Source organism: Streptomyces coacervatus, from assembly GCF_029223485.1.
Lineage (GTDB): Bacteria > Actinomycetota > Actinomycetes > Streptomycetales > Streptomycetaceae > Streptomyces > Streptomyces coacervatus.
The window spans coordinates 112,463-166,931 of the sequence record NZ_JARHTP010000019.1 but is presented as its reverse complement, the minus strand read 5'-3'; the positions used below and the strand labels follow the sequence as shown (position 1 = coordinate 166,931).

Below are 54,469 nucleotides of genomic sequence, written 5' to 3'. Positions count from 1 at the left end.
TCACGCGCGCCACCACGGCCGCCCTTCCCCCGACCGTCGAGCTGGCCCCGGGCGTCCTGGTCCGCCACGTGGACGCGGGCCCCTACGAGGGCCTGGCCAAGGAGGAGCTCCCGGCCCAGCTGTGCGCCTTCACCCACGGCGTGATGCAGGCCTGGGCGGGCCACCGCCCCGGCCACTACGACCTGGTCCACTCCCACTACTGGCTCTCCGGCCACGTCGGCTGGCTCGCGGCCCAGCGCTGGGGCGCCCCCCTGGTCCACGCCATGCACACCATGGCCAAGGTCAAGAACGCCAACCTGGCCGACGGCGACACCCCCGAGCCCGCCGCCCGAGTCATCGGCGAGACCCAGATCGTCGAAGCGGCAGACCGCCTCATCGCCAACACCTCCGAAGAGGCCGACGAACTCGTACGGCACTACAGCGCCGACCCCGGCAAGGTCGCCGTGGTCCACCCCGGCGTCAACCTCGACCGCTTCCGCCCCGCCGACGGCCGAGCAGCGGCCCGCGCCCGCCTGGACCTCCCGCAGGACGCCCTGATCCCGCTCTTCGCGGGCCGCATCCAGCCCCTGAAGGCCCCGGACATCCTCCTGCGCGCCGTCGCCGTCCTCCTCGACGACCGCCCCGAGCTGCGCTCCCGCATCGTCGTGCCGATCGTCGGCGGCCCCAGCGGCAGCGGCCTCGCCAAGCCCGAGGGTCTGCAGAAGCTGGCGGCCAGGCTGGGCATCGCGGACGTCGTCCGCTTCCGCCCGCCCGTCGGCCAGGACCAGCTCGCGGACTGGTTCCGGGCGGCCTCCGTCCTCGTCATGCCGTCCTACAGCGAGTCCTTCGGCCTGGTCGCCATCGAGGCGCAGGCGGCCGGCACACCGGTGCTCGCGGCCTCGGTCGGCGGACTGCCGGTGGCCGTGCGCGACGAACGGACCGGCTTCCTCGTACGAGGCCACAATCCCGCCGACTACGCGCGCGTACTGAGCGATTTCGCCGACGACCCGACGCTGGCGTCCCGCATGGGCGCAGCCGCCGCCCGGCATGCGCAGTCCTTCGGCTGGGACACCGCGGCCGCCGCGACGGCGGACGTCTACACGGCCGCGATGCAGTCGTACCGGCGTCGCGTACGCTCCCACCATGGCTGATGGAGACAAGGCGGCGCAGGTCATCGAGGATGCGCTGAACGACGCCGAGCTCGGCTGGGAGAGCCCCGCCCCCGGCAACTACGTCGTACAGCTCCCCGGCACCCGCAAGCTGAAGACGACGGTCTCCCTCCTCGTCGGCCGCCACTCCCTCTCCCTCAACGCCTTCGTCATCCGCCACCCCGACGAGAACGAGCCCGGCGTCCACCGCTGGCTCCTGGAGCGCAACCTCAAGCTGTACGGCGTGAGTTACGCCGTCGACCGCCTCGGCGACGTCTACGTCACCGGAAAGCTCCCCCTCTCCGCCGTCACCCCCGATGAGATCGACCGCCTCCTCGGCCAGGTCCTGGAAGCGGCGGACGGGGCTTTCAACACCCTCCTGGAACTCGGCTTCGCGTCCGCGATCCGCAAGGAGTACGAGTGGCGAGTGTCCCGCGGCGAGTCCACACGAAACCTGGAAGCGTTCACGCACCTGACTCAGCGCACTGCTGACTGACCCCTTCCCCCGCCCACCCGAGCCATGGCATGCTCACCGCCAACGCACATCTGAACGTCGTTCACATCCATGAAATGACATGGGAGGACGCACGGACATGGGTAATGCGCATCCCACCAGACGGGCCCTGCTCGGCGGCGCCACGGCCGTGGCGCTCGGCGCGGCGACCGGTACGGCACGAGCGGCCACCTCCGAAGTCCCGTCCCTCTGGCGGGAGTTCACCCGCACCCCCTTCACCCACCCGCAGATCCCGTACGTCGGCCGGGCCGGCTGCCTGCGCGGGGCGGCGCGCTTCCCCCGCCGCCCCGCCGTGGCCGACGTACGCGACCACGGCGCCGTTGGGGACGGCTCGACCGACTGCGCCCCCGCGATCAACCGTGCCGTCGCCGCCGCCGGAAGGGCCGGCGGCGGCACGGCCACCATCCCGCCGGGCACCTTCCGCATCGACGACGTGATCCGGATCGGATACGACAACGTCGTGCTGCGCGGCGCGGGCAGCGGCCGTACGACGCTCTACGCGACGAAGAACCTCACGGAGCTGATCGGCGTGTACGGCTCCCGGTACGGCGGCACGAAATCGGCCTGGTCCTGGGCGGGCGGACTGGTCTGGCTGGCGCCCACGGCCCGTTGGGACTCACTGGTCGCCGCCATCAAAGCGCAGGCGTGGCCCTTCGAGGGCTGGACCGGCAACAAGCGGGACGAGTGGGAGCCGTTGACGACGGTAGAGCCCGCGCGGCAAGGGGACTGGACAGTCAAGGTCGCCGACGCGTCCCACCTGCACCCCGGCCGCCTGGTCCTCCTCCGCATCGCCGACGACCCGGCTCACACGCTCCTCCAGCACATGTCGGGAGGCGGCCCGGGCCCGGCGGCGTACTACTGGCAGGACAAGACCAAGCTGCTCTCCTACGTCCCCTACGAATGGCCCGTCCGCATCGCACGAGTCCACGGCCGCACCGTCACACTCGAACGCCCCCTTCCGCTCGACCTGCGCCCGGAATGGAACCCCCAACTCACCACACACGTACGTGAGTTGACCGGTTCCGCTGTCGAGGGCCTCACCCTCCAGGCGATCCCGACACCGCAGTCCCCGCACCTCCTCGACAAGGGCTACAACGGCGTCGTACTCCAATGCGCCTACGACTGCTGGGTGGACGACGTCACCGTCCGAGACGTGGACAACGGCTTCGGCCTGGTGGCGGCCTCCTCCTGCACCCTGCGCCGCACCCGGGTCGGCGGCCGCGGCGAGCACCACCCCTACTTCTGCCGCGAGGGCTCGCACGACAACCTGATCGAGGACTTCACGATCGAACAGCGCACGGTCCCGGCCCCGGACGGGACACAGCTCCATGGCATCAACGTCGAGGGACTGTCCTCGCACAACGTCTGGTCGCGCGGCACCATGCAGATGGGCACGTTCGACTCCCACCGCGGCCTGCCCTTCGCGAACGTCCGCACCGACATCACCGTCGACAACAACGGCCGTCACGGCGGCGACGCAAACGCGGGCCCCCTCTACGGCGCCCGCTTCACCCACTGGAACGTCCGCGTGACGAACGGCAGGGCGGGCCTGGTGAAGATCGACGGGCTCGCGCCCTGGTCCGCGACGGTCGGAGTCAACGAGGTCACGGAGTTCGACCAGATCGACACCCCGGACTTCACCGGCGACCTGCACTCCCGGCTGGAGCTGTATCCCACGACGGACGCGATCCGGCCGCGGAACCTGTACGAGGCACAGCGCGGGCTGTGAGGGCGACTTGTCTCACCGCCGGCCAGCGTTTTTCAGCCCGTCCGGCGTTTGAGGACGAGGCCGTTCAGGCCGATCGGGGGTCCAGGGGGCGGAGCCCCCTGGCGGCGGGGGCGAGGAAACGCACCGTCACACCCCTTTCGCATACCGCCCCGGCGTCACCCCCACCAACTTCCGGAAATGCCGGGTCAGATGGGACTGATCGAAGAACCCGGTCGCGGACGCAACCTCCCCCGGCGACCGCCCGTCGAGAAGCAGCCGACGCGCCCGGTCGACCCGGCGGGAGTTCAGATACTGGTGCGGCGCGATGCCGTATGCGGTGCTGAACGCCCGTACAAGATGAGCGGGATGGGCATGCACGAGCCCCGCCGCCTCGTCGAGGGTGAGCCCGTCGACCACGCGCTCGTCGAGGAGTTCGCGCAGACGGCGGGCGAGGGCGGGATCGGGACGGGGGCCCTCCGGGACCAGGCGGGGCCGCAGATGGGCCCGCAGCCGCTCCCTGATGAACATCAGCCTGCTCTCGGCCTCCAACTCGTCCCCGCCCCGCGCGAGCGCGGTGTGCAACTGACCGACACGCAGCCGAAGCACGGGATCACGCAGGTCGGGCCGGTCGACGGCGGCCCCGATGAGACCGTCGGCCAGTTGCGTGCCGTCGAGATACAGGACCCGTTTGCGGAAGCCGTGCGCAGTGGCCGGGGACCCGTTGTGCGGGACGTGCGGCGGGAGGAGGGTGACCGTGTCGTGCGGGGTGCCGTGCTCGTGCCGGTCGAGGTCGTACCGTACGGCCCCGTCGTCCACGATGAGCAGCGTCCACGATTCATGCACATGCATCGGATAGGCGTACTCGGTGAAGTGCGCGTGGAAGACCTCGACCACGCCCGGCACGGCCGGGCGCCAGGCGGAGACTTCCTGGATCTCCTGGGCTTCCTGCCGGGCGGCCATGCAAAGAACGTACAAGACGGGACAGGGGACCGATCGGCAGTCTCGTCCCATGAGCAGCGAACCCATCCGTTTCGACACCAAGATCGCCGTCCTGCTGCGGGAGGACCTGGAACCGTGGCAGCGCCTGAACGTCACCGCGTTCCTGGTCAGCGGCCTCGGCTCGCAGGTCCCCGAGGTGATCGGGGAGCCGTACGAGGACGCGGACGGCGTCCCGTATCTCCCGATGTTCCGCCAGCCGGTCCTCGTCTTCGAGGGCACGAAGGAGACGCTGACCGCGGCCCACGCGCGCGTGCTGTCCCGGTCGCTCCCGCGCGCGGTGTTCACCTCCGACCTGTTCACGACGGGCAACGACCGCGACAACCGGGCGGCGGTACGGGCCGTCGGGACGGGGGAGCTGGACCTCGTGGGGCTGGCGCTGTACGGGCCGAAGAACGCGGTGGACAAGGTGCTGAAGGGGGCGCGGATGCACCCGTGACCGAATCTGCACAGTGAATGCGCAACCGTGACGCGAGTGGGTTCTGTTGGTACGGAGTTGTCCTGTTCGCGGCAGCCGGGGCAATACCTGTCGGCTTCCTGTGCAGCGGTTGCTGTAGAGAAGCTGGCCCCAATTCGTGTGCGTCTCCACACGGTTCGGTGGCAGACCGTTTCAACGGCCCTGCCGTGGGCGCCCACGCGCTGGATGCCGGGCACGCTCCGTGGTTTGATCCTGCGCACCGAGCCCCGCCTGCTGTCCCCGCGGGGCCGCTCCCTCTCTGGCACATCCATGCGAAGGGCAGTTTCACCATGAACTCCGCTCCCCAGGTTCAGACCTCCGAGATCTCCGACGCCGAGCTGGACGCCGTCTCCGGCGGCCTGAGCCCGCAGATCTCCCTCACCGCCGGCTCCACGACGCTCAGCAGCGCGGACGTCCTGGCCGAGCTCGACGCGCTCAAGGCGACGGCCCTGGGCAGCCTCGGCGGCACCCTCGGTGCCCTCCCGCACCAGGTCGGCGTGAACGCCAGCTTCTGATCGTCCGGTCGGCGACCTGACCGCCGGCACCGATCGACAGCCACGGCAACGAGCCCTCTACCGGCGGAGAACCGCAGGTGGGGGGCTCTGTCATGTCTTCCGCGACACCCACGCGGGTGGCGCCATGTGCGCCGCATTCGGGTGCTTGTGTGCACGTCGGTGCTTCTGGCACGGGGGCTTGGCGGCATACCTCCGGCAGCACACACCTACCGAAGGAGACGCTTATGCGTGCACCTGCCGTGCTGGCCGCCATCGCACTGGCCGGGACAGTCCTGTTCGGAGGCGCGGCCCAGGCCCTCGCCGACGGCCGCGACGACGACCTGCCGACCAACGACGTGGGCAACGTCGGGGGCGACCAAGACGGCGTTTTCGGTCCCGCCTCCCACTCCAACGCCGATTTCGACTCGGGAGCCACCGGCTTCCGCAAGCTCGGGGGGACTTTCGACTGGGCTTCCGGCCACTGACTGCCGGGCCACGCCTTCATTCCCCGACCTGCACCGTGACGCTCTCGGTGCGGGTCGGGAAACTTCCCGGGCACTGACCGGCGCGGTCGTCGCCCGTTGCGGATCTGGAGCGGGTGCCGGGCCGCAGCCCCCTCACCTCACCCCGCGCCGACTTCCGCCCCGGCGGCGGCTTCCCGCGGCGGAACCGCTGCCGCCGGCTCCGCCGTGGGAAGCCGCCGCATAAGAGCGCCGTACCCGACAGCTGCCAGCGTGCCGACGACCGCGCACAGCCCCCACAGCCACTCGGCCCCGAACCGGTCGATGACGACACCGGACATCAGCGGGGCGACGAGCGCGGCAAGGGACCAGGAGAGCGTGTACATGCCCTGGTAGCGGCCGCGGCCGTGCAGCGGCGAGAGCCGGACGGCCAGCCCGGTCTGCGTCGGCGCGTTGACGATCTCGGCGAGGGTCCACACGCACACGGTGAGCGCGAAGACGCCGACCGACCCGGCGAAGGCGGTGAGCCCGAAGCCGTACCCGGCCAGCAGGGACGAGACCACGAGCAGCCGCCGAGGATCCCGGCGCTCGATGACCCGCGTGACGGGGATCTGCAGCGCGACGATCAGGATGCCGTTGACGGCGATCGCCATGCCGTAGTCGGCGGGAGTGAACCCGGCCCGACCCATCGCGACCGGCAGCCCGACCGAGCCCTGCTGGAACACGAGGGCGACGAGGAAGGACAGCCCGACGACGCTCATGAAGCGCCGGTCGCGCAACACCGTCCCCAGCCCCACGGTGTCGTCCTGCGCGGCCTTGACCGCCCGCACCGGCCTGGACTCCGGCAGCTTCAGGAAGACCACGACCGCGCAGACGGCCGTCATCCCGGCCTCGATCAAGAACCCGGCGAGATAGCTGACTTCGGCGATGAAGCCGGCGGCCATGGAGGAGACGGCGAAGCCGAGGTTGATGGCCCAGTAGTTGAGGGAGAAGGCCCGCACCCGGTCCTCGGGCCGCACGATGTCGGCCATCATCGCCTGCACCGCGGGCCGGGAGGCGTTCGACGCCATGCCCACCAGGAACGCGACCGCGGCGATGGCGACGGGGTCGTGCACGAATCCGAGCAGGGCGACGGAGGCGGCCGTGGACGCCTGGGCGATGAGGAGCGTCGGCCGTCTGCCGAGCCGGTCGGTCATCACCCCCGCCCCCAGGGACGAGACGACCCCGCCGAGCCCGTGCAGGGACGCGACGAGACCGGCGTAGGAGGCGGAGTACCCGCGGTCGACCGTCAGGTACAAAGCCATGAAAGTCGCAACAAAAGCACCAAGTCGGTTGACGAGGGTGCTGGTCCACAGCCACCAGAACTCGCGGGGGAGTCCGGAGACGGTCTCCCGGGCGGCACGTCTCAGGCCGGCGACTGACATACGGATCCCCCACGGATGACACGGTTGTAAGCGGCTCAGGCAGCGAGCACAACTTACGCACGAGCCAACGCCCCCGGCCACTCAATTAACAGATGCCGTCAACTGTCCGCCTGCTGGGCGGCCACCCTGGGGCCCGAATGTGTGGATTACGCTCTCAGACATGGCCGACGCACCGTACAAGCTGATCCTCCTCCGCCACGGCGAGAGCGAGTGGAACGCGAAGAACCTGTTCACCGGCTGGGTGGACGTGAACCTGAACGAGAAGGGCGAGAAGGAGGCAGTCCGCGGCGGTGAGCTCCTGAAGGACGCCGACCTCCTCCCCGACGTGGTCCACACGTCCCTCCAGAAGCGCGCGATCCGCACGGCCCAGCTGGCGCTGGAGTCCGCGGACCGCCACTGGATTCCCGTACACCGTTCGTGGCGCCTCAACGAACGCCACTACGGCGCCCTCCAGGGCAAGGACAAGGCGCAGACCCTCGCGGAGTTCGGCGAGGAGCAGTTCATGCTGTGGCGCCGCTCGTACGACACGCCTCCGCCGCCGCTCGAGGACGGCACGGAGTTCTCGCAGTCGGACGATCCCCGCTACGCGACCATCCCCCCGGAGCTCCGCCCCCGCACGGAGTGCCTGAAGGACGTCGTGGTCCGCATGCTCCCGTACTGGTACGACGGCATCGTCCCCGACCTCCTGTCCGGCCGCACGGTCCTGGTCGCCGCCCACGGCAACAGCCTCCGCGCCCTGGTCAAGCACCTGGACGGCATCTCGGACGCGGACATCGCGGGCCTGAACATCCCGACCGGCATCCCGCTGTACTACGAGCTCGACGCCGACTTCAAGCCGGTCACCCCCGGCGGCAAGTACCTCGACCCGGAGGCGGCTGCGGCGGCGATCGAGGCGGTCAAGAACCAGGGCAAGAAGAAGTAAGCCGTAACGATCAAGCCCCCTGCCTGCGGATTCTCCGCCGGTAGGGGGCTGATTGCTGACGTCAGACCGACAGCGGCACCGGGTGCACCTCGTCGGCCTTGTGGCCCGACCGCTCGTGGATGCGCTGGACCGCCTCTGCCGACGGGGCCTCCGAGAGGCAGTAGACCGTGCCGGATTCGGGGTCCGCCCAGGCCTTCTCGAAGTGCACGCCCTCGTCCTTCTCTATGGCCAGGTCGGCCTGGTGGGCCTGCCGCAGCTGGTCGGCCGTGATGCCCTTCATCCCGTGGTGTACGTCCATGAACTGCGCCATGGCTCCGTACCTCCTTCCGACGCCGACTCCCTTGCTTCCCTTGTCTCCATGCTGCGCTCGTACGGACCCGCACGCATGACAAAGGGCCCCGGCACCTTCACCGGGACCCTTCACCGCTGTACGGACAGACCGGCGTCGTACGCCGTCAACCGCACTGACAGGGATTGCCCGACTGGCACCCGCAGCCGCAGCCCGAGCCGCAGCCGCACGCGCCGAAGAGCGGGAGGCTCTTGATCTCGGCGGGCTGGTCCGTCTCGCGCTCCTGCGTCGGGTCGGGCGTGGTGGGGGCTTCGGCCATGGGTCCTCCTGGAGGCCTAGAGGCTGGTGCCTTTGCCCATTGGATGCCCGCTCCGCTGGGCGCATCAACGGCGCACTGTGGCGCCCACACGCCCCAGTCTCAGGGTTTACGCCCCCTCGACACCCCTCGGCGTTACGCCCCGTCGCCCCCCGCCACCGCCTGGATCTCCGGCTGGATGTCGGCCTGCAGCTCGTCCGCGTGCTCACCCGTCACCAGGAACACCACGCGCTTGGCGACCGCCACCGCGTGGTCGGCGTACCGCTCGTAGTAGCGGCCGAGGAGGGTGACGTCCACCGCCGTCTCGATGCCGTGCTGCCAGCGGTCGTCCAGCAGGTGCTGGAAGAGGGTGCGGTGCAGCAGGTCCATCTCGTCGTCGTCCTGCTCCAGCTGGAGCGCCAGGTCGACGTCCTTCGTGATGATCACCTCGGCCGCCTTCGCCATCAGGCGCTGCGCGAGCTGGCCCATCTCGAGGATGGTCGCGTGCAGGTCGTGCGGGATCGCGCGCTCCGGGAAGCGGAGGCGGGCGAGCTTTGCGACGTGCTGGGCCAGGTCGCCCGAACGCTCCAGGTCGGCCGACATACGCAGCGAGGTGACGACGATACGGAGATCCGTGGCCACCGGCTGCTGGCGGGCCAGCAGGGCTATCGCCCGGGCCTCCAGGTCGTGCTGGAGGTCGTCGACCTTCTGGTCGCCCTCGATGATGCTTTCGGCCAGCTTCAGGTCGGAGTCGAGGATGGCGGTCGTGGCGCGCCCGATCGCCGACCCGACCAGCCTGGCCATCTCCACCAGACCGTCGCCGATCGAATCCAGTTCCTCGTGGTACGCGTCCCGCATCAGGGATCCCTCTCTTACGTGTTCTTCGGGGCTGCCGGGGGCAGGGGCCCGTGCGTCAGTCGTCCGAAATCCGTCGTCATCCGTCGGCCAAAAACCGGCGCTTCGCACCCCACGCTCCCACGATCCGGCCCGTACGCGTCGGTTTCCGTCACCACAAATGAACCATCACTAGCTCCTAGGTGAACTCTGGGCGACGAGTGTCCGAGGTCGCACCTCGACGGCTGTGGGGATGTCGTACCCCATGCCTAACCTGTTTGCATGGACGTGAACGCGGCGGTCGCCGCAGCGGCAGCGATCGCCGGGGTGCTCACCGGCGTGATCGCCATGCTGGCGTTCCGCTGGAGCGAGCGGGAGCAGAAGCGCCCGACCCGCACCTCCCTGCACACGGACCCGGTGCTTCCGCCGGGCGTGGACACCGTCCTCTCCGTGCTCCGCTCCTCGGCCGTCGTCCTCGACGAGGCCGACGCGGTCGTCAAGGCCAGCTCCGCGGCGTACGCCCTCGGGCTGGTCCGCGGCGGTCGGCTCTCGGTGGAGCCGATGCTGAAGATGGCCAGGGACACACGGCGGGACGGGGAGATACGCCAGGTGGAGCTGGATCTGCCGCGGCGGGGGACAGGGCGGGGCGGCGAAGCACTCGCCGTCTCCGCGCGCGTGGCCCCGCTCGGCTCCCGGCTGGTGCTCCTGCTGGTCGAGGACCTCACCGAGGCCCGCCGCATCGAAGCGGTACGCCGCGACTTCGTCGCGAACGTGAGCCATGAGCTGAAGACGCCCGTCGGCGCGCTCTCCCTCCTGTCGGAGGCCGTCATGGACGCCTCCGACGACCCGGAGGCGGTGGAGCGCTTCGCCGGCCGTATGCAGATCGAGGCCACCCGGCTCACCAGCCTGGTGCAGGAGCTCATCGACCTGTCCAGGGTCCAGAACGACGACCCCCTCGAGGACGCCGAACCCGTCCGCGTGGACGAGCTGGTCGCCGAGGCCATCGACCGCTGCCGCCACCAGGCCGGCACCAAGCAGATCACCATGGCCGCCGGCGGCACCGCCGACCTGCACGTCTGGGGTAACAGGGGTCAACTGGCCGCCGCCCTGGGCAACCTTGTCGAGAACGCCGTCAACTACTCGCCGGCCCGCACCCGCGTGGGCATAGCCGCCCGCCGGGTGACCGCGCCCGGCGGTGACCACATCGAGGTCGCCGTGACCGATCAGGGCATCGGCATCTCCGACAAGGACAAGGAGCGCATCTTCGAGCGCTTCTACCGCGTCGACCCCGCCCGCTCCCGTGCCACCGGCGGCACGGGCCTCGGGCTGGCGATCGTCAAGCACGTGGCCGCCTCGCACGGCGGGGAGGTCACGGTGTGGAGCTCCGAGGGTCAGGGCTCCACGTTCACCCTGAGGCTGCCGGAGGCGGGGGTTGCCCGCGACCGCGCGCACCAGCACCCCGACCCGGACGATCTCGACGACGAGGCCGGCCGAACCACCCCCCAGTCATCCCCGTACGAACCGCTTCCCGCCCCGGAGGTCCTTCCGTGACCCGTGTGCTCGTCGTCGAGGACGAGGAGTCCTTCTCCGACGCCCTGTCATACATGCTCCGCAAAGAGGGCTTCGAGGTCGCCGTCGCGACCACCGGGCCCGACGGACTCGACGAGTTCGAGCGCAACGGCGCCGACCTCGTCCTCCTCGACCTGATGCTGCCCGGCCTGCCGGGCACCGAAGTGTGCCGCCAGCTGCGCGGCCGCTCCAATGTCCCCGTCATCATGGTGACCGCCAAGGACAGCGAGATCGACAAGGTGGTCGGCCTGGAAATAGGAGCCGACGACTATGTCACCAAGCCGTTCTCCTCTCGCGAGCTGGTCGCCCGCATCCGGGCCGTCCTGCGCCGCCGCGGCGAGCCCGAGGAGGTCACCCCGGCCGCCCTGGAGGCCGGTCCGGTCCGCATGGACGTGGACCGCCATGTGGTCACGGTCTCCGGCTCCAAGGTCGACCTGCCCCTCAAGGAGTTCGACCTGCTCGAGATGCTGCTGCGCAACGCGGGCCGCGTCCTGACGCGCATGCAGCTCATCGACCGGGTCTGGGGCGCCGACTACGTGGGCGACACCAAGACCCTCGATGTCCACGTCAAGCGCCTCCGCGCCAAGATCGAGCCGGACCCGGGCGCGCCCCGGTATCTGGTGACGGTCCGCGGCCTCGGCTACAAGTTCGAGCCGTAGGCCATCCACCAGGCCTTACGGCGAAGGGCGGGACCTCCTGGAGAGGTCCCGCCCTTCTGTCGTACGACTGCCGCTGTACGACTGCTGCCGTACGGCGCTGCTCAGTGACCGGCGGAAGCCGTCGCGCTCGCGGAGGCCGCGTCGGTCGGGGTGGCCGAGCTGCTCGGGGTGTTCGAGGGGGAGGCCGAGCCGCCCGGGGTCGCCGATGTGCTGGCGCCCGGCTTGGGGGTCTTGGACGGTGCGGTGGTCGGGACCTCGCTCGGACCCCACTTGGTGAAGTAGCTCTCGGCGGGGACCACGAAGGCGCGCAGGCTCACCTGGCCGGTCTCGCTGAAGGTGAAGGTGACCTTCTGCGCGTTGCCGTCCTGGATGGCATCGCGGCCGCTGGCCAGGGAGGCCGAGGCGTTCCCCTTGCCGCCGATGATGAGGGAGCCGTGGGCCGGGACGGTCAGCGGTCCGTTGCCCTTGGCGGGCTTGAGCTCGGCGGTCTTGCCGGTGCCGGGCACGGTGATCGAGTCCAGCGTCTGGGCTGTGGCCCCGTTGTTGAAGAGGGTCGCGGCGATCACGGCGGGGCCCGTCGACTGCAGGTCGGGCTGGGTGATGATGGTGACGTTCTGGACCTTGAGGTATCCGGCCTTGGTCGCCGCGTTGTCCGGCTTGACCTCCAACGTCTGGGCGTCGCCGCCCGCGCCGCACGCGGCGAGCGAGGCGATCGAGAACGCGATGGCGGCGGCGGCGAGTGCGCCGCGTCGAAGGCTGCTGCTCACGGCGGCGGCAACTCCTTGACTCGAGCGTGGCGACTCATAAAGCCGCCCTAAGTGTCTGTCAGCGGCCTTAGGTTACCGAGCCGTTCCCGAGTCACCGCACCCGACCCTCCCTCCAGCCCCCGGCATCGCTCACCAGGGGGTAGCCCACATGCTCGTCCGCCATTCACATAAGTCCCTCCGGCATACCCCGTACGACGGTGCGCAAAATTTCCGTGAAGGAATGCGCGGCCGCCCCCGGAATTGATCACACCGCAGAACAAGCCGCAGAACAACAGGTCACGTAGTGGGGTGCCGATGATCAATTCCGGAATCGACGCGGAAGCGACTCCCGGCACCGAACGGAGTAGCGGAAGTCGCACACTTGGAACCAGACATATGGGGACGTTCGTCCACTTGGAGAGGCCTCCGGATGTGTGTAACGTGCGCGTTTCTCCTCCCCCGGAGAGCCGCTCCGACCTGCGAATACCTTCTTCCGCTCGGGCCGCGCAGCACGTTCCTGTTGCTGTTGTCAAGCCCCGAGATATGCCCTGACCTGCGAAAACGCCATTCAGAACCCGCGGTTTCCGTGTTACCCTGGATAGCCACGGAAGGGGTACCTGTCACATGACGTTCAAGGTTGGCGACACCGTGGTCTATCCCCATCACGGGGCCGCGCTGATCGAGGCCATCGAAACTCGCCAGATCAAAGGCGTGGACAAGACCTACTTGGTGCTGAAGGTCGCCCAGGGTGACCTGACGGTGCGTGTGCCAGCGGACAATGCGGAGTTCGTCGGCGTGCGTGATGTGGTCGGTCAGGACGGGCTGGACCGGGTCTTCGAGGTGCTGCGCGCGCCGTATGCCGAGGAGCCCACGAACTGGTCTCGTCGTTACAAGGCAAATCTGGAGAAGCTCGCCTCCGGCGATGTCATCAAGGTCGCGGAAGTCGTGCGTGACCTGTGGCGTCGTGAGCGTGAGCGCGGACTGTCCGCCGGTGAGAAGCGCATGCTCGCCAAGGCCCGCCAGATCCTGGTGAGCGAGCTCGCCCTCGCGGAGAACACGAACGAGGACAAGGCCGAGGCCCTGCTCGACGAGGTTCTCGCGTCCTGAAACCTGTCGCAGGCGCAAGCCCGCTTCAGCACTCAGTACATTGAAATGCCGCGGTGCCCGATGACGTATTTCCTGTCGCCGGGCGCTGCGGCATGTTCGTACCCAGGCGCCTTGCGTACGTCGTCCCTGTCGGGGAGGTTCCCCCGAGATACTTGGCGTGCCGGGCCCGGGCTGCTGGCTCGACCAGTGTCACGGAAGGGTCCGGTCAAGGCGTCGCGCCCGGCACTTCCCAGGCCATACCCACGCAAGGCCAGCACACAAACCTGACAGGAACCGATGTCTGACGATTCGCGCCCTTCGCCCGCGGGAACCCGAACGGCTGCCGTGATTCCGGCCGCCGGACGAGGCGTACGTCTCGGGCCGGGCGCCCCCAAGGCGCTCCGCGCGCTGGGCGGCACCCCCATGCTCATCCACGCGGTGCGCGCGATGGCCGCGTCCCGCGCGGTCTCCCTGGTCGTCGTCGTGGCGCCGCCCGACGGCGCACCCGAGGTCAAGTCGCTCCTCGACGCACACGCGCTACCCGAGCGGACCGACTTCCTCGTCGTCCCGGGCGGCGACTCGCGCCAGGAGTCCGTGAAGCTCGGCCTCGACGCCCTGCCGCCCGACTACGACATCGTGCTGGTGCACGACGCCGCGCGGCCGCTGGTGCCGGTGGACACGGTGGACGCGGTGATCGAGGCGGTGCGGGAGGGGTCCCCGGCCGTCGTACCCGCGCTGCCCCTCGCCGACACGGTGAAGGAGGTCGAGCCGGCGGGCGAGCCGGGCGAGCCGGAGCCGGTGGTGGCCACCCCGGAGCGGGCTCGCCTGCGTGCCGTACAGACCCCGCAGGGCTTCGACCGGGCCACGCTGATCCACGCCCACGAGACGGTGACCGACGATGTCACCGACGACGCGAGCATGATCGAACAGCTGGGCCTGCAGGTGGTGGTCGTACCCGGCCACGAGGAGGCCTTCAAGGTCACGCGCCCGCTGGACCTGGTCCTGGCGGAGGCGGTCCTGGCCCGCAGGAGGCTGAACGATGGCTTCTGAGGCCTTTCCCCCGCTGCCCCAGGTCGGCATCGGCACCGACATCCACGCCTTCGAGGAGGGCCGCGAGCTGTGGTGCGCGGGCCTGAAGTGGGAGGGCGAGGGCCCGGGGCTGGCCGGCCACTCCGACGCGGACGTCGTCGCGCACGCCGCGTGCAACGCACTGTTCTCGGCCGCCGGCCTCGGCGACCTGGGCCAACACTTCGGCACCGGCCGCCCCGAGTGGTCCGGCGCATCCGGCGTCACCCTCCTGACCGAGGCCGCCCGCATCGTCCGCGAGGCGGGCTTCCGGATCGGCAACATCGCCGTACAGGTCGTGGGCCCGCGCCCCAAGATCGGCAAGCGCCGCGACGAGGCACAGAAGCTGCTGTCCGAGGCGGCCGGCGCACCGGTGTCGGTGTCGGGCGCGACGACGGACGGCCTCGGGTTCCCGGGCCGCGACGAGGGCCTGATGGCGGTGGCGACGGCGCTGGTGGTGCGGGCCGTCCGAGGGTGAACGTCACGAAACCGTCCCCCTTGAGCGGAAGGGGCGCAAGGCATTGCCTTACGCCCACTACCCTGGAGTGGTGACTATTCGGCTGTACGACACCAGCGCCCGGCAGATCCGTGATTTCACCCCGCTCAAGCCGGGTTGTGTCTCGATCTACCTCTGTGGTGCCACCGTGCAGTCCGCACCGCACATCGGGCACATCCGCTCGGGCCTCAACTTCGACATCATGCGCCGCTGGTTCGAGTACCGCGGCTATGACGTGACGTTCATCAGGAACGTCACGGACATCGACGACAAGATCATCGCCAAGGCGGCCGAGCAGAACCGCCCGTGGTGGTCGATCGGCTACGAGAACGAGCGCGCCTTCAACGACGGCTACACCGCCCTCGGCTGCCTCCCGCCCGCCTACGAGCCGCGCGCCACCGGGCACGTGACCGAGATGGTCGAGATGATGCAGGGGCTCATCGAGCGCGGACACGCCTACGAGGCCGACGGCAACGTCTACTTCGACGTGCGCTCCTTCCCGGGCTATCTGCAGCTGTCGCGCCAGGAGCTCGACAACCTGCAGCAGCCCTCGGGGACCGGCGAGACCGGCAAGCGCGACCCGCGCGACTTCGCGATGTGGAAGTCCGCCAAGCCGGGCGAGCCGACCTGGGGGACCCCGTGGGGCCGCGGCCGTCCGGGCTGGCACCTGGAGTGCTCGGCCATGGCGCACAAATACCTGGGCACCGCCTTCGACATCCACGGCGGCGGCCTCGACCTGATCTTCCCGCACCACGAGAACGAGATCGCCCAGGCCAAGGCCTACGGCGACGACTTCGCCCAGTACTGGGTGCACAACGCCTGGGTGACCATGGCCGGCGACAAGATGTCGAAGTCCCTGGGCAACAGCGTGCTCGTGAGCGAGATGGTCAAGACGTGGCGTCCGATCGTGCTGCGCTACTACCTCGGCACCCCGCACTACCGCTCGATGATCGAGTACAGCGAGGAGTCGCTGCGCGAGGCCGAGTCGGCGTTCGCGCGCATCGAGGGCTTCGTGCAGCGGGTCGTGGAGAAGGCCGGCGTGGTCGAACCGTCCGCCGAGGTGCCGCCCGCCTTCGCCGAGGCCATGGACGACGATCTGGGCGTGCCCCAGGCCCTCGCCATCGTGCACACGACGGTCCGGCAGGGGAACTCCGCCCTCGCGGCCGACGACAAGGAAGCCGCCGTGGCCCGCCTCGCCGAGGTGCGCGCCATGCTCGGCGTCCTCGGGCTCGACCCGCTCGATGAGCACTGGGCCGGCGAGGCCGACCGCGGCGACGATCTGCACGGCGTCGTGGACAGCCTCGTACGCCTGGTCCTCGACCAGCGCGAGGCCGCCCGCGGACGCAAGGACTGGGCCACCGCGGACGCCATCCGCGACCAGCTCAACCAGTCGGGGCTGGCCATCGAGGACGGCCCGCAGGGTCCGCGCTGGAGCCTCGGCCCGCGCTGAGCCCAGCAGCTGATCAGAAGATCGATTGTGCCGCCCGGCCGTCCGGGCGGCACACTTCATAGACGTACGCACACACGCTTCACTTCAGCAGAGATTCTTCAGAGCCTCTTCAGAGAGCAGACGGGTAGGTCATGGCAGCCAACAACCGCCGCATGTCCGGCAAGAAGGGCGCGCAGGTCGGCAGTGGCGGCCAGCGGCGCAAGGGCCTGGAGGGCAAGGGTCCGACCCCGCCCGCCGAGATGCGCAAGGGGCACAAGAAGAACCGCATCGCGACCTCCAAGGCCAAGCAGGTGCAGCGCCGTCCCGTGCCGCGCGGCCGCGGCGGCAAGTCGTCGTCCGAACTGGTCGTGGGCCGCAACCCGGTGGTCGAGGCGCTCCGCGAGGGCGTGCCCGCCTCGACGCTCTACGTCCAGCAGTTCATCGACAACGACGAGCGCGTCCGCGAGGCCCTCCAGCTCGCCGCGGAGCGCGGCGGGATCAACCTCATGGAGGCCCCCCGCCCCGAGCTCGACCGCATGACCAACGGCCTCAACCACCAGGGCCTCGTCCTCCAGGTCCCGCCGTACGAGTACGCCCACCCCGAGGACCTGGCGAGCGCCGCCTACGACGACGGCGAGGACCCGCTGATCGTCGCCCTCGACGGCGTGACCGACCCGCGCAACCTCGGCGCCGTCGTCCGCTCCGTCTCCGCCTTCGGCGGCCACGGCGTCGTCGTGCCCGAGCGGCGCGCGGCCGGCATGACCGCCGGCGCCTGGAAGACGTCCGCCGGCACCGCCGCCCGTACGCCTGTCGCCCGCGCCACCAACCTGACGCGCGCCCTGGAGGCGTACAAGAAGCAGGGCATCGTGGTCGTCGGCCTCGCCGCCGACGGAGAGGCCGAGATCGGCGAACTGGCGGCCCTGGACGGCCCCGTCGTGATCGTGGTCGGCAGCGAGGGCAAGGGCCTGTCCCGACTCGTGGGCGAAACCTGCGACTTCAGGGTGCGGATTCCGATGCCGGGCGGTGCGGAGTCGCTGAACGCCGGTGTGGCAGCGGGGATCGTGCTGTACGAGGCGGCACGTCGGCGCGTCTGAACACGCGTCCGTATTCTCACTCGTACGGGTCAATCTGGGCGTCCCGGACAACGTTGACGCGATCCGGACACATCTGGCGGGTCAAAGCAGTGTCCTAAGCACACGTCACTCGGTTAGATGAGTGTGGACACCAGAACACCCCGCACGCCCCCGGGGGACGGCCCGTCGGGATTCGATGACGCTCCCGCGCTGAGCATGGTGAAAGTGCCGAGCGATCCGGCGCAGGTCATCGTCAATCATGCGAGTTTCCGCGTGCAGCTCGGCGCCTCGGCCCGCACCCGATCGCCGCGGATCGCACGGCACTTGACTGCCGCCCAGGACGCCGCCCGCCCGCCCGTCGTCGGTACCGCAGCGGGCAGAGCGGGCGCGGGCGCCCGGCGCCGGCCCGTCGTCTGGAGCGGCAGGTCCGCCCCCGACGACACCGGCGCGCACCGCCTGCTCCAGGCCGTACGGGGAGGCAGCGTCCGGCACGGCGAGGACTCGCCGGCCGACGCCGGAGCCACCCAGGTCATCCCCCGCGTCGGGGTCGGCGGCTACGACGAGGTCTACGACGAGCTGGAACAGACCGTCGAGACCCCGATCGTCGGCGCCCAGCGCACGTATCACGACGACATCGCCGGCACCCGTTTCCTCCCCGGCATGCGCACCGCCGGCAGCGCGTACGACGAAGAGCACGCCTACGAAGCCCAGGAGTTCGAGGACTTCGACGAGGACGACGAGTTCGACGAGACCGACGAATTCGACGAGACGGACGGCACGGACCGGTTCGCCAAGCGCCACGGCGTCGACCCGGCGCGGCACGCCTACTACCCCGGCCGCCGCATGAACCTCGGCGTCGTCCTCCTCCCCCTGCGCATCTTCCTCGGCTTCATCTCCGTCTACGCCGGGATGGGCAAGCTGTGCGACCCCGTCTACTTCGACGGCGGCAAGCGCGGCTCCATGGTCAAGTGGCTCAACACCCTGCACCCCTGGGAAGTCGCCGAGCCACTGCGGCAGTTCGCCCTGCAGCACCCCGTCGGCTCCGGCCTCGTCATCGCCTTCGCGCAGGTCGTCGTGGGCGTGCTCACGGTCCTGGGCTGCTGGCAGCGGGTCGCCGCCGTCTTCGGCGCACTGCTGTCGGCCGCGCTGATCGTCACCGTCAGCTGGAAGACCGTTCCCGCCTACGACGCCCCCGACATCATCTACCTCGCCGCCTGGTCCCCGCTGATCATCGCGGGCGCTCCCGTCTACTCCGTGGACGGCCGCCTCGCCGGCAGCGCCTGGCGGCGCCTGGGACCCTGCTCCGACATCTGGGACCTGCGCGCCTACGTCCTGCGCCGCGGCGCCCTCGTCACGGCCATCGCGACCGGCCTCACCCTGCTCGTCGGCTCGCTGCTCGGCGGTGCGGTCCGCGACGCCGACCGCGTGATCGTCCCCGGTCCCGGCGAGGCCCCGCGCAACGAACTGCCGGGTTCCCCGCTCCCGCAGGAGCCGCACAAGCGGCACAGCCAGTCCCCGTCGGCCTCGAACGCGCCCACCCAGGGCGCCACCGCCGGCTCCACACCGTCCGGCGCGGCGACCACACCGGGCGCCACCGCGACCGGCGGCGCGCCCAGCCAGACCCAGGGCACCGCCGGCCAGACCCCGCCCCAGCACTCCTCACCGTCCGGAGGCGCCCCCAGCACCAGCTCCGGCCCCACCTCCGGCGGCACCGGCGGGGACGGCGGCACAGGGTCCGGAGGCTCCTCCTCCGGCGAGCCCGGCCTGGTGGGCGGCCTACTGGGGTAGCCGAGCCGACGGGCGGCATCCTGGGCCCGCCCACCGGCTGAAACACCGGGTCCATACGAAGAGGTCCCGCACGAGAACCGTGCGGGACCTCTTCGCTTTTGGTTTTGAGGGGCGCGAGGAACTGCGCGATCAACCCCCACGGACCCGCAGCCAACAATCGACCGTATGGAGCGAGCTCTCACCGCCCCAGAGCGGCCAGCTCCTTCGCGGCTTCGGTCAGATCCTTCGCCGTGTCGATGGCGCGCCAGTACGCCCCCTGAGGGATCGTGAACCCGGCCAGCCGCCGCTCACGGGCCAGATGCGGAAACGTCGTACGCTCGTGGTCCCCGCGCTCGGGAAGCAGCCCGGCGAACTCGGGGGAGAAGACGTACACACCCGCGTTGATCTCGAACGTCGACGGCGGTGCCTCGATGAAGTCCGTGATGTGCCCGAAGCCGTCCGTCTTCACCGCGCCCCAGGGGATGCGCGGGCGGGCCAGGGCCAGTGTCGCGACCGCGTCGCGCTCCGTGTGGAAGTCCGCCATGTCGCGCAGCGAGAAGCGGGTCCAGATGTCGCCGTTGGTGGCGTACCAGGGCCGGTCCGGATGGGGGAGATGGGCGGCGGCGTACTTCAGTCCGCCGCCGCGGCCGAGGGGCTCCGTCTCCACGACCGTCGTCACCTTCACCGGCAGGTCGGCCGACTTCAGCCAGTCCTGCAGCACCTCGGCGAGATGGCCGCAGCTGACCACCACGTCCGTCACACCCTCCTCGGCCAGCCAGGCAAGCTGATGGCCGATGATCGGAGTCCCCGTACCGGGGATCTCGACCATCGGCTTGGGCCGGTCGTCGGTGTAGGGACGCAGCCGGGAGCCCTGGCCACCGGCCAGGACGACGGCTTGAACGGGGCGGGACGCGGCGGTCGGATGGGTCATGCCCGAACTGTACGGTGCGTCCCGCCCCCGTCCGGTGCCGGCAACCGTTCCTTAATGAGCCGTTACCCTCCTCCGAACTGTCCGTAGTGTCCGCGGCGGAGGAGGGACGGGTTCAGCTTCAGCTGAGCGCGCCCGCGACGCCCGAGGCGAAGGACGTGTCGCAGACCGGGCGGGCATAGGACTGGGCGCGCGTGGGGCCGTACATACGGACCGCGGCGCGGCCCAGGGAGCGGGCGATGGACACGCAGTGCTTGGCGAGCGACGGGCGCTCGTTCACGGCCTGCTGGAGGTGCATGAGCACCGTGCCCGGGTCCTCCTCCTGGAGCTGGCCCAGGAGCTTGTCGCGCAGCACGTCCTGCGGGGCGCGGTGGGCGGCCTTGGCGTCCGAGGCGATGTCGGACGCGTCCGAGGCGGTGAGGACCGAGTTCGAGGGGTTGCCCGTCCAGTTGACTCGGGTGACCGCGAGGGTCCCGGAAAGCACCAGGACGACGGGCAGGACGAGGGCGAGCGTGCGGCCGATCCGGCGGGCGGGGCCCCGGCCGCGTCGCGTCTGTTGGTTAGTGGAGTGCTTCACGCGAGTGAGAGTAGCGCCCGGTGATGATTTGGCGACATTTAGTAATCAATTCGGGGGATGGAACAAGGCCTCGGATCGGGTACGAGGTTGACGCACAGTGCTCGAAATGACCGGTGTGCCGGGGTAAATGTCGACAACAAGAAGGGCCCCGCAGGGGTCTGCGGGGCCCTTCTTCGTCAACCTGGGTGAATTACCCGGGATGGGTGTTTCGCGAGTTGCCGGTCGGCCGAGTGGCCTCAGTCGGTGAGGCGCTCGCCCGTGGAGGTCGAGAACACGTGGGTCTCGCCCGGCCGCGGCACCACGTGCAGCGTGGAGCCCTTCTCCGGGACCCGGCGGCCCTCGACACGGACGACCAGGTCCTTGGTCTCGCCGCCGACCTCGGCGGTGCCGTAGACGTAGCCGTCGGCGCCGAGCTCCTCGACGACGTTCACGGAGACGGCGAGGCCGGCCGGGGCGTCCTCGGTGTCCTTCGACAGGGAGCTCGCGGCGCCGCCGTTCTCCTCGACGATGTCGAAGTGCTCGGGACGGACGCCGACGGTGACCGTGCGGTCACCCTTGTCGGCCGCGGTCTTGAGGGCGTCGCGGTTGACCGGGACGACGCTGTTGCCGAACTTCACGCCGCCGTCGGTGATCGGCACCTCGACCAGGTTCATGGCGGGGGAGCCGATGAAGCCGGCGACGAACAGGTTCGCCGGGCGGTCGTACATGTTGCGCGGCGAGTCGACCTGCTGGAGCAGACCGTCCTTGAGTACGGCCACGCGGTCGCCCATCGTCATGGCCTCGACCTGGTCGTGGGTGACGTAGACGGTGGTGATGCCGAGACGGCGCTGCAGCGACGCGATCTGCGTACGGGTGGACACACGGAGCTTGGCGTCCAGGTTGGACAGCGGCTCGTCCATGAGGAACACCTGGGGCTCACGCACGATGGCGCGGCCCATGGCGACACGCTGACGCTGACCACCGGACAGGGCCTTGGGCTTGCGGTCCAGGTACTCGGACAGGTCGAGGATCTTCGCGGCCTCCTCGACCTTCTTGCGGATCTCCGCCTTGTTGACGCCGGCGATCTTGAGCGCGAAGCCCATGTTGTCGGCGACGGTCATGTGCGGGTACAGCGCGTAGTTCTGGAACACCATGGCGATGTCCCGGTCCTTGGGCGGCAGGTGGGTGACGTCGCGGTCACCGATGCGGATGGCGCCGGCGTTCACGTCCTCGAGCCCCGCGAGCATCCGGAGCGAGGTGGACTTGCCGCAGCCGGACGGACCGACAAGGACGAGGAACTCGCCGTCCCCGACTTCGATCTCCAGACCGTCGACGGCGGGCTTCTCGGTGCCCGGGTAGATCCGGGTCGCCTTGTCGAACGTAACAGTGGCCATGGTGATGGGCCCCCTTCTACCGGCAGGAACGTGCCGGACGATCCGTTGTAGGAAGGTGGTGGTGTAGTCCACGAGAGTGAACTGGCTCAGGACGCTACCTGGCGTTTGCCTGATCTGTCAGTACCCGGGGGGCTGTGAACTTCGCGGAAATTTTCGACAGAGGGCGGCTGGGACCTGGGTACACTGCACGGGCACGTACGCGACGCATACGTGCAGGCCTCCTTAGCTCAGCTGGTCAGAGCGCCGCTCTTGTAAAGCGAAGGTCGTCGGTTCGAATCCGACAGGGGGCTCGGTGAACAGGGGCAGCCCCAGGTGGGCTGCCCCTGTTCGTGCTCTTCACCCGGCAAGATCGTGCGGCGCCAGCTCACTGGCGCGCTGCTCGCCGGCCACGGTGAGGATGACGTCCCGCAGCCGCTCGACGTACAGCCGCATGTTCTTGTACGCGATGTCGGTGTCGGGGTAGCGGCAGGTGAACCACAGGCCCTCGTGGAGCCGGTTCAGCCAGATGCACACCTTGTCGCCGTACGACACCCTGACGAGGCCGTAGGCCGCCAGCTCGTCCCACCGCTCCGAACCGGGGATGCCCCGCGCGTCGACGAACGAGACGATCGAGTACGCGTCGGGCGAGGTCGGGCGGAAGTCCTCGCCGAGCAGGCGCAGTACGCGGGCCAGGGGCATGCGTGCCATCGCCCTGTTGGCCTGCAGCTCGGCGCGCACGGCTTTCAGGGCGCTGGGGAGGTCGGGTGCCTGGTCCATGGGGATCTCGATCGGCGCGCCGCCGACGTACCAGCCCACGGAGTTGGACCACTTGGACTTCACCCGGGTGTGGAACGGCACGACCGAGCGGTAGACGGGCTGTCCGCCGATCTCGTGGACGATCAGGCTGGTGGCGGCCAGGACACCGACGAGGCTGCCGCCGAAGGGCCGGCAGTACGACTCGAACGCCGCGGCGGCGTCCGAGTCGACGAGCAGTTCGCGCATCATCTTCTGCCTGGGCAGGCCGCAGTCGGGCTCAAGACCCAGCTCGACGGGGAAGTTGGGGAACTGCCCGTCGCCCCTCCGGATGAACTCCCGCCAGCGGCCGACGATCTCGTGGGTCACATCGATCCGGTCGGCGTCCGCGCGCTCGATCTCGCAGAAGTCGACGTAACTGCCGACCGGCGACTCCTCCACGGGGCGGCCCTCGACGGCCGCGGTGTAGAGCTCGTGGATCTCGGCGGGCATGCGCTGGATGGAGTAGGAGTCGACATTGCTGTGGTCGAAGGCGATGTACAGGCTGGTGCCCTCGTCCCTGATGACCGCCGCATAGAGGAAGTTGGGCCAGCGCAGCGCGCTCGCGACGGCGTCGAAGCGGTCCTGGAGGTGCTGGACGAGCCGGCCCGTGTCGGTGAAGTCGCCGATGTCCTCGCGATGCAGTGACACGTCGTCGGCGTCGAGTGTGAAGCGGCGCATCTCGTCGCCCTCCCAGCGGAAGCCGCTGCGCAGCGTCTCGTGCCGAAGCGTCCAGCCGCGCAGTGCGTCCTGCAGCGCGTCGAGGTCGACGCTGCCCGGGATGTCGAATGCCGTACCGATCCAGGTCGGTACGAACAGACCGTCCTCGTGCACCGTCCGGGCGGTCCTGATGTGCGACTCCTGGAGGTACGCCGGCGGTCGGGGGTCCTCCGGAAGGCCCGCCGCTACCGTGACGGTCGCCGGACTGAGCGCCCACTCGACGAGCCGTCCGGGCCGGACCTCGCAGCGCTGGATGTCGGTGATTCGCACGGGCGTCTCCGTTCGCAGTTGGAGCCCGAATCGGGCGGACCCGATCAAGGGAATGCCGCGACCGGGAAAGGAGATACCCGGAACATGATGTGTTCCCACTTTTGAGTGGATTGAGTGATCGGCGGATGTGAGCCAATCGGGCTGCCGGACCTCGGTATTTGCCGGTCCGGGCATTTCAACATACGAACAAGTCGCGCTCGGGAAAACGGAGTTCATTCGGGTCCGGCGAACGGACTTTGCGGAAGCCGGAGTTACCGCGAGTCGAGTGGACACGGGATATCAGGAAGTGTGGAATGCCTAGTTGTTACTGCTAGTGTTCGTTCAGTCACAGTAGGCAATCTGCCTCGACATCCAGGCAATGAAGGACCGAGGGTTTCATGCGCAAGCTTCAACAGGCCATGATCGCAGCAGCAGTGGCGGCCGGCAGTCTCTCCGCCATCGGTGCCGGCACCGGCACCGCCTACGCCGACGGTCACGGTCACGGGCACAGTCACGGGCACGGGAAGAGCCACAGTGCCAGCCCCCACGGGCACAGCCACACCGCCACACACCGCAGTGTGTCGACGACGGTCGAGCGCATTGCGCCGAAGGCGGCCGCGCCCCACCGCGCTGCCCACCAGGAGCACGGTCACGTCTACGGCACTGCGCCGAAGGCAACCGAGCACTACCGCCCCTACCAGGAGTGCAGCCCGCAGACGGTGGCTGACGGCGACCTCCCGATCGGCGTGCTCGGTCTCTCCGAGACCTTCGACACCACCTGTGGTCAGTTCAACAACGCCTTCACTGCGTAATCGTGCGCGACGCTTTCCGCGAGCCCCTCGGGGTCACCCCCCCGCAGGGGCCCGTTCACGTGTGGCCGCCCGGAGCGCGAGGCCGCTCCTGTGGCGCGCATGCGTTCGTGATGGCTCTGGAAGTTCCTTCAGCAGGTCAGCCCTTCACTTCGTAGGCGAAACGGGCCGGCTCGCGGCGCGCGGCGCCCGGGTGCCCCTCACAAAGGAAACGGATCACATGTTCAGTAGGAAGAAGATCGCGGCCGTCTCGGGGCTTCTGTGCAGTCTCGCCGTGACCTGTACCGGCATCACCCAGGCGTATGCCGCAGCAGGACCGGGCGGCTGCACCGTGGCCGCGTCCGGCGACGTCACCTGCATCCAGGGGTTCGCGGGCAAGACGGCCGACGGTGACGACTACATCGTCCGCCGGGCGAACACCTGCACGCCGCAGACGCCCATGGAGCTGCCCGTCATCCCCCTTCTGAACAGCGGGAGCACGAAGATCGGCCCCCAGGTGACCTGTTCCCCCAATGATCCGGGACCCCAGGACAACGACCACCCCTCGGAGCTGCCCGGCGGCCTGTTCGGCTGAGGCCCGCACGTTCCCAGCAGCGGATGGCCGGACCGGGGCGACCCGGACCGGCCATCCGCTTGTTTCTACGTCTGCGTCTCTACGCCGGCGTCTCTACGTCTGTCTTTCTGCGTCCGGCGGCAAATGGGTGACTGCCTCCCGCTGCCCGTGACTTGGGCCCGGGGAATCGTCGTTTTACGAGAGAGCGCCGAGTGCGCGACCGAACTGCATCACCAACTCCCTATAGCTCTCTCATATACCCCTCCAAGTCCGCGACCGCGCGGGCGGAAGGCTGCTTTGCCATAAGCCGACACGGTGCATGGAAGGACCCAAGATCCCAAATGGCTACGTTTCGTGTGTATATGCTCACATTAAGTAGTCAAGCCAGGGCTTCCCGCCCAGCTAGGAAAGGGTCTAATCATGCGCATGTTTCAGCGGGCCGCGGCCGTAATTGCGGCGGTCGCGGGGCTCTCCGCCCTCGGTGCCGGGGTCAGCAGTGCCCACGACGGCTGGGGCGACGGGGTCACCGCGGTGGCCTCCTCGCAGGCGAACGCCGTGGCCTACGGAGGCGGCGGGTGGGGTGGCCCGCAGTCGGCTCCGCAGGCGGCTCCGTACGGTGCCCCGCAGGCGTCTCCGTACGGTGCCCCGCAGGCGGCTCCGTACTTCGCGCCGATGAACGTCAACCTCGCGCCGGGGTACGGCCCGCAGGCCGCGCCCCAGGCTGCCCCGATGGCCGCACCTCAGCCCGCGCCCCAGTACATCCCGCAGTACGTCCCCCAGGCCGCGCCGCAGTACGCCGCACCGCAGTACGGGGGGCCCCAGTACGCCGCGCCGCAGTACGCCGCCCCCTACGGCTCCCGGTAAACAAGCCCCGCCCGCAACGGCAATTGCAGCCCGGTCGCGCAGTGAACCCATCAGGGTGCGCGTCCGGGCTGTACCGATTCCGTCGCCGGATGCAACTGAAGACACGTCGGGCGCCGGGTCCTGAACACCGATCCCAAAGGAACAGAGCACATGTTCAGTCGGCAGAAAATCGCAACCGTCTCGGGGATCATCGGAAGTATCGCCGTGATCTGCGTCGGAGCCGCGCACGCACAGGCGGATGAGAACCCGCGCGGCTGCAAGACCAACGCCGCAGGGGAAACCACCTGCGTGCACAAGAGCCAGACCGTCCACTCCGACAAGCGCGGCACGTATGTCTTCAAGCAGACGCAGAGCTGCTCGACGGAATCCCGGCCGCGCCTGGTGCTGCCTGAGGACGGCATGCTGAACAACGGGTCCACGAACGTCGGTCCGGTTGTGGACTGCTCCAACACGGCGCCGATGCCCAGAGGGTTCAAGCGGCCCCATATCAAGAAGCCGTACATTGCGCCGTTGCACGTCAAGAAGCCGCACATCAAGCCGATTCACATCGATTTCTGAGGTGCGATCGGCGAATGCCGGACCGGCATTGCTCCCGGTCCGGCATTTCGGCTTTCCGGCGATATGAAAACCGTGGTGCCCCGGCCGACCGGCCGGGGCACCAACGATGGTTCCGACTTACTTGCCGACGGTGTTGTTGCAGCCCATGTCCGAGCCCAGGTGGCTTTCCTGTGTGCCCGGGTTGCCCTCGCCGTTCAGCAGGTTGCCCGCAACGCCGTTGAGGATGCCGACCTGACCGAGGACGTCGACGTTGGCGTCGTGCGACCGGCAGGTCGTGCTCTGCATGATGTTGAAGCCGCCGCGATGGCCACCTTCGCCTGAGCCGAAGCCGCCCTGATCGGCCTGGGCGGCGCCGGCGCTCAGGAATCCGACGCTGCCGAGGGCGGCGACCAGCACGGCAGCCTTGCGAAGCTTGTGCATGACATCTCCGGTGGAGTGAAGTGGGTGCGATCTGTGACAGATCGACTTCGTGCAGTTACGGAGGCTAATAAGAAATACCCGTAAAACACTGTGCGGCGCGCCGAATTCGGGGGGAATCCACACTGCCTTGATCAATGTCGAGAAATAGCTCGGTATGACAAAAAGAGGATCCCGGCACCGAGTCTGGAGCTCGGTGCCGGGATCTGCTTCCCGCTCTCGGCCGGCTATGCGGCCGTCACTCGACTAGAAGGCGCTGTTGTTGCAGCCCATGCTCGAGCCGATGTGGGTGTCCTGGCCTCCGGCGTTGCCCTCGCCGTTGAGCGCGTTGCCCAGCAGGCCGTTCAGGATGCCGACCTGGCCGAGGACGTCGACATTCAGGTCGTGCGACTTGCAGTTGGAGCTCTGCAGGACGTTGAACTTGTCGCCGCCCTTGCCGCCCTTGCCGCCGTCGTCGTGGGCCTGTGCGGTGCCGGCACCGAGGAGTCCGACGGTGCTGAGGGCGGCGACCAGGACGGCAGCCTTACGAAGCTGGTGCATGTCATCTCCGGTGGAGTGAGTCGTTGCGATCTGTGGCAGATCGACTTCTTACAGTTACGGAGAATAATAGGAAATTTCCGACAATCACCTAGCGACGCGCCGTGTTGTGTGATCTTGTTGCCGCAGCTCCCCGAAGTCGTCCGGCGGTCCTGTCCGGCAGTCCTAGTGGGCCTTGGCGAGGGCGTTCGCCTGGCTGTTGGCCTGGGTGCAGGCGACGCCCTTGGTCTCGGCGGCGGCGAGCACGGCGACCGGGAGGTTCGCGTTGAGCACGGACTGCGGGCTGCACTCCTGGGCCGGGCGGAAGAGGTTGAGCTGGTCCGCCGCTCCTCCTCCGGACTGCGTCGGGGCCGACGGCGAGGAGATGTGCGGGTTCAGCTGCGGGTTGAACTGCGGGTTGACCTGCGGGGCGACCTCGGCGGGCTGCTGCTGCGGGGCCGCCTGCCGCTGGTACGACGGCGAGCCGGAGGTGTGGGCGGTGGCCTGGGTGGCGGTGAAGGCGCCGGCCATGGCGGGGCCCGGAGGCGGCGCGCTATTGCCGTAGGCGACAGGAGCGTCGGCGACACTGGGACCGACGCCGATGGCGGACAGACCGCCGGCCGCTGCTACGACGAGCGCGACGTGCTGAAACTTGCGCATGGAAGTTCGGCCCTTCATTGACCTGTGCATGGAACGTACTGAAATGGCAGATGAGCCAGTGGAGTTGTGGCTTTTCCTGCTGCCCTGTGCGGCTGCGGTGGGTGATGGGTCATCGCTCTGTCCCCGTGGGGAACGAAGTAAATGCTGGGCCAGTCACGGGAGTCGGTGTGTATCACCCATTTGCCGGAGGGTGTGAATCGTCGGCCGGTGGGCTGGTAATCCGATCAATGCCAAATGGGTGACGGAATATTGGATCCCGTGACCGTACCGGAGGGAATGTCGTTGCCAGCTGGGAGAGGGCAGCGACCATGAACCGGTGAGAGGGGCAAGGGGATCTGCTGTCGGCTCCGGCGTGAAGTCCGCAAGACAGCCCAGGATTACCCCTGTTGGGTCGCGGTACGAACATCAGACTGAGCGCACACAACACAGCACTGAATACAACGGATTTCCCTGCACAGGTATTGAAGGGCCGAGGGTTCCATGCGAAAGATTCACAAGGCCGCGCTCGTCGTAGCGGCGGCCGGCGGTCTGTCCGCCATCGGCGCCGGCGTCAGCCATGCCGACCCGTACCCCGGGTACTACGGTGGCGGTCCAGCTGCTCCCTACTACCCCCCGGCGCCGGCTCCTCAGTACTACCCGGCGCCCCAGTACGCACCCCCAGCGCCCGTTCCCCAGTACATGCCGCCCCAGCCGCCGCCGCAGTACTACCAGGCACCTGCTCCTCAGTACTACCCGGCGCCCCAGCCGCAGCCGGTGCGTGCCGTCGCCGCGTCCACCGCGGACAGCACCGCGCAGTCCGGTGGTCCGCAGTCGTACTCCCAGCCGGCGCCGCAGTACGCACCCCCGGCGCCCGCTCCGGCCCCGCAGGCCGCCCCGCAGCCGAGCCAGGCCACTGCTCTCGCCGCGTCGCAGGGCAATGCGCAGGCCGGCTCGCCGTCGTACGCCCCGCAGTCCGCCCCTCAGCAGCAGCCGCTGGTCCAGCCGCAGGTCGCCCCGCAGTCGTCGCCGGAGGTCATGCCGAAGGTCGCCCCGCAGGTCGCCATGCCCCAGGTCTTCAACCCTGAGCCCGCGCCGCATGTCGCCCCGCAGGTGAACCCTCAGTTCAACCCTCAGGTGAACCCGCTCATCGACCCGCTGGTCTCGCCCGCCAGCGCCGCACCGCAGGTGCCCGGGCTCGGCCTCGGACAGGTCGCGGCGCCTCCCGTCGGGAACCTGGGACTGCCCCGACTCGGCTGATGGCCCTCCCGTAGTTGTCCATCGTCCCAACTCGATCCGCTGCAGATCACTTCCGCTCGATCAATGGAGAAGAAATGCGCAAGCTTCAGAAGGTCGCCATCGTGGGCGCCGCTGTCCTCGGCAGCATCGGCTCCTTCGGGGTCGGCCCGGCCTTCGCACACGAGCAGGGCCACGACATCGACGTCACGCAGGGCATCGAGTGTCGCTCGCACGACATGAACGTCGACGTCATCGGCAGCCTCGGCGCCCTCAACGGTCTGCTGGGCGGCGCGCTGAACGGCGAAGGTGACCCGGGTGCGCAGCCGGCCCACCTCGGTTCGGACATGGGCTGCAACGCCAAGGCCTTCTGAGCGGCCGCGCTACCCCTTCTCGCCCAGGTCAGGAGCAATCCGGCCTGGGCTTTCACATTTCCTGGTACATGGCACGGGCGGCCTCGGGGGGTGTCGGCTTCACGCCGTCAGCTGCTCTGTCCAGCCAGCTCTGTGAGTGGGCCGTCCGTCAGCCGGTACACCGTCCACTCGTCCTGCGGGCGGGCGCCGAGGGACTCGTAGAAGGCGATGGCAGGGGTGTTCCAGTTCAGGACGGACCATTCGAGGCGCTCGTAGCCGCGCTCCGTGCAGATGCGGGCCAGTTCGGTGAGGAGGGCTTTGCCGTGGCCGGCGCCTCGGGCGGCGGGGCGGACGTAGAGGTCCTCCAGGTGGATGCCGTGGACGCCGCGCCAGGTGGAGAAGTTCAGGAACCAGAGGGCGAAGCCGACCGGGGTGCCGGTGGTGTCGTCGGCGGCGATGTGGGCGTAGGCGGCGGGGTGGTCGCCGAAGAGGGCTTCCTGGAGTTGGGCCTCGGTGGCCTTCGCCTCGTTTGGGGCCTTCTCGTACGCGGCGAGTTCGCGGATCAGGGTGTGGATGAGGGGGATGTCGGCGGGGGTTGCGGTGCGGATCACTCCGTGAGGTTACGGTCGCGATGGGTCGTCTTTTGTCTGCGGCGCCGTTGTGGCTGGTCGCGCCCACGCGGCGGAGCCGCATATTGATGCAGCCCCGCGCCCCTAAAAGCGCGTCCCTGAAGCGGCGCTGCTCAGCGCAGGCGCCTGGCGATTTCCAGGTGGTCCGGTACCAGTGGGCGGTCGGCCTCGATCTGCCAAAGGGAGGTCTGGAGGACGCGGGCGAGGGTCCAGGCTCGGGCTTGTGCTCGGTCCAGGTCCAGTACGTCCGTCATTGCGTCGAAGCGCCAGGTGATCTCGGCGGGCTCGAAGCGATTGTCGAGGGCGGGGAACAGTTCGAAGCCGACGTCGCCGGCCAGTGGTTTGGGGTCGATCGCCAGCCAGGGGGCGCGGTCCGCGGCCAGGACGTTCTCGTAGTGCAGGTCCCAGTGCAGGAGGCGGTCGCCGGGGTCGTCCAGTACTTCTCGTACGGCGGCCGCGCAGTCCGTGATGAGGCGGCGGTCCTCGGGGTCCGGGATGCGCTCCAGTGTCCGGGGCGTCCGGTCCAGCATGGCCTGTGCGATCTCGTCGAGGCGGCGCAGGCCGGGCGGGGCGGGGGTGGCGGTGAGGTGGGCCAGCAGGCGGGCGATGACCAGCGCGGCCTCGCGGGAGTCGGGGAGGTGGCTGAGCATGCGGGCCGGGTCGAGGCGTTCCAGCAGCAGCGTGCCCGTTGCATCGTCGTGGTCCAGGAGCCGTACCGCCCCGTCGCCGTCCCAGGCGCGCAGGGCGATCGGCTCGCCCTTGGTCTCCTCGTCCGGCAACTGCAGCTTCAGTACGGCGGGGGTGCCGTCGGTCCGGACGACCGGCAGTACCAGGGCACACATGCCGTACATCGGCGGCCCGTCCAGCCGGAGCTCCCAGCGGTGCAGGAACTCCTCCGCCAGGTGGGGCAGGCCCGCGATGAAGGTCCGGCCCGCCGCGCCGTTGAACTTCTCCTGGGCCGCCGCCAGCTCGCTCGGGATGTCAATCACCCGGGCGACCATACTGGCGTGCGTGAATCGCTTCATGCGAATTGACCGGGGGCTCGGCGAGAGGGTGTGGGCGTACGTCCGCAGTGCTCCAGGCACGTACATCTGGCTGGCCATTCTGTTCGTCACCACCGTCGCTCTGCACCACATGTCGCCGGAGTTCGAGAAGGAGTTCATGCGGCAGCGGTCCACCAACATCCATGAGCTGTCGAACGACCCCGTGCGGGTGCTGGTGCAGAGTGCGATGTGGATCGACGGGGGCGACTGGTTTCCGTATGCCTTCCTCTACACCGCGTTCCAGTACACCGTCTTCCATGCGCAGGCCGAGCGGTGGCTGGGGACGGTGCGGTGGCTGATGGTGTGTGCGGCCGCGCATGTGCTGGCGACGCTGATCAGCGAGGGTGCGCTGCTGAAGGCGGTGCGGGACGGCGGGGTGTCGCACTCGGCCGTCTACTCCCTTGATTTCGGGGTGAGTTACGCGTTGGCGGGGGTGGTCGGGGTGCTGACGTACCGGATCGCGGCGCCCTGGCGTTACGGGTATCTGGCGGCCGTGTTCTTCGTGTACGGGGAAGCGATCGTGGGCTCGCCGACCTTCACCGACTTCGGGCACTTTCTGTCGGTGCTGATCGGGCTCGCGTGCTATCCGCTGGCCAGGGGGCGCGGAGAGGCGTGGGATCCGAGGGAGACAGTTTCCGCCCTGAGGGGTTAGCTTTCCGGCCATGAGCAGCTCGGTGAGCAGTGTCGTGAACGGCGGTATCTCCTTCTGGTACGCGGACGACGGTTTCCCGGCGGTGCGGGAGCCGCTCGGCGGGGACGCGTCCGCGGACGTAGTGATCGTCGGGGGCGGGTACACGGGGCTGTGGACCGCGTACTACCTGAAGCAGGCGGCGCCCTTCCTCCGTATCACCGTCCTGGAGCAGAAGTTCTGCGGGTACGGGGCCTCGGGGCGCAACGGCGGCTGGCTGTACAACGGGATCGCGGGGCGTGACCGGTACGCGAAGCTGCACGGGCACGAGGCCGCCGTCCGGCTGCAGCGGGCCATGAACGAGACCGTGGACGAGGTCGTCCGGGTCGCCGGGGAGGCGGGCATCGACGCCGACGTCCACAAGGGCGGGGTGCTGGAAGTCGCCACCACTCCTGCCCAGCTGGCGCGGCTCAAGGCCTTCCACGAGCTCGAGTTGTCGTACGGGGAGAAGGACCGTGAGCTGTACGGCGCCGGGGAGACCGCCGGGCGGATCCGGGTCGCGGATGCGGTCGGGTCGTCGTGGACTCCGCACGGGGCGCGGCTGCACCCGGTGAAGCTGGTGAAGGGGCTGGCGGCGGCCGTCGAGGCGCTGGGGGTGACGATTCATGAGCTGACGCCGGTGGCGGAGATCCGGCCGAAGCATGCGGTGACGCCGTACGGCACGGTCCGGGCGCCCTACGTCCTGCGCTGCACCGAGGGGTTCACCGCGAGTCTGAAGGGGCAGCGGCGCACCTGGCTGCCCATGAACTCCTCGATGATCGCGACCGAACCGCTCACCGACGAGCAGTGGGAGTCGGTCGGGTGGGACGGGCTGGAGGCGCTGGGCGACATGGCGCATGCGTACATGTACGCGCAGCGGACCGCCGACGGGCGGATCGCGCTCGGGGGGCGCGGGGTGCCGTATCGCTTCGGGTCGAGGACCGACAACGACGGGCGGACGCAGGCGGCGACGATCGAGGCGCTGCGGGAGATTCTCGTGCGGTTCTTCCCCTCGCTGGCGGCGGTGGGGATCGAGCATGCCTGGTCAGGGGTGCTCGGGGTGCCCCGGGACTGGTGCGCGACGGTGACCCTGGACCGGTCGACGGGGCTTGGTTGGGCGGGCGGTTATGTCGGGTCCGGGGTGGCCACGACGAATCTCGCGGCTCGGACGCTCAGGGATCTCGTGCAGCTCGACTCGGGACAGGGTGGGCAGACTGAGCTGACCGGTCTGCCGTGGGTCGGGCACAAGGTGCGCAAGTGGGAGCCGGAGCCGTTGCGTTGGCTGGGGGTGCAGGGAATGTATGCGACGTATCGGGCGGCGGATCGGCGGGAGCGGGTCACGTCCAGTGCGGAGTCGTCGAAGCTGGCGCAATTCGCCGACCGGGTGGCGGGGCGGCATTGAGGGGGGCGACAGCCGTCCGGCGGTAGTTGTCCACAGCCCCTGGAATCTCGTGAGTGCGGTGTCGGACCTGTGTGTCACTATCGCCTCAACGACCAATGATCCAGGGGGGATTCCATGTCCGACGACGACTCCTGTCCGCGTGCGAGACGGCGGCGGGCGGTTGCGTTCTTCGCGGCCGTTCCGCTGCTTGCCTCACTGCTGAGTCTGACCGGGGCCGGTTCCGCCGACGCCGCTGATGCCGAGTGTGCGCCGCTCGCCGTGGCTGCGTTCGGCGACCCGGGTGACGCCGTCGGCAGGGCGACCGTCGCGCCCGGTGTGAGTGCCTGCTACACCGTGACGGCCGGGGCACCGGGCCTGTACCTGGTGCCGCTGCAGGACAGCAGCAACGAGGCGTCCCGGCAGGTGCTGGCGGCCGACGGCAGCCAGGTGGACTGCAACGGGGACACGTATGCCACGAACGGCATGTGCACGCTGCCCTCCGCGGGCACGTACACGGTCAAGGTCGTCAACGACGGCTGGACGGACGCGCAGACCGCGGTCACCTTCGTCCCGCTCGGCGCCACGAAGGGCTGCGCGGACTCCGTCGGCACCAACTGGGACCAGCCGGACGACAGTCGTACGACCGTGGGCCCGGTGGAGGTCGACTGCCTGCCGTTCGAGGCGAAGCAGGGCGAGCGGATCCGGCTCACCTACGGGTCCAAGGTGTACGGCGACTCCCTCGCCTGGATCACCGACGGGACCGGCGCCCGCGTCTGCCCGCACTTCCCCGAGGACGGCGAGGACAGCTGCGTGCTGCCCGGGGACGGGCCGTTCCGGGTGATCTCCCGGGTCTCGTACACGGAGAAGGGCTTTCCCGCGGAGTACGGCGTGAAGGTGCGCCGGCTGAACGATCCGCAGGGCTGCACCGCCGCGCCCGCCCGGTCCTACGGGCCGCTGGAGCAGCAGGACCTGACCACGAACCCCTGCTTCACCTTCACCGTCGGCATGGCGGGTCCGTACACCGTGCACTACGTGAGTGAGGATCGGTCCGCCGGGGCGGTGCAGGTGTACGACGCGGACGGGCTGACCGTGTGCCGGTCGGGCACCGATCCCTGCCGGGTGACGAAGGCGGGTACGTATACGGCGGTTCTCGACGGCTCGTACCCGTTCCAGGACTCGCGCAAAGGGCTGGTCGTGTTCGACCGGGCCTCCGACGCGGGGTGTGTGTCCGTCGGAACCGGGCTGTACAAGGGCGAGTTGGGGGCGGTCGGGCAGTACGACTGCCTGACGCTCTCCGCGCCGCAGGGGGCCCGGATCGCCGCGCTCACGCCACTCGTCTCCTCCGGGGTGGACGCCGAGGTGGAGGTCCTCGACCGGGACGGCACGGCGCAGTGCGACGCCACATCGCTCTCGAACGGCGACTGCGCGCTCACGGGTACGGCTCCCTACCGGGCGCTGGTGCACACCGACGACAGCGGGGACGACGCGACCGGTGCCTACTCCGTCGCCTTCCACCGCACCGACGCCGCGAGCGACTGCCCGGTGCTGCCCGCGGGGAGTTTCTCCGCCGGCGGTGCCAAGGCCACGCTGACCACGGGCGACGGCGTCTTCTCGCACTGCCTGAGCATTCCGGCCGACGCGCACACCAGCGCGGAGGTCTTCCAGCTCACCGCCACCTCCGGCGGGGTTCCCGCGAAGTTCTCGGTGCTGGACTCCACCGGCAAGAAGGTCTGCGACCGCAGCTCGACCACCGACGGCTGGGCGGTGTGCGCGCTGACCCCGGGCAAGGCCCACACCGTGCTGGTCACGGGCCGGGACCAGGCCGCCACATACACGCTGGCCAGGCGTGACGTCACCGCGACCGCCGACTCGGCGGGCTGCACGAGGACCGCGGCGGTGAAGGTCGGCGGCCCGTCCGTCAAGGGTGCGTACGACGCCCCGGGCACCCTGAACTGCCACCAGGTCACCACCGACGCGGCCACCGACGTCGTGCACCTCGATGTGCGGGACGCGTTGGGCAACGCCAACATGGCGGTCCTGGGTGGTGACGGCAAGGTCGAGTGCTCCTTCCGCAACCGCTCCTGCGCGGCCACCGGTTCCACCACCCACCAGGTGCTGGTGCAGACGCCGGCCACGCTGAAGGCGGCACCCGAGTACCACCTGGACGCCCTGCGCATCGCGACCGCCGACGGTCCCGCGCCGGAGTGCACCAGGGTGCCGTCGGTGGCGTACGGGTACGGGACGGTCACCGGCACGCTCGACGAGTCGCACACGGCGGTGTGCGCCGTGCTGCCCACTGCCGGGTTCGACCGCTTCGACGCCGCGATCACCGACACGAACGGCGCCGCCGACACCGCTGTGCCTGCCCTCTACAACAGTGCCTGGAACAACGGCTGCACGCTGTACATACCGACCGGCTACCAGTGCGCGGCGGGCGGCTCGTCCACCGCGGCGGCGCCGAGCGTGTTCCTGCTCGGGCTGCCCGAGAAGGCGTCCAGTACGTCCTACAGCGCCAAGCTGAGCTGTACGGCCCCGCTGTGCGGCACGGACAAGGTGAGCGTCACCGCGGTCAGCCCCGACACCGGGGTGAGCGGCGGCAAGGTGCGGCTGACGGTGACCGGTACCGCGCTCGGCCCGGACGACACCGTGCGGCTGAGCCTGGGTAGCAGGACCCTGACCGCCACGACGGACTCCGTCTCCGCCGACAACAGGACGCTGACGGCGACCCTCGACCTGACGGGCGCGGCGGTCGGCACCTGGAACGTCAGCCTGATCGCGCACGGCGTCCAGTACCAGCGCGGCACCTTCACCGTGACCGAGCCGCAGCTGGCGAACACGGCGGTCCCCAAGGTGACGGGTACGGCCAAGGTGGGCGCCAAGGTAACGGCGGCGCCCGGGAGTTGGTCCACCGCCCCGTCCTCGTACAGCTACCAGTGGAAGGCCGACGGGACGGCGATCAGCGGGGCCACGGCGTCGGCGTACACCATTGCGGCCGCGCAGCTCGGCAAGAAGCTCACCGTGACGGTCACCGCGGTCAAGGGCGGCTGGCAGAGCGGGACGGCGACCTCGGCGGCGGTGACCGTCGCCAAGGGGGACGCGCCCAAGGCGACCAGGGCGCCCGTGATCAGCGGGACGGCGAAGGTCGGCAGGACGCTCAAGTCGACTGCTGGGACCTGGAGTCCGGCGGCGACCTCGTACTCGTACCAGTGGTACGCGAACGGCAGGGCGATCAGCGGGGCGACCAAGTCCTCGCTGGTGCTCAAGTCGGCGCAGAAGGGCAAGAAGATCACCGTGAAGGTGGTTGCGCACCGGACCGGGTACAAGGACGGATCGGCGGTGAGTGCGGCTACCAAGGCCGTTGCCGGCTGAGCAGCGAGAGGCGCCGACTGCCGGTTGGGTGGCCGGAATTTGACCCTCTTATTGCCGTCTCCGGGACCTCTCGTCACGGCCTTCCCGTCAAAGCTGTTGGCCAGCTCGTGTCATGTACGCCACTGCTCCCAGGGGAGGGCATTTTCATGGCAGCCAACGGCTGGCGAAGAAGACGGATCTGGGTGGTCCTTTCCACCACCGCCGCGCTGGGCCTGACGGTGACGCAGGCTCAGGCACAGCCACAGGCCCATCTGCACAAGCAGCAGATGGGCCTGTCGGCTTTCACGGCGGCGACGGCGGGGGACGACGATGACGGGGGAGAGGCACAGGAGGAGGCCGAGCAGGCCGACCAGTACGCCGAGGCGCGCACCTCGCCGGGGATCGTGGCGCCGGGGGCGTACGGGGCGGCGTACGACGCACTGGCGGATCTGCCGCACACCAAGGGGAGTTGGCGCGATCTGACGCGGCTGCCCTACGACTCCGACGATCCGCGGTACCGGGACATCAACTCCAACTCCAGTGGCGGGTCGGGCAAGGTGACCGGCCGGGTGACCGGGCTCGCGGCCGACCGGCACGGGTATGTGTACGCCGGTTCGGCCAACGGCGGTGTCTTCCGGTCGCGTACCGGTGGCGGTCACTGGACGAACATCTCCGACGGGCTGCCCGCGCTGTCGACGGGTGATCTGCAGCTCGACGGCAAGGGGCGGCTCTGGTACGCCACGGGCGAGGCCAACACCAGTGCCACCTCCTTCCTCGGCACCGGTGTCTATGTGCTGGACGACCCGCGCGACGGCAGTTTCAGCCGGCGTGACCGGGTCGGCGGGGACGAGCTCGAATCGACGTCGATCAACGCGCTGCGGTTCGCCGGGGACAAGGTGTGGGCGGCGACCACGCGGGGTGTGTGGAGCCACAGCAGCAGGACCCTGAAGGGCGCCTGGAAGCTGGAGTTCGCGCCCAACCCGGACTATCTGCCGGGGGGTTCGAAGGCGAGCGACGCGTCGGCCGCGTACAAGAACATCGCGAACGACATCGCCATCGACCCGAAGGACCCCGGCAAGGTCGTCCTCGCCGTCGGCTGGCGGGGCGGGGACACGTACAACGGCTTCTATGCGAAGTCCGGGGGCAGTTGGCAGCGGGTGACCGGGCTCGGTGATCTGCCGAGCAATGCCGAGGACGTCGGCAACGTGACCTTCGCGCGCAGTGCGGACGGGTCCCGGTACTACGCCATCGACCAGTCGCCGGAGCAGACCGCGGAGAATCCGGACAGCGGCCTTGAGGGCATCTTCGTGTCGAAGTCCGGTTCGCCGACCGGCCCTTGGGTGAAGATCGCCGACTACAAGCAGTTGCGGGACTCGGGCTCGGCGCTCACCGGCGCCGGATACCAGCCGGGCATCCAGTCCTGGTACGACCAGTTCCTCACCGTCGACCCGAAGAACCCGGACCATGTGTACGCCGGTCTGGAGGAGGTCTTCGAGACCAAGGACGGCGGCAAGTCCTGGTCCGTGCCCGGGCCCTACTGGAACTTCGGCTTCCCGTGCTGGTCCATCGACCCGACGAAGCAGTCCGGCGACTGCCCGGCGACCACGCATGCCGACCAGCACTCGGTGGCGGTGGGCAGTGACCGGGGAGCGCCGTATGTGATCGTCGGCGACGACGGCGGTGTCTTCAGGCGGCCGTTGAACGGCAGCGCGAACGCCGACGGGCATGCCACCGACTGGACGTCCCTGAACGACGGCACGATGGATGCCCTGCAGTACTACTCGGTCGGCGTGGGCGTCGATCCTGCCGGGCGGGGTGTCGCCATCACCGGCGGCCTGCAGGACAACGGGCAGTCGGAGCTGCGGCCCGGCGACCACGTGATGGGCTCCAACTTCGGCGGCGACGGCGGCGACACGATCACCGACCCGGCGAACGGGTGCAACATCGCCCAGGAGTATGTGTACCTGGCCGTTTCGGTCACCAACAACTGCGCGGTGAATGACGGCAGTTGGGTCACCGATCCGTCGAAGGCGACGTCGTACTCGGTCGCCCCGCCCGACAGCGCGACCGGCGAGGCGCGCTTCATCGCCCCGCTGAACGCCGACATCAAGGACCCGAAGGTCTGGGTCGCGGGCGGCCGGCATGTGTGGATCAACAACAAGGGGTACGCGATCCGCAGCGGGAGCGAGTGGGTCGGCGCGTACGACCTGGGTGCGGGGCATACGGCGACCGCGGTGGCCTCGTCCGGCGGCAAGGTGTACGCCGCCTGGTGCGGGCCCTGCAACAACCAGGGCTTCACGCGCGGCATCGCGGTCGGCAACGCCGACGGCACGGGCTGGCACCAGCTGACGCTGCCGGTGGACGGGACGGTGCCCAACCGCTACCTCTCGGGCCTCGCGATCGACCCGGCGAACTCCGATCACGTTCTGCTCGCCGTCAACGGCTTCTCGCGTAAGTGGACGGAGGGACCGGGCGCCGGTGTCGGGCACTTGTTCGAGACCCGGAACGGTGGCGTCACCTGGACGGACATCTCCGGGAACCTGCCCGACGTACCGGCAAACTCGGTGGCCCTGCTGAAGGGCGGGACGATCGCGCTGGGCACGGATCTTGGGGTGCTGGTGCGGATGCCTGGCTCGGCGAGCTGGAAGGTGGCTGGGGGCAATCTGCCGACCACGGCAGTGCTGCAGGTGCGGACGGGTCCGGATGGACGGCTGTATGCGGCGACGCATGGGCGGGGGATCTGGGTGATTGACGTACGGCGTCTGCGTTAGCGCTCCGCGGGGTGCGCTGGTTTTCTTCTGCGGCGCCGTTGGGGCTGGTCGCGCCCACGCGGCGGAGCCGCATATTGATGCAGCCCCGCGCCCCTGAAGGGGCGCCCCTTCAGGGGCGCCCCTCCCGAGGCCTTAAGCCTGCTTGAGGTCAAGGGGGGCGAAGGCTCGTCGGCCGAGGGCCAGCGACACCGCGGCGAGGGCGCTGTTGAAGGAGACCTCCGAGAGGACGCCGGGGGCCGCGACCTGGTCGCCGGCGAGGTACACGCCGTTGCCGCGGTCGATGGCCGGGCGGTCGCGCCAGCTGGTGCCGGGCAGGTCCACGGCGCCGGTACGGCCGTTCGCGACGGCCTCGCGCCGCCAGGTGACGCGCCCGCGCCAGCCCTCGAAGGCCAGGTCGAGGAGGACCTCGGCACGGGCGATGCCGTCGGCCTTCGTCTCGTGCGGGGCGATGGGGATCTGGCCCTGGACGAGCTGCTCGCCGGCCGGCGCGAGTGAGCGGTCCTGCGCGGTGAACCGTTCCAGCCAGCCGGGGGAGTCGAGGTCGCACACGGCGAAGGCGTCTCCGCGCCGGGTCCGCACGGCGAGATCGATGAGAGTCGTACGGCCGCTCGTCCAGGTCAGGGAGTCGTCGCGCAGGAGTCGGCGGGCGGCGTCGAGGGAGGTGGCGACGATGACGGGGCCGCCGGTCGCCGGAAGGGCGTCGAGGGTGTCGACGCGGGACAGGGTCTCCATCCGGACGCCCAGATTCCAGGCCCGGGCGGCCATCCGGTCGATGACGTTCGCCCAGCCGCCGCGCGGGTAGTGCGCCTCGGGCGGGAGTTTGGTGGCACGGCGCAGCCGCTCCTGCACGAACGCGGCGGAGAGGGTGCCGGGGTCGTGGTGGAAGAGGGCGACGGCGGAGTAGTGGGCGGCGGCCCGGGCGGCCTCCTCGCCCGCGACACCGGTGGCCCAGGTCATGAAGTCGACGTCGATGGGCGCCTGTTGGAGTCCGGGGCGCAGCAGCTTGAGCATCGCGAAGGGCGGGGTGCGGCGGAGCACGCCGTGGTGGCGGACGCGCAGGCGGGCCGCTTCCAGGGGCGGGATCGGGGCGAGCGGGCCGATCAGATTCCGCTGCTTGAGCCAGGTCCAGTGCGGGCCGCCGTTGTAGAGGGCGTGCGGTCCGTCGTTCGTCCGGTACGGGCCCTCCGCGGTCCGCGCTCGCCCGCCGAGGGTGTGGTGGGCTTCGAACACGGTCACCTTCGCGCCGGCCTCGGCGGCGGTGACGGCCGCGGTCAGTCCGGCGAATCCGCCGCCGATGACGGTGATGCGGTGCATGGGTCGGGTCTCCCTTGGTTCCTTGGCCGGGCCTGGGGCCTTGGGTGGGCCTGGGTCCTGGGCCGGGGTCGCCTTTCTGTGAGTACGACTGATTTCGGCGCCCGAATGTGACATGGGAGCGCGTTTTGGCTGGTCAGGCTGATTGTCAGTGGCGGGAGGCACCATGGGGGCATGGCGAGGAGAGAGGCGGGCGGGATGGGCGGTTCCGGTGGTACGGCGGTGAAGGGGGCGCGGCGGCCGGAGGTGCGGCTGCCTCCGCTGGAGCAGTTCGCGGGCGGGGAGTTGGAGCCGGACGGGGACTACGACGGGCTGGAGTTCCGGGAGGCGGACTTCGCCGGGCAGGACGGCGGGGGCGCCCGTTTCATGGACTGCGCGCTGACGGGGTGCGCGCTGGACGAGACGCGGCTGCAGCATGCCCGGGTGCTCGACTCGGTCCTGACGGGGCTGCGCGGGGTCGGCACGGACCTGGCCGAAGCCACCCTGCGCGACGTCGAGGTGGTCGACGCCCGCCTCGGCGGGGCGCAGCTGCACGGCGCGGTCCTGGAAAGAGTGGTCGTCCGCGGCGGCAAGATCGACTACCTGAACCTGCGCGCGGCAAGACTCAAGGACGTCGTCTTCGAGAGCTGTGTGCTGGTGGAGCCGGACTTCGGGGGCGCCCGGCTGGAGCGCGTGGAGTTCGTGGACTGCGTCCTGAAGGAGGCGGATCTCACTGCGGCGGTCCTGAAGGACGTGGACCTGAGAGCGGCGGCCGAGCTGGGAATCGCGCGCGGGGTGGACCGGCTGGCGGGTGCGGTGATCAGTCCGGCGCAACTGGTGGATCTGGCACCGGTGTTGGCTGCGGAGATGGGGATTCGGGTGGAGGGGTGAGGGGTTTTTCGGTGCCGGCCGGGGCTTGGTCTTTCAGCCCGTCCGGCGTTTGAGGACGAGGCCGTTCAGGCCGACAGCGGGGGTCTGAGGGCGGCAGCCCCCAGCAGACGGCCACCGGGACTCACGGAACCCTGGGAAACCGCGCCTGCAACGTCCAGATCGCCGGGTTCTCGCCCAGAGACTCATGCAGGTCGACCAGGTCGGCAATCAGGTCGTGCAGAAAGTCCCGCGCCTCGCGCCGCAGTTCACTGTGGGAGAAGGTGAGCGGCGGCTCCTTGGCGGGCATCCAGTCGGCCTCCACATCCACCCACCCGAAGCGGCGCTCGAAGAGCATGCGGTCGGTCGACTCGGTGAAGTCGAGCTCGGCGTGCTGGGGGCGGGAGGCGCGGGAGCCCGCGGGGTCGCGGTCGATGTGCTCCACGATGTCGCACAGCGCCCAGGCGAAGTCGAGCACCGGCACCCATCCCCAGGCTGTGGACAGCTCCCGGTCCGCCTTGGTGTCGGCGAGATAGACGTCCCCGCAGAACAGGTCGTGCCGCAGGGCGTGGACGTCCGCGCGGCGGTAGTCCGTCTGCGGCGGGTCCGGGAAACGGTTGGAGAGGGCATAGCCGATGTCGAGCACGTACGAGATGGTGTCACGCCGCCATAGGATCACCGGCGTGCCCAGACCCGTACCCACTGTCCCCACAGTCCTCCGCGCCCTCGCGGTTCCCCTCGCACTCGCCCTGAGCGCGTGCAGCGGCGGTGTCCACGGCACACCGGGCGGCCCGGGCCTGCGCGACCCGTACTTCCCCAAGGCGGGCAACGGCGGATACGACGTCAGCCACTACGACCTGAACCTCGCCTACGACCCCGCCGGCGGACACCGCCTCACCGGCACCGCGACCATCACCGCCCGCGCCACCCAGGACCTCTCCGCCTTCGACCTCGACCTCAAGGGGCTGGACGTCCACGAGGTCACCGTCGAGGGCAGACGCGCCCGCTTCAACCGCACCGGGCAGGAGCTCACCGTCCGCCCGCACGACGACCTCGCCGCCGACGAGACCTTCCGCGTCACCGTCCGCTACTCCGGCACCCCCGTGACCATCACCGACCCCGACGGCTCCGAGGAGGGCTGGCTGCGCACCGCCGACGGCGCGCTCGGGCTCGGCGAACCCACCGGCTCCATGGCGTGGTTCCCCGGCAACAACCACCCCTCGGACAAGGCGTCGTACGACATGACCGTCACCGTTCCCAAGGGCCTGCAGGCCGTGTCCAACGGGGAGTTGACGGGCGAGTCGAGCAGCGGGGGCCGTACGACCTTCACCTGGCACACCGACCGGCCGATGGCGAGCTACCTCGCCACGGTCGCCGTCGGCCACTACGACATCAGCCGGTACACGATCGGCAGCAAGCACCTGCCCGTGTACGTCGCCGTGGACCCGACCCAGGCGAAGGCGAGCCGGAAGGTGCTCGCGAAGATCCCCGAGATCATCGAGTGGGAGGAGATCAACTTCGGGCCGTACCCCTTCTCCTCCACCGGAGCGATCGTCGACCGCCCGGACGACGCCGGGTACGCCCTGGAGACCCAGAACCGGCCGGTCTTCCCCGGCGCCCCCGACACCGGGACTCTCGTCCACGAACTCGCCCACCAGTGGTACGGCGACTCCGTCACGCCGAAGACCTGGCGGGACATGTGGCTCAACGAGGGCTTCGCGACGTACGCGGAGTGGCTGTGGGCCGAGGATCACGGCGGCGACACCTGCCAGCAGACCTTCGAATCCCGCTACAAGAACGGCGACAACGGCATCTGGGCCTACCCGCCGGCGAAGCCGAGCAGTGCGGCGCACATCTCCGACAGTCCCGTCTACGAACGCGGCGCGATGGTCCTGCACAAGATCCGGCAGAAGGTCGGCGACGACACCTTCTACGACATCATCCAGGGCTGGGCCGCCGCCCACCGCTACGGGAACGCCGACACCGACGACTTCACGGCGTACGTCGAGAAGAAGGCACCGGACGAGGACTTCGACGAGATCTGGAAGGACTGGCTGTACGGGGAGGGGAAGCCGGACCACCCGTGAGGAGGCCGAGGAGGCCGTGAGGGTGGTCCGGCGGTTCAAGTCCCCGTGTGCGGACGTCAGTTGACGTTGACGGCCTTCCAGGCGGCCGCCACCGCGTTGTACTCCGTGCCGCCCGCGCCGTACAGGTCGCTCGCCGCCTGGAGGGTGGCGGTGCGGGCGCCCGCGTAGTTGGTCGAGGACGTGAAGTACGTGGTCAGGGCCTTGTACCAGATCTGGTCGGCCTTGGCGCGGCCGATGCCGGTGACCGTCGAGCCGTCGTATGTCGGGGAGTTGTAGGAGACCCCGTTGATGGTCTTCGCGCCGCTGCCCTCGCTCAGCAGGTAGAAGAAGTGGTTCGCGACGCCCGAGGAGTTGTGCACGTCGAGGCGGCCGACGTTGCGCGACCAGTAGTCGGCCGAGCTGCCGTCCTTGCTGGGCTTGTCCATGTAGCGCAGCGGGGTGCCGTTGCCGTTGATGTCGATCTTCTCGCCGATGAGGTAGTCACCGGGGTCGGAGGAGTTGCCCGCGAAGAACTCCACCGAGGTGCCGAAGATGTCGGAGGTGGCCTCGTTGAGGCCGCCCGACTCGCGGGTGTACCTGAGCCCGGCCGTGGCCGCGGTCAGGCCGTGGCTCATCTCGTGGCCGGCCACGTCGAGCGAGGTCAGCGGCTTGACGTTGTTCTGTCCGTCGCCGTACGTCATGCAGAAGCAGCTGTCGTCCCAGAACGCGTTGACGTATGCGTTGCCGTAGTGGACCCGGGAGTAGGCGGCCCTGCCGTCGCCCGCGATGCCGTTGCGGTTGAAGGCGGACTTGTAGAAGTCCCAGGTGACGGCCGCGCCGTAGGCGGCGTCGACGCCGGCGGTCTGGCGGTTGGCCGGGGTGCCGTCGCCCCAGGTGTCGTCGGCGTCGTGGAAGAGGGTGCCGGTGCCGGACGTACCGCCGTTCAGGTCGTACGTCTTGTGGCCGCCGCGGCCGCCGTCGATGAGGTCGTAGCCGCCGGAGGCGGAGGCCGTGGTGCCCAGGGTCACGGTGCCGCTGTACTCGCTGGTGCCCGTGCCGGTGTCGACGGCCTGGTAGGAGTAGATCTTCTTGCCGGTCGTGGCGTCGGTGATGACGTGCAGCTCGCTCGGGGTGCCGTCGTGCTGCAGGCCCTTGACGACGGACTCGTAGGCGAGGACCGGCTTGGCGCCGGCGGCCCAGACGACCTTGCGGGCGGTGGCCGTCGAGGAGCGGCTGCCCGCGAGAGCCGTCTTCTTCGCGCTGGCGGCGGAGACGGCGGCGTCCGTGGAGGCCACGGATATTCGAGCCTTGGTCGCCCTGCTGACGCCCTTGAGGGTGCCGCTCTTCGTCACATGGGTGACCAGGTCGCCGCCGAGGACGGGCAGGCCGGCGTAGGTGCGCTGGTAGCGGGTGTGGACGGTGCCGTTCGCGTCCTTGACGACGTCCTGGACGACGAGCTTCTCCTGGGCGCCGAGCCCGAGTTCCCGGGCCGTCGAACCGGCGGCCTCCTGGGCCGACTTGATGGCGGCCGCGCGGGCCGAGGTGCTGAGGGGGAGGGCGGTGGCACCGCTTGCGTGGGTGGGGGCCGCGGTGGCGGCGCCGTTCTGCAGGGCGAGCACGACCATTGCCGCCGAGCCGATCAGGGCGGCGGCACGGAACTGCTGTCTCACTCGGTCTCCTTCGGGCCGGCCTCACGGTGGAGGCACAGACGTGACGTAGACGTGGCACAGGTGGGGCACAGAGTTGCGGCGAGCGAGGAGAGGGTGACACCCGGAACGGCCCGTTTGACAGGCCGCCGTCAAGACTTTACGTGTTTGTATCCGAAAGCCGTTGCTTTGGATCCGCTATGCGGACGGATGGGGCCGGGTCAACTCCACGTCTACTAAGCGGAGTTGGGGCCTGAAACGTCACTGCGTGTGTTCGGGTTTCGTGTGGAGGAGTTCGCGGGCCTGGTCCGCGGCGCGGGTGATGCTCTCGGAGACGAAGTCGAGGAAGCGGGCGATGTTTTCGAGGCGGGTGGCGGCCGGGGTGCCGGATCCGAGGACGCCGACGCCTTCCCGTGCGGTCTCGGCGACCTGGGCGGTGCCGCGGGCGCTGGCCATCATCGACTGGTACATGATGTCGTCGTCGACGACGTAGCGCTCGCGGCGGCGTTCGTCGCGTTCCCGGCGGACCATGCCCTGTTCTTCGAGGAACGTGATCGCTTTCGAGACGGACGCCGGGCTGACCTGGAGGCGCCGGACGAGTTCGGACGCGGTGAGGCTGCCCGCGTCGCTGATGACGATGGCGGCCATCACCCGGGCCATCATCTTGGGCGTGCCCGACTGTATGAAGACGGTGGTGAGCGTCTCCTCGTACTGGCGCACGGCCTCGGCGTCGCGCCCATAGGCCTGCGGGGACGCCTTCGGATCCCGGACTGCGGCCTGACTGTGACGGCGGGCGCGGTGTTCGGTGGCGCGGTGGGCCAGGTCGGCGCGGTAGGCGGTGGGGCCGCCGTTGCGCATCACCTCGCGTGTGATCGTCGAGGTCGGGCGGTCGAGGCGTCTGGCGATCTCGGCGTAGGCGAGTCCGTCGCCCAGTCCCAGCGCGATCTGCTGGCGCTCCTGCTGGGTGAGTCGGCCTCCCGGCATCGCGGTCTCCTTTGTGGTTCGTGGTGTGCCCCAGCATAGCGTTCGCCTTCAATCCATTGCAACGAAGACGGTGAGGGGTGTTGCATTACTCTCCAGACCATTGCAACAATTTATCGGCCTTCACCTGCGCTTATGAATATTCTACGCAACGAACGTGTTGCCGGATCTGTGAATGCAACGTAGCTTTTCCAACGTCAGAAACGACGAACCAAGGAGAGCACGATGCAGAAGTTCGACACCCCCGCCCCGGTCTCGGCCGTCCTCGACATCCCCGGCGGGCGCATCCAGTTCATCGCCGCCGACCGCGCCGACACCACGGTCGAGGTCCTGCCCACAAACGTCTCCAAGAGCCGCGACGTGAAGGCGGCGGAGCGGATCGAGGTCGCCTACAGCGACGGCGTTCTGCGGATCGAGGACCGGGAGGCGGGCAACCGGCTCCTCGGCCCCACCGGATCCGTCGACGTGACCGTCCAGCTGCCCGCCGGCTCCCGCGTCGAGGCGAAGGCGGACGCCGCCGAGTTCCGCGGCGTCGGACGGCTCGGCGACGTCGCCTTCGCCGGCGGCTACCGCTCGGTCAAGCTCGACGAGGCCGCAAGCGCCCGCCTCACCGCCCACGACGGTGATGTCTCGGTCGGCCGCCTGGGCGGACCCGCGGAGATCAGCACCCAGCGGGGCGACATCCAGATCACCGAGATCACCGAGGCCGCGCGCGGCACGGTCGTGCTGAGCACCCAGAAGGGCGACATCTCGGTCGGCGCCGCCCCCGGGGTCTCCGCCTCTCTGGACGCCGGCACCTCCTACGGCCGGATCCAGAACGCGCTCAGGAACACCGAAGGCGCGACGGCCGGCCTGAGCATCCAGGCGACCACCTCCTACGGCGACATCACCGCCGGAAGCCTGTAAATCCGCAGCCAGTAATCCGCAGTCAGCAGAAGCAGTCAGCAGAAGCAGTCAGCAGCAGAAACAGGGGGTACCTCTCATGGCCGACCTGGCCATCGCGGCGAACGGGCTGCGCAAGTCCTACGGCGACAAGACCGTCCTCGACGGCGTCGACATCGCCGTACCGGAAGGCACGATCTTCTCTCTGCTCGGCCCGAACGGCGCCGGCAAGACCACCGCCGTCAAGATCCTCTCCACCCTCATCTCCCCCGACCCCGCAAGCGGTCGGATCAGCGTCGGCGGCCACGACCTCGCCACCGCCCCGCAGGCGGCACGCGCCGCGATCGGTGTCACCGGGCAGTTCTCCGCCGTCGACGGCCTGATCACCGGCGAGGAGAACATGCTCCTCATGGCGGACCTGCACCACCTGTCCAGGGCCGAGGGGCGGCGGGTCGCTGCCGAACTGCTGGAGCGATTCGATCTGGTGGAGGCCGCGAAGAAGCCCGCCTCCACCTACTCCGGCGGCATGAAGCGCCGTCTCGACATCGCCATGACCCTGGTCGGCAGCCCGCGGATCATCTTCCTCGACGAGCCGACCACCGGACTCGACCCGCGCGCACGCCACAACATGTGGGGCATCATCCGCGAGCTCGTCACGGGCGGCGTCACCGTCTTCCTCACTACCCAGTACCTGGAGGAGGCCGACGAGCTCGCCGACCACATCGCCGTCCTCAACGACGGCAGGATCGTCGCCGAGGGCACCGCCGACGAGCTCAAGCGGATCGTCCCCGGCGGACACATCCGGCTCCGCTTCACCGACCCGGCCGCGTACCAGAGCGCCGCCGCCGCCCTGCGCGAGGCCGCCCGCGACGACGAAGCCCTCGCGCTGCAGCTCCCCAGCGACGGCAGCCAGCGCGAGCTGCGCTCCATCCTCGACTGGCTCGACGCGGCCGGTGTCGAGGCCGACGAGCTGACGGTGCACACCCCCGACCTCGACGACGTCTTCTTCGCCCTGACCGGCGACACCGACCAGCCCAACGAGCCCAAGGAGGCCGTCCGATGAGCTCTTTCGCCCTCGCCGTGCGCGACTCGTCCACGATGCTGCGCCGCAACCTCCTGCACGCCCGCCGCTACCCCTCCCTCACCCTGAACCTGCTGCTCACCCCGGTCATGCTGCTGTTGCTGTTCGTCTACATCTTCGGCGGCGCCATGAGCGCAGGCGCGGGCCGTGACGCGTACATCGCCTACCTTGTGCCCGGCATCCTGCTCATGACCATCGGCTCCACCACGATCGGCACCGCCGTGTCGGTGGCCACCGACATGAGCGAGGGCATCATCGCCCGCTTCCGCACCATGGCGATCCACCGAGGCTCCATCCTCATCGGACACGTCATCGGCAGCGTCCTGCAGTCGGTGCTGAGCGTGGTCCTCGTCGGCGTCGTCGCTGTGGCGATCGGCTTCCGCTCCACCGATGCCACCGCCCTGGAGTGGCTCGCCGCGTTCGGTCTGCTCGTGCTCTTCGCCACGGCGCTCACCTGGATCGCCGTCGGCATGGGCCTGGTCAGCCCGAACGCCGAGGCCGCCAGCAACAACGCCATGCCGCTGATCCTGCTGCCGCTCATCTCCAGCGCCTTCGTCCCGCTGCACTCCATGCCCGGCTGGTTCCAGCCGATCGCCGAGTACCAGCCCTTCACCCCCGCCATCGAAACCCTGCGCGGCCTGCTGCTCGGCACCGGCATCGGCCACAACGGCTGGCTCGCCGTCGCCTGGTGCGTCGGCCTCGCGGTCCTCGGCTACTTCTGGTCGGCCTCGAAGTTCGACAGCGACCCGAAGTAACCGCCATGACGACGCGGGCCACCTCCCGCAACCCGTCCCACCCGAGGGCGGCGTACACCGACACCACGTCGGATGTACGCCGCCCCGTTCGTGTGCAGGATGTGGAAGGGGTTCAGGGCTGCGTCCTGCTGCGCCTGCGCCGTGCGACGGCGAATCCTCCGACCGCCAGGACGGCGACGCCGCCGCCGACGGCCGCCACGGTGGTGGTGCTCTGCGCGGACGATCCGGACGCCTGATCGCAGTACGAGCCGCCGCCGGCGACGGTGATGGTCGTATGCGTCTGCTTCGCGGTGAGCCCGGATCCTTCGTGGTGTCCGGCGATGTCGACGGGATAGCTGCCCGGCTCGATGCCGCAGCGGATCGCCCCATTGCCCTGGCCGTAGCTGTTCTTCTGCAGGGTCACCTCGACCGGGTGCGCGAACGCCGGGGAGGTCACGGTGAAGCTGCCGTTCTCGGCGGCCAGGGACGTCAGATCGACTCCCGAGGTGACCTCGACGGGCACGCCCGGCTGCAGTGGCCCGTCGGGGGAGCTGTCGCCGTCCGTGGAGGCGATGTTGACGGCGAGGCCCGGATCCTCGGCCGCGTGGACGCCGGGTGCGGCTGCGAGACCGAGGGCGACCGCGGTGAAGACGATGCCGGCTGCGCGCTGGTACATCGGTGGTACCTCGCCTTCCTGGACGGTGATCAACTGGCAGCTGGCGGGACGAGCATGTGTTCGCTGCCGAGGGTGGTCGTGGTGTCGGTGTACAGGGTGGTCTCGCCGTCGGACCAGCGCACGAGCAGGTCGTCGGGGTCCCCTGGTGTGTACGCGCCGGCGGTCATGACGGTGGCGTGGGTCCACAACTTGTTAGAGGACTTCAGCTTGATCTCCGTTCCCACGCCTGCGGCGGAGGAATCGCGGTAGAGGGTCAGTTCGCCGTCGGACCAGCGCACGATGACGTCCCAGTTGGCGCCCCCGGTGAAGTTTCCGGCGGCGAGGATGGTCGCGTTGCGCCAGGTGTCGTTGGGGGGCTGCAGCTTGTGTTCGTGGAGGAATCCGCGGCCGTCGACATCGGTGTAGAGGGTGGTTTCGCCGTCGACCCAGCGGACCATGAGGTCGTCGGTCCACTGGTTGTCGCTGTAGCGTCCGGCGGTGATCTGGATGGCGTCCTTCCAGGTGCTGCTGGGCTTGGCCATCTGGGTCTCCTTGGCGAAGCCGCCGCTGCCGTTCCCGGTGTAGAGGGTGACCTCGCCGTCCGACCAGACCACCATGAGGTCGGAGGCGTCGTTGCCGTTGAAGTCTCCGCCGGCGATGGTCTTGGCGTGGGTCCAGGTCGAGGACTTCGCGATCCGGTGTTCGCCGGAGAAGCCGCCGTTGCCGTCTCCGGTGTAGAGGGTGACTTCGCCGTCCGACCAGATCACGATCAAGTCGGTCTTGCCGTCGCCGCTGTAGTCACCGGAGGCGGTCTTCATGGCGTGCTGCCACAGGCCTCCGCCGGTCGGGTACATGCTGTAGCCGCGCGGGTACTGCTGCGGGGTGGTGTTCTTCGCCGCGGCATCGTAGATCTCGAAGGCCCGCTGGTCGTAGGTGGCGGCGAACGATATTCGGTCGCTGTTGTTCTCCAGGCCGCCGCCGTAGTAGCCGCCGAGGTTGCCGATGACGGTTCCGGCGCCGGTCGTCCTGTTCAGGCCGGTGATCCAGGGGCTTCCGGAGGTGCCTCCGTAGAACCCGCCGCAGTCCATGCGCATCTGGTGGTAGCCGGGCAGCTGACGGGTGGTGACGTCGGCGCAGATGAAGGGCTGGTTCTTCGGATTGTGGCTGCCGGGGTAGCCGATGACGGTGACGTTCTGCTTGTACTGGCCGTTCACCTGGCCGAGCTTGAGCCCCGCACCGACCGCCTTCTGCACGCTCTGCCCTTGCTTGTTGGCGGCGACCCGGGCGAAGGCGTAGTCGAAGTCGGAGTAGGCATCGCGGGTGGGGTGGCCTTCGGCCTGGTACCAGCGTGCGTCACGGACCCACCGCTGCACCGCGAACCGGCCGTAGGGGGCGGGGTTCGTCGCGGCGCCGTTGTAGCGGGGCACGAACATGCCCTTGGAGCCGCCGGAGCAGTGCGCGGCGGTCAGGACGACGTTGCCCTGCGGGCTGTCGACGACGCTCGCGGAGCAGAAGCGTGCCGTCAGCTTGTCGGTGGCCGGGTCCGTCACGTAGTGGAAGAACGTGCCGACCGTGGGGACCCCTGCGAAGTAACTGCCGTTCTTCGCCGCGGCCACCCCCTTGGCGCTGGACCCGGGCTTCCAGCCGGCCGGGGCCTCGCCGCGGGGGCTGTCCGGGGTGGCATCGGCCATCCGCTCGGGGGTCCAGAACTTCTCGGCCGCCGCACTCGTCCATGCTCCCGCCGTGCCCGTACCGTACGTCGTCGCGGAGGGGGCGGCGGAGGCGGGAGACACCGTCGCGAGGACGAGCGCGGAGGCCGCTATCCCGGCACAGGTTCTCAACGTGTCACGCAGGGTGGGTAGTTGCACGGTTTCCTCATCTGTGGGCACGCGTGTGGTGTGGGGGCAAGTGGAAAGCGCCAGTCGGTGTGCGGCTGGCGCTCTTACGCGGACCGGTCGGCGCGGAGGTGCTGCACCTTGGTGACCTTGGCGCCGAAGGACTTTACCGTCGGCACGGCGACGACGTTCATGTGGGTAGATTTCCCGGGAGGCACACCACATTCGGGGACGGAACCAGATGACCACCCAGCCACCGCCGTACGGCAACCAGCCCGCGTACGGCCACCAGCCACCGCCCCCTCCGCCCACCGCCCCGCCGGGCTTCGGTCCACCGCCGCCCCAGTACGCCTACGCTCCGACGCCACCCCAACCAGCCGCCGCCGGGCCGGAGTTCATGGCGGTCGACCGCCGGAACTCGATCGTGGTCGACGCCGAGGGCGTGGCCTTCGAGCTCAACGGCGTGTCGGCCGACTTCCCTTGGCAGGAGATCCGCAGCGTCCACTACAAGGCGAGCCCGTCCGGCAAGGACCTGATGATGGCGGTGGTCCACCTGGACGGCAGGTTCTACGAGTGCGTGGTGGAGGCGAAGCCGAGGACCCAGCTGGGGCAGTGGTTCGCCCAATTGGCCGCTGTGCTGGGCTATTACCGGCCGATGGGCTGACAGCGCGGCAGCTTGAACACGCCGGAGCCCCCGGCCGCGGCGAACCGCAGCCAGGGGCTCCCGCTGAGCGCAGGGCGGGTCAGACGTTCACGCCGAAGTCCTGCGCGATGCCCACCAGGCCGGAGGCGTAGCCCTGGCCGACCGCGCGGAACTTCCACTCCGCGCCGTTGCGGTAGAGCTCGCCGAAGACCATGGCCGTCTCCGTGGCCGCGTCCTCCGACAGGTCGTAGCGGGCGATCTCCGCGCCGCCCGCCTGGTTGAGGATGCGGATGTAGGCGTTGCGGACCTGGCCGAAGTTCTGCGAGCGGTTCTCCGCGTCGTAGATGGAGACCGGGAAGACGATCTTGTCGATGTCGGCCGGGAGACCCGCCAGGTTGACGTTGATCGCCTCGTCGTCGCCCTCGCCCTCGCCGGTGCGGTTGTCACCGGTGTGGACGATGGTGTTGTCCGGGGTCTGCTTGTTATTGAAGAAGACGAAGTGGGCGTCCGAGAAGACCTTGCCCTGAGTGTTGACCGCGATGGCGGAGGCGTCGAGGTCGAAGTCCGTGCCAGTGGTGGTGCGGACGTCCCAGCCGAGGCCCACGGTGACGGCGGTCAGGCCCGGAGCCTCCTTGGTGAGCGAGACGTTGCCACCCTTGGACAGGCTTACAGCCATGGTTTGGGAGTCCCTTCCCTCGTTGCGTACGGGCTTCGTACTGGGGACGAAGCTACCGGTACCTCTATGAACGCCAAGAGGGGTACACGAGGTTCCCGCTCCCTTTACTTTCTTTACCGAACTTCGAGTGAACGATATTCGCGTGACGTGTGCCGGTCAGTCGCGCGACCATGGAGGGCATGTCCGGTCCCTACATCGTCCGCGGCTCCGTCTCGCTCCCCGAGGCCGAGCTCAACTGGCGTTTCTCGCGGTCGTCGGGGCCCGGCGGACAGCATGTCAACACCAGTGACTCCCAGGTGGAGCTGCGCTTCGACCTGGCGAAGACCGAGGCGCTGCCCGAGGTGTGGAAGGCGCGGGCGCTGGAGCGGCTGGCCGGCCGGCTCGTCGACGGCGTGATCGTCGTGCGCGCCTCCGAGCACCGGTCCCAGTGGCGCAACCGCGAGACCGCCGCGGTGCGCCTCGCGGCGCTGCTCGCCGAGGCCACCGCGCCGCCGCCCAAGCCGCGCCGGGCGACCCGTATTCCGCGCGGGATCAATGAGCGGCGGTTGCGGGAGAAGAAGCAGCGCTCCGATACGAAGCGGGGGCGGTCCGGGCGGGACTGGTCGTAAGACCGCGAGACCCGGGACCGTATTCGTAGAACGTCCTTTGTCACATCGCCCGCGTCCGGTCCGTCAAGTAAAAGACCTGACGGACCGGAGTGCGGGAGCTGTGGCAATGAACAAGAGCGAATTTCCCTTGGACGGCGAATTCCTTGCCCGGCGATTCGAATCGCATCGGCCTCATCTGCGCGCCGTCGCCTACCGAATGCTCGGTTCGAGCTCCGAGGCCGATGATGCGGTGCAAGAGGCGTGGTTCCGGCTGAGTCGTACCGACGCCCGGCGGGTGGACAACCTGGGTGGCTGGCTGACGACCGTCGTCGGCCGGGTCTGTCTGGACATGCTGCGCTCCCGCAAATCGCGCGCGGAGGAACCGTTGGAGAGCGGCACGGCCACCGCGCGCGTGGCGGACGTCTTCGCCGCCGACCCCGAGCAGGACGCACTGCTCGCCGACTCCGTGGGCGTCGCGCTGCTCGTCGTACTGGAGACGCTGACGCCCGCCGAGCGGCTGGCGTTCGTGCTGCACGACCTGTTCGCGGTGCCGTACGAGGAGGTCGCGGACATCGTGGGGCGCAGCCCGGACGCGGCACGGCAGCTGGCCAGCCGGGCGCGACGCCGGGTGCAGGGCGCCGAGGCGCACGATGCCGATCTGGTGCGGCAGCGGGAGGTTGTCGATGCCTTTCTCGCCGCCGCGCGCGGGGGTGACT

General features: G+C 69.4%; 55 protein-coding genes and 1 tRNA gene (2 of these 56 cut by a window edge). 34 read left to right on the top strand and 22 right to left on the bottom strand.

Going from position 1 to position 54,469, the window contains the following annotated elements; translation table 11 throughout:
* The 3 genes from mshA to P2Q00_RS38080 form a co-directional block, all read left to right on the top strand.
* Positions 1-1,130, top strand: partial view of a D-inositol-3-phosphate glycosyltransferase gene (gene mshA / locus P2Q00_RS38090; RefSeq protein ID WP_275778794.1) — the 3' portion only. 208 nt of this gene lie to the left of the window's left edge; 1,130 of the gene's 1,338 nt are visible here — the last part of the coding sequence; its start codon lies off the left edge, out of view; the stop codon is at positions 1,128-1,130.
* Positions 1,123-1,623 carry a type III secretion system chaperone family protein gene (locus tag P2Q00_RS38085; RefSeq protein WP_275778792.1) on the top strand — a complete coding sequence of 167 codons (501 nt, stop codon included), beginning with the start codon at positions 1,123-1,125 and terminating at the stop codon, positions 1,621-1,623. Before mshA ends, P2Q00_RS38085 begins: the two co-directional genes overlap by 8 nt.
* A gap of 97 nt (positions 1,624-1,720) precedes the next feature.
* A complete protein-coding gene (locus P2Q00_RS38080; protein WP_275778791.1) occupies positions 1,721-3,370 on the top strand; it encodes a glycosyl hydrolase family 28-related protein in 1,650 nt (549 codons plus the stop codon).
* A 126-nt stretch (positions 3,371-3,496) separates the two neighbouring features.
* On the opposite strand, the gene P2Q00_RS38075 is transcribed toward P2Q00_RS38080, so the two are convergent.
* Positions 3,497-4,309 carry a helix-turn-helix transcriptional regulator gene (locus tag P2Q00_RS38075; protein ID WP_275778789.1) on the bottom strand — a complete coding sequence of 271 codons (813 nt, stop codon included), beginning with the start codon at positions 4,307-4,309 and terminating at the stop codon, positions 3,497-3,499.
* Between the two features lie 49 nt (positions 4,310-4,358).
* On the opposite strand from P2Q00_RS38075, the gene P2Q00_RS38070 reads away from it, so the two are divergent.
* From P2Q00_RS38070 to P2Q00_RS38060, 3 genes are all read left to right on the top strand, one after another.
* Complete coding sequence (locus P2Q00_RS38070) at positions 4,359-4,784, top strand: DUF2000 domain-containing protein (protein WP_275778788.1); 426 nt, start codon at positions 4,359-4,361, stop codon at positions 4,782-4,784.
* A gap of 308 nt (positions 4,785-5,092) precedes the next feature.
* Positions 5,093-5,317: a hypothetical protein gene (locus tag P2Q00_RS38065; protein ID WP_275778787.1), complete on the top strand. Its 225-nt coding sequence runs from the start codon at positions 5,093-5,095 to the stop codon at positions 5,315-5,317.
* A 224-nt stretch (positions 5,318-5,541) separates the two neighbouring features.
* Positions 5,542-5,781 carry a hypothetical protein gene (locus P2Q00_RS38060; RefSeq protein ID WP_275778785.1) on the top strand — a complete coding sequence of 80 codons (240 nt, stop codon included), beginning with the start codon at positions 5,542-5,544 and terminating at the stop codon, positions 5,779-5,781.
* A 137-nt stretch (positions 5,782-5,918) separates the two neighbouring features.
* Here P2Q00_RS38060 and P2Q00_RS38055 read toward each other — a convergent pair whose 3' ends face one another.
* Positions 5,919-7,181, bottom strand: a complete 1,263-nt coding sequence (locus P2Q00_RS38055) for an MDR family MFS transporter (protein ID WP_275778784.1) — start codon at positions 7,179-7,181, stop codon at positions 5,919-5,921.
* Positions 7,182-7,341: 160 nt separating this feature from the next.
* On the opposite strand from P2Q00_RS38055, the gene P2Q00_RS38050 reads away from it, so the two are divergent.
* Entirely contained in the window at positions 7,342-8,103 is a 762-nt protein-coding gene (locus P2Q00_RS38050; protein WP_275778783.1) for a phosphoglyceromutase, read from the top strand.
* Positions 8,104-8,164: 61 nt separating this feature from the next.
* On the opposite strand, the gene P2Q00_RS38045 is transcribed toward P2Q00_RS38050, so the two are convergent.
* The 3 genes from P2Q00_RS38045 to phoU form a co-directional block, all read right to left on the bottom strand.
* Positions 8,165-8,413: an SCO4226 family nickel-binding protein gene (locus P2Q00_RS38045; RefSeq protein ID WP_275778782.1), complete on the bottom strand. Its 249-nt coding sequence runs from the start codon at positions 8,411-8,413 to the stop codon at positions 8,165-8,167.
* A 145-nt stretch (positions 8,414-8,558) separates the two neighbouring features.
* The gene (locus tag P2Q00_RS38040; protein ID WP_185124092.1) at positions 8,559-8,711 is read right to left on the bottom strand and encodes a hypothetical protein; all 153 of its coding nucleotides are present in this window, start codon (positions 8,709-8,711) and stop codon (positions 8,559-8,561) included.
* A gap of 132 nt (positions 8,712-8,843) precedes the next feature.
* Positions 8,844-9,545, bottom strand: coding sequence for a phosphate signaling complex protein PhoU (gene phoU / locus P2Q00_RS38035; RefSeq protein WP_275778781.1), 702 nt, complete (start codon positions 9,543-9,545; stop codon positions 8,844-8,846).
* Positions 9,546-9,803: 258 nt separating this feature from the next.
* Between phoU and phoR the strand changes: the two genes are divergently transcribed.
* Together phoR and phoP are read left to right on the top strand one after the other, a co-directional pair.
* Entirely contained in the window at positions 9,804-11,072 is a 1,269-nt protein-coding gene (gene phoR / locus P2Q00_RS38030; protein WP_275778780.1) for a two-component system sensor histidine kinase PhoR, read from the top strand.
* Positions 11,073-11,077: 5 nt separating this feature from the next.
* Positions 11,078-11,749 carry a two-component system response regulator PhoP gene (gene phoP, locus P2Q00_RS38025; RefSeq protein ID WP_004000192.1) on the top strand — a complete coding sequence of 224 codons (672 nt, stop codon included), beginning with the start codon at positions 11,078-11,080 and terminating at the stop codon, positions 11,747-11,749.
* 101 nt (positions 11,750-11,850) lie between these two features.
* On the opposite strand, the gene P2Q00_RS38020 is transcribed toward phoP, so the two are convergent.
* Entirely contained in the window at positions 11,851-12,516 is a 666-nt protein-coding gene (locus P2Q00_RS38020; protein WP_275778778.1) for a copper chaperone PCu(A)C domain-containing protein, read from the bottom strand.
* 603 nt (positions 12,517-13,119) lie between these two features.
* Between P2Q00_RS38020 and P2Q00_RS38015 the strand changes: the two genes are divergently transcribed.
* The 6 genes from P2Q00_RS38015 to P2Q00_RS37990 all read left to right on the top strand — a co-directional run bounded on the left by P2Q00_RS38015 (position 13,120) and on the right by P2Q00_RS37990 (position 19,432).
* Positions 13,120-13,602 carry a CarD family transcriptional regulator gene (locus tag P2Q00_RS38015; RefSeq protein ID WP_003953493.1) on the top strand — a complete coding sequence of 161 codons (483 nt, stop codon included), beginning with the start codon at positions 13,120-13,122 and terminating at the stop codon, positions 13,600-13,602.
* Between the two features lie 276 nt (positions 13,603-13,878).
* Positions 13,879-14,631, top strand: a complete 753-nt coding sequence (gene ispD, locus P2Q00_RS38010) for a 2-C-methyl-D-erythritol 4-phosphate cytidylyltransferase (RefSeq protein ID WP_275778776.1) — start codon at positions 13,879-13,881, stop codon at positions 14,629-14,631.
* Positions 14,621-15,124, top strand: coding sequence for a 2-C-methyl-D-erythritol 2,4-cyclodiphosphate synthase (gene ispF / locus P2Q00_RS38005; RefSeq protein ID WP_275778775.1), 504 nt, complete (start codon positions 14,621-14,623; stop codon positions 15,122-15,124). Before ispD ends, ispF begins: the two co-directional genes overlap by 11 nt.
* A 70-nt stretch (positions 15,125-15,194) precedes the next feature.
* A complete protein-coding gene (gene cysS / locus P2Q00_RS38000) occupies positions 15,195-16,592 on the top strand; it encodes a cysteine--tRNA ligase (RefSeq protein ID WP_275778774.1) in 1,398 nt (465 codons plus the stop codon).
* Between the two features lie 131 nt (positions 16,593-16,723).
* The gene (gene rlmB / locus P2Q00_RS37995) at positions 16,724-17,665 is read left to right on the top strand and encodes a 23S rRNA (guanosine(2251)-2'-O)-methyltransferase RlmB (protein WP_275778772.1); all 942 of its coding nucleotides are present in this window, start codon (positions 16,724-16,726) and stop codon (positions 17,663-17,665) included.
* A gap of 117 nt (positions 17,666-17,782) precedes the next feature.
* On the top strand, positions 17,783-19,432 hold the full coding sequence (locus P2Q00_RS37990) for a DoxX family membrane protein (protein ID WP_275778770.1): 1,650 nt from the start codon (positions 17,783-17,785) through the stop codon (positions 19,430-19,432).
* A 178-nt stretch (positions 19,433-19,610) separates the two neighbouring features.
* Here P2Q00_RS37990 and P2Q00_RS37985 read toward each other — a convergent pair whose 3' ends face one another.
* From P2Q00_RS37985 to P2Q00_RS37975, 3 genes are all read right to left on the bottom strand, one after another.
* Positions 19,611-20,342 carry a nucleotidyltransferase family protein gene (locus P2Q00_RS37985; RefSeq protein ID WP_275778768.1) on the bottom strand — a complete coding sequence of 244 codons (732 nt, stop codon included), beginning with the start codon at positions 20,340-20,342 and terminating at the stop codon, positions 19,611-19,613.
* 118 nt (positions 20,343-20,460) lie between these two features.
* Positions 20,461-20,916 carry a hypothetical protein gene (locus tag P2Q00_RS37980; protein WP_275778767.1) on the bottom strand — a complete coding sequence of 152 codons (456 nt, stop codon included), beginning with the start codon at positions 20,914-20,916 and terminating at the stop codon, positions 20,461-20,463.
* A gap of 236 nt (positions 20,917-21,152) precedes the next feature.
* Complete coding sequence (locus P2Q00_RS37975) at positions 21,153-22,289, bottom strand: ABC transporter ATP-binding protein (RefSeq protein WP_275778764.1); 1,137 nt, start codon at positions 22,287-22,289, stop codon at positions 21,153-21,155.
* A 216-nt stretch (positions 22,290-22,505) separates the two neighbouring features.
* Between P2Q00_RS37975 and P2Q00_RS37970 the strand changes: the two genes are divergently transcribed.
* Positions 22,506-22,579 (top strand) — tRNA-Thr (locus P2Q00_RS37970).
* 46 nt (positions 22,580-22,625) lie between these two features.
* Here P2Q00_RS37970 and P2Q00_RS37965 read toward each other — a convergent pair.
* On the bottom strand, positions 22,626-24,050 hold the full coding sequence (locus tag P2Q00_RS37965; protein ID WP_275778763.1) for a condensation domain-containing protein: 1,425 nt from the start codon (positions 24,048-24,050) through the stop codon (positions 22,626-22,628).
* Between the two features lie 377 nt (positions 24,051-24,427).
* Between P2Q00_RS37965 and P2Q00_RS37960 the strand changes: the two genes are divergently transcribed.
* From P2Q00_RS37960 to P2Q00_RS37945, 4 genes are all read left to right on the top strand, one after another.
* Positions 24,428-24,841 (top strand): hypothetical protein, encoded by a 414-nt coding sequence (locus P2Q00_RS37960; protein ID WP_275778762.1) that lies wholly within the window; start codon positions 24,428-24,430, stop codon positions 24,839-24,841.
* Positions 24,842-25,058: 217 nt separating this feature from the next.
* Complete coding sequence (locus tag P2Q00_RS37955; protein WP_275778761.1) at positions 25,059-25,412, top strand: hypothetical protein; 354 nt, start codon at positions 25,059-25,061, stop codon at positions 25,410-25,412.
* A gap of 399 nt (positions 25,413-25,811) precedes the next feature.
* Positions 25,812-26,255 (top strand): hypothetical protein, encoded by a 444-nt coding sequence (locus P2Q00_RS37950; RefSeq protein ID WP_275778759.1) that lies wholly within the window; start codon positions 25,812-25,814, stop codon positions 26,253-26,255.
* A 150-nt stretch (positions 26,256-26,405) separates the two neighbouring features.
* Positions 26,406-26,813 (top strand): hypothetical protein, encoded by a 408-nt coding sequence (locus P2Q00_RS37945; protein WP_275778757.1) that lies wholly within the window; start codon positions 26,406-26,408, stop codon positions 26,811-26,813.
* A 117-nt stretch (positions 26,814-26,930) separates the two neighbouring features.
* On the opposite strand, the gene P2Q00_RS37940 is transcribed toward P2Q00_RS37945, so the two are convergent.
* The 3 genes from P2Q00_RS37940 to P2Q00_RS37930 form a co-directional block, all read right to left on the bottom strand.
* The gene (locus P2Q00_RS37940) at positions 26,931-27,233 is read right to left on the bottom strand and encodes a hypothetical protein (RefSeq protein ID WP_275778756.1); all 303 of its coding nucleotides are present in this window, start codon (positions 27,231-27,233) and stop codon (positions 26,931-26,933) included.
* Between the two features lie 243 nt (positions 27,234-27,476).
* Entirely contained in the window at positions 27,477-27,770 is a 294-nt protein-coding gene (locus P2Q00_RS37935) for a hypothetical protein (RefSeq protein ID WP_030941334.1), read from the bottom strand.
* A 162-nt stretch (positions 27,771-27,932) separates the two neighbouring features.
* The gene (locus P2Q00_RS37930) at positions 27,933-28,406 is read right to left on the bottom strand and encodes a hypothetical protein (RefSeq protein WP_275778752.1); all 474 of its coding nucleotides are present in this window, start codon (positions 28,404-28,406) and stop codon (positions 27,933-27,935) included.
* A 480-nt stretch (positions 28,407-28,886) separates the two neighbouring features.
* On the opposite strand from P2Q00_RS37930, the gene P2Q00_RS37925 reads away from it, so the two are divergent.
* Entirely contained in the window at positions 28,887-29,642 is a 756-nt protein-coding gene (locus P2Q00_RS37925; RefSeq protein ID WP_275778750.1) for a hypothetical protein, read from the top strand.
* Positions 29,643-29,716: 74 nt separating this feature from the next.
* Positions 29,717-29,992, top strand: a complete 276-nt coding sequence (locus tag P2Q00_RS37920) for a hypothetical protein (RefSeq protein ID WP_275778749.1) — start codon at positions 29,717-29,719, stop codon at positions 29,990-29,992.
* A gap of 107 nt (positions 29,993-30,099) precedes the next feature.
* Here P2Q00_RS37920 and P2Q00_RS37915 read toward each other — a convergent pair whose 3' ends face one another.
* Entirely contained in the window at positions 30,100-30,582 is a 483-nt protein-coding gene (locus P2Q00_RS37915) for a GNAT family N-acetyltransferase (protein WP_275778748.1), read from the bottom strand.
* Between the two features lie 131 nt (positions 30,583-30,713).
* Positions 30,714-31,601, bottom strand: coding sequence for an aminoglycoside phosphotransferase family protein (locus P2Q00_RS37910; RefSeq protein ID WP_425579673.1), 888 nt, complete (start codon positions 31,599-31,601; stop codon positions 30,714-30,716).
* A gap of 22 nt (positions 31,602-31,623) precedes the next feature.
* Here P2Q00_RS37910 and P2Q00_RS37905 point away from each other — a divergent pair, with 22 nt between their 5' ends.
* From P2Q00_RS37905 to P2Q00_RS37890, 4 genes are all read left to right on the top strand, one after another.
* The gene (locus P2Q00_RS37905; protein ID WP_275778744.1) at positions 31,624-32,295 is read left to right on the top strand and encodes a rhomboid-like protein; all 672 of its coding nucleotides are present in this window, start codon (positions 31,624-31,626) and stop codon (positions 32,293-32,295) included.
* A gap of 10 nt (positions 32,296-32,305) precedes the next feature.
* Positions 32,306-33,712: an NAD(P)/FAD-dependent oxidoreductase gene (locus P2Q00_RS37900; RefSeq protein WP_275778742.1), complete on the top strand. Its 1,407-nt coding sequence runs from the start codon at positions 32,306-32,308 to the stop codon at positions 33,710-33,712.
* A gap of 114 nt (positions 33,713-33,826) precedes the next feature.
* Positions 33,827-37,060, top strand: coding sequence for a Tat pathway signal protein (locus P2Q00_RS37895; protein WP_275778741.1), 3,234 nt, complete (start codon positions 33,827-33,829; stop codon positions 37,058-37,060).
* 146 nt (positions 37,061-37,206) lie between these two features.
* On the top strand, positions 37,207-39,810 hold the full coding sequence (locus tag P2Q00_RS37890; protein ID WP_275778739.1) for a glycosyl hydrolase: 2,604 nt from the start codon (positions 37,207-37,209) through the stop codon (positions 39,808-39,810).
* A gap of 132 nt (positions 39,811-39,942) precedes the next feature.
* On the opposite strand, the gene P2Q00_RS37885 is transcribed toward P2Q00_RS37890, so the two are convergent.
* Positions 39,943-41,124 (bottom strand): NAD(P)-binding protein, encoded by a 1,182-nt coding sequence (locus P2Q00_RS37885; RefSeq protein ID WP_275778737.1) that lies wholly within the window; start codon positions 41,122-41,124, stop codon positions 39,943-39,945.
* 171 nt (positions 41,125-41,295) lie between these two features.
* Between P2Q00_RS37885 and P2Q00_RS37880 the strand changes: the two genes are divergently transcribed.
* Positions 41,296-41,991: a pentapeptide repeat-containing protein gene (locus P2Q00_RS37880; RefSeq protein WP_275778735.1), complete on the top strand. Its 696-nt coding sequence runs from the start codon at positions 41,296-41,298 to the stop codon at positions 41,989-41,991.
* Positions 41,992-42,112: 121 nt separating this feature from the next.
* On the opposite strand, the gene P2Q00_RS37875 is transcribed toward P2Q00_RS37880, so the two are convergent.
* Positions 42,113-42,613 carry a hypothetical protein gene (locus tag P2Q00_RS37875; RefSeq protein WP_275778734.1) on the bottom strand — a complete coding sequence of 167 codons (501 nt, stop codon included), beginning with the start codon at positions 42,611-42,613 and terminating at the stop codon, positions 42,113-42,115.
* 7 nt (positions 42,614-42,620) lie between these two features.
* On the opposite strand from P2Q00_RS37875, the gene P2Q00_RS37870 reads away from it, so the two are divergent.
* Complete coding sequence (locus P2Q00_RS37870) at positions 42,621-44,054, top strand: M1 family metallopeptidase (RefSeq protein ID WP_275778953.1); 1,434 nt, start codon at positions 42,621-42,623, stop codon at positions 44,052-44,054.
* Positions 44,055-44,110: 56 nt separating this feature from the next.
* On the opposite strand, the gene P2Q00_RS37865 is transcribed toward P2Q00_RS37870, so the two are convergent.
* Both P2Q00_RS37865 and P2Q00_RS37860 read right to left on the bottom strand, forming a co-directional pair.
* Entirely contained in the window at positions 44,111-45,658 is a 1,548-nt protein-coding gene (locus P2Q00_RS37865) for a M4 family metallopeptidase (protein ID WP_275778951.1), read from the bottom strand.
* Between the two features lie 282 nt (positions 45,659-45,940).
* Positions 45,941-46,663, bottom strand: a complete 723-nt coding sequence (locus tag P2Q00_RS37860) for a GbsR/MarR family transcriptional regulator (RefSeq protein WP_275778732.1) — start codon at positions 46,661-46,663, stop codon at positions 45,941-45,943.
* Positions 46,664-46,885: 222 nt separating this feature from the next.
* Between P2Q00_RS37860 and P2Q00_RS37855 the strand changes: the two genes are divergently transcribed.
* The 3 genes from P2Q00_RS37855 (at position 46,886) to P2Q00_RS37845 (ending at position 49,378) form a co-directional block, all read left to right on the top strand.
* Positions 46,886-47,566, top strand: coding sequence for a DUF4097 family beta strand repeat-containing protein (locus P2Q00_RS37855; RefSeq protein WP_275778730.1), 681 nt, complete (start codon positions 46,886-46,888; stop codon positions 47,564-47,566).
* Positions 47,567-47,642: 76 nt separating this feature from the next.
* A complete protein-coding gene (locus P2Q00_RS37850) occupies positions 47,643-48,605 on the top strand; it encodes an ATP-binding cassette domain-containing protein (protein WP_275778728.1) in 963 nt (320 codons plus the stop codon).
* Positions 48,602-49,378 carry an ABC transporter permease gene (locus tag P2Q00_RS37845; RefSeq protein WP_275778726.1) on the top strand — a complete coding sequence of 259 codons (777 nt, stop codon included), beginning with the start codon at positions 48,602-48,604 and terminating at the stop codon, positions 49,376-49,378. The genes P2Q00_RS37850 and P2Q00_RS37845 overlap by 4 nt, the downstream gene beginning before the upstream one ends.
* A gap of 112 nt (positions 49,379-49,490) precedes the next feature.
* Here P2Q00_RS37845 and P2Q00_RS37840 read toward each other — a convergent pair whose 3' ends face one another.
* Complete coding sequence (locus P2Q00_RS37840; protein WP_275778724.1) at positions 49,491-50,033, bottom strand: hypothetical protein; 543 nt, start codon at positions 50,031-50,033, stop codon at positions 49,491-49,493.
* A gap of 29 nt (positions 50,034-50,062) precedes the next feature.
* Complete coding sequence (locus P2Q00_RS37835) at positions 50,063-51,880, bottom strand: trypsin-like serine peptidase (protein ID WP_275778723.1); 1,818 nt, start codon at positions 51,878-51,880, stop codon at positions 50,063-50,065.
* Between the two features lie 208 nt (positions 51,881-52,088).
* Between P2Q00_RS37835 and P2Q00_RS37830 the strand changes: the two genes are divergently transcribed.
* Positions 52,089-52,511: a hypothetical protein gene (locus P2Q00_RS37830; RefSeq protein WP_275778720.1), complete on the top strand. Its 423-nt coding sequence runs from the start codon at positions 52,089-52,091 to the stop codon at positions 52,509-52,511.
* 79 nt (positions 52,512-52,590) lie between these two features.
* Here P2Q00_RS37830 and P2Q00_RS37825 read toward each other — a convergent pair whose 3' ends face one another.
* Positions 52,591-53,166, bottom strand: coding sequence for a TerD family protein (locus P2Q00_RS37825; RefSeq protein WP_123965927.1), 576 nt, complete (start codon positions 53,164-53,166; stop codon positions 52,591-52,593).
* A gap of 170 nt (positions 53,167-53,336) precedes the next feature.
* Here P2Q00_RS37825 and arfB point away from each other — a divergent pair, with 170 nt between their 5' ends.
* On the top strand, positions 53,337-53,774 hold the full coding sequence (gene arfB, locus P2Q00_RS37820; protein WP_275778950.1) for an alternative ribosome rescue aminoacyl-tRNA hydrolase ArfB: 438 nt from the start codon (positions 53,337-53,339) through the stop codon (positions 53,772-53,774).
* A 106-nt stretch (positions 53,775-53,880) separates the two neighbouring features.
* On the top strand, positions 53,881-54,469 hold the 5' portion of the coding sequence (locus P2Q00_RS37815; protein WP_275778719.1) for a sigma-70 family RNA polymerase sigma factor. It continues 284 nt past the right edge of the window; the window shows 589 of its 873 coding nt (coding positions 1-589); its start codon is at positions 53,881-53,883; the stop codon falls past the right edge of the window.

What these genes read in the sequence shown, in the direction of transcription:
- phoR (WP_275778780.1), top strand. Translation starts at nt 9,804, where the DNA reads ATGGACGTGAACGCGGCGGTCGCCGCAGCGGCAGCGATCGCCGGGGTG.
- P2Q00_RS37945 (WP_275778757.1), top strand. Translation starts at nt 26,406, where the DNA reads ATGTTCAGTCGGCAGAAAATCGCAACCGTCTCGGGGATCATCGGAAGT.
- P2Q00_RS37830 (WP_275778720.1), top strand. Translation starts at nt 52,089, where the DNA reads ATGACCACCCAGCCACCGCCGTACGGCAACCAGCCCGCGTACGGCCAC.
- P2Q00_RS37960 (WP_275778762.1), top strand. Translation starts at nt 24,428, where the DNA reads ATGCGCAAGCTTCAACAGGCCATGATCGCAGCAGCAGTGGCGGCCGGC.
- P2Q00_RS37940 (WP_275778756.1), bottom strand. Translation starts at nt 27,233, where the DNA reads ATGCACAAGCTTCGCAAGGCTGCCGTGCTGGTCGCCGCCCTCGGCAGC.
- P2Q00_RS37840 (WP_275778724.1), bottom strand. Translation starts at nt 50,033, where the DNA reads ATGTACCAGCGCGCAGCCGGCATCGTCTTCACCGCGGTCGCCCTCGGT.
- P2Q00_RS37895 (WP_275778741.1), top strand. Translation starts at nt 33,827, where the DNA reads ATGTCCGACGACGACTCCTGTCCGCGTGCGAGACGGCGGCGGGCGGTT.
- P2Q00_RS37930 (WP_275778752.1), bottom strand. Translation starts at nt 28,406, where the DNA reads ATGCGCAAGTTTCAGCACGTCGCGCTCGTCGTAGCAGCGGCCGGCGGT.
- ispD (WP_275778776.1), top strand. Translation starts at nt 13,879, where the DNA reads ATGTCTGACGATTCGCGCCCTTCGCCCGCGGGAACCCGAACGGCTGCC.
- P2Q00_RS37900 (WP_275778742.1), top strand. Translation starts at nt 32,306, where the DNA reads ATGAGCAGCTCGGTGAGCAGTGTCGTGAACGGCGGTATCTCCTTCTGG.
- P2Q00_RS37975 (WP_275778764.1), bottom strand. Translation starts at nt 22,289, where the DNA reads ATGGCCACTGTTACGTTCGACAAGGCGACCCGGATCTACCCGGGCACC.
- phoU (WP_275778781.1), bottom strand. Translation starts at nt 9,545, where the DNA reads ATGCGGGACGCGTACCACGAGGAACTGGATTCGATCGGCGACGGTCTG.
- P2Q00_RS37850 (WP_275778728.1), top strand. Translation starts at nt 47,643, where the DNA reads ATGGCCGACCTGGCCATCGCGGCGAACGGGCTGCGCAAGTCCTACGGC.
- P2Q00_RS37985 (WP_275778768.1), bottom strand. Translation starts at nt 20,342, where the DNA reads ATGACCCATCCGACCGCCGCGTCCCGCCCCGTTCAAGCCGTCGTCCTG.
- P2Q00_RS37905 (WP_275778744.1), top strand. Translation starts at nt 31,624, where the DNA reads ATGCGAATTGACCGGGGGCTCGGCGAGAGGGTGTGGGCGTACGTCCGC.
- rlmB (WP_275778772.1), top strand. Translation starts at nt 16,724, where the DNA reads ATGGCAGCCAACAACCGCCGCATGTCCGGCAAGAAGGGCGCGCAGGTC.
- P2Q00_RS37845 (WP_275778726.1), top strand. Translation starts at nt 48,602, where the DNA reads ATGAGCTCTTTCGCCCTCGCCGTGCGCGACTCGTCCACGATGCTGCGC.
- P2Q00_RS37860 (WP_275778732.1), bottom strand. Translation starts at nt 46,663, where the DNA reads ATGCCGGGAGGCCGACTCACCCAGCAGGAGCGCCAGCAGATCGCGCTG.
- P2Q00_RS38080 (WP_275778791.1), top strand. Translation starts at nt 1,721, where the DNA reads ATGGGTAATGCGCATCCCACCAGACGGGCCCTGCTCGGCGGCGCCACG.
- P2Q00_RS37920 (WP_275778749.1), top strand. Translation starts at nt 29,717, where the DNA reads ATGCGCAAGCTTCAGAAGGTCGCCATCGTGGGCGCCGCTGTCCTCGGC.
- P2Q00_RS38070 (WP_275778788.1), top strand. Translation starts at nt 4,359, where the DNA reads ATGAGCAGCGAACCCATCCGTTTCGACACCAAGATCGCCGTCCTGCTG.
- P2Q00_RS37870 (WP_275778953.1), top strand. Translation starts at nt 42,621, where the DNA reads ATGGTGTCACGCCGCCATAGGATCACCGGCGTGCCCAGACCCGTACCC.
- P2Q00_RS38085 (WP_275778792.1), top strand. Translation starts at nt 1,123, where the DNA reads ATGGCTGATGGAGACAAGGCGGCGCAGGTCATCGAGGATGCGCTGAAC.
- P2Q00_RS37955 (WP_275778761.1), top strand. Translation starts at nt 25,059, where the DNA reads ATGTTCAGTAGGAAGAAGATCGCGGCCGTCTCGGGGCTTCTGTGCAGT.
- arfB (WP_275778950.1), top strand. Translation starts at nt 53,337, where the DNA reads ATGGAGGGCATGTCCGGTCCCTACATCGTCCGCGGCTCCGTCTCGCTC.
- P2Q00_RS37825 (WP_123965927.1), bottom strand. Translation starts at nt 53,166, where the DNA reads ATGGCTGTAAGCCTGTCCAAGGGTGGCAACGTCTCGCTCACCAAGGAG.
- P2Q00_RS38075 (WP_275778789.1), bottom strand. Translation starts at nt 4,309, where the DNA reads ATGGCCGCCCGGCAGGAAGCCCAGGAGATCCAGGAAGTCTCCGCCTGG.
- P2Q00_RS37880 (WP_275778735.1), top strand. Translation starts at nt 41,296, where the DNA reads ATGGCGAGGAGAGAGGCGGGCGGGATGGGCGGTTCCGGTGGTACGGCG.
- P2Q00_RS38065 (WP_275778787.1), top strand. Translation starts at nt 5,093, where the DNA reads ATGAACTCCGCTCCCCAGGTTCAGACCTCCGAGATCTCCGACGCCGAG.
- P2Q00_RS37910 (WP_425579673.1), bottom strand. Translation starts at nt 31,601, where the DNA reads ATGGTCGCCCGGGTGATTGACATCCCGAGCGAGCTGGCGGCGGCCCAG.
- P2Q00_RS38055 (WP_275778784.1), bottom strand. Translation starts at nt 7,181, where the DNA reads ATGTCAGTCGCCGGCCTGAGACGTGCCGCCCGGGAGACCGTCTCCGGA.
- P2Q00_RS38015 (WP_003953493.1), top strand. Translation starts at nt 13,120, where the DNA reads ATGACGTTCAAGGTTGGCGACACCGTGGTCTATCCCCATCACGGGGCC.
- ispF (WP_275778775.1), top strand. Translation starts at nt 14,621, where the DNA reads ATGGCTTCTGAGGCCTTTCCCCCGCTGCCCCAGGTCGGCATCGGCACC.
- P2Q00_RS37950 (WP_275778759.1), top strand. Translation starts at nt 25,812, where the DNA reads ATGCGCATGTTTCAGCGGGCCGCGGCCGTAATTGCGGCGGTCGCGGGG.
- P2Q00_RS37935 (WP_030941334.1), bottom strand. Translation starts at nt 27,770, where the DNA reads ATGCACCAGCTTCGTAAGGCTGCCGTCCTGGTCGCCGCCCTCAGCACC.
- P2Q00_RS37855 (WP_275778730.1), top strand. Translation starts at nt 46,886, where the DNA reads ATGCAGAAGTTCGACACCCCCGCCCCGGTCTCGGCCGTCCTCGACATC.
- P2Q00_RS37885 (WP_275778737.1), bottom strand. Translation starts at nt 41,124, where the DNA reads ATGCACCGCATCACCGTCATCGGCGGCGGATTCGCCGGACTGACCGCG.
- P2Q00_RS37990 (WP_275778770.1), top strand. Translation starts at nt 17,783, where the DNA reads ATGAGTGTGGACACCAGAACACCCCGCACGCCCCCGGGGGACGGCCCG.
- P2Q00_RS38060 (WP_275778785.1), top strand. Translation starts at nt 5,542, where the DNA reads ATGCGTGCACCTGCCGTGCTGGCCGCCATCGCACTGGCCGGGACAGTC.
- P2Q00_RS37865 (WP_275778951.1), bottom strand. Translation starts at nt 45,658, where the DNA reads ATGGTCGTGCTCGCCCTGCAGAACGGCGCCGCCACCGCGGCCCCCACC.
- P2Q00_RS37890 (WP_275778739.1), top strand. Translation starts at nt 37,207, where the DNA reads ATGGCAGCCAACGGCTGGCGAAGAAGACGGATCTGGGTGGTCCTTTCC.
- P2Q00_RS38040 (WP_185124092.1), bottom strand. Translation starts at nt 8,711, where the DNA reads ATGGCCGAAGCCCCCACCACGCCCGACCCGACGCAGGAGCGCGAGACG.
- P2Q00_RS38050 (WP_275778783.1), top strand. Translation starts at nt 7,342, where the DNA reads ATGGCCGACGCACCGTACAAGCTGATCCTCCTCCGCCACGGCGAGAGC.
- P2Q00_RS38045 (WP_275778782.1), bottom strand. Translation starts at nt 8,413, where the DNA reads ATGGCGCAGTTCATGGACGTACACCACGGGATGAAGGGCATCACGGCC.
- P2Q00_RS37925 (WP_275778750.1), top strand. Translation starts at nt 28,887, where the DNA reads ATGCGAAAGATTCACAAGGCCGCGCTCGTCGTAGCGGCGGCCGGCGGT.